General features: G+C 65.3%; 43 protein-coding genes, 1 tRNA gene, 1 other RNA gene and 1 pseudogene (1 of these 46 cut by a window edge). 20 read left to right on the top strand and 26 right to left on the bottom strand.

Features of this window, described 5'->3' with window-relative positions:
* Positions 1 to 1,538 (top strand): DUF7527 domain-containing protein (locus tag C493_RS22950; RefSeq protein ID WP_007257908.1); only part of this gene is annotated, 1,538 nt, incomplete at its 5' end.
* A 291-nt stretch (positions 1,539 to 1,829) separates the two neighbouring features.
* On the opposite strand, the gene C493_RS02930 is transcribed toward C493_RS22950, so the two are convergent.
* Positions 1,830 to 2,135, bottom strand: a complete 306-nt coding sequence (locus tag C493_RS02930) for a hypothetical protein (protein ID WP_007257907.1) — start codon at positions 2,133 to 2,135, stop codon at positions 1,830 to 1,832.
* Between the two features lie 351 nt (positions 2,136 to 2,486).
* On the opposite strand from C493_RS02930, the gene C493_RS02925 reads away from it, so the two are divergent.
* From C493_RS02925 to C493_RS02910, 4 genes and pseudogenes are all read left to right on the top strand, one after another.
* Positions 2,487 to 3,851 carry an adenylosuccinate synthase gene (locus C493_RS02925; RefSeq protein WP_007257906.1) on the top strand — a complete coding sequence of 455 codons (1,365 nt, stop codon included), beginning with the start codon at positions 2,487 to 2,489 and terminating at the stop codon, positions 3,849 to 3,851.
* A gap of 111 nt (positions 3,852 to 3,962) precedes the next feature.
* Positions 3,963 to 4,421: pseudogene (locus tag C493_RS02920) on the top strand (hypothetical protein); the annotation flags it as partial.
* Between the two features lie 290 nt (positions 4,422 to 4,711).
* Positions 4,712 to 4,915, top strand: a complete 204-nt coding sequence (locus tag C493_RS02915; RefSeq protein WP_007257904.1) for a methytransferase partner Trm112 — start codon at positions 4,712 to 4,714, stop codon at positions 4,913 to 4,915.
* A gap of 15 nt (positions 4,916 to 4,930) precedes the next feature.
* Positions 4,931 to 5,512 carry a DUF7524 family protein gene (locus C493_RS02910; RefSeq protein ID WP_007257903.1) on the top strand — a complete coding sequence of 194 codons (582 nt, stop codon included), beginning with the start codon at positions 4,931 to 4,933 and terminating at the stop codon, positions 5,510 to 5,512.
* A 92-nt stretch (positions 5,513 to 5,604) separates the two neighbouring features.
* Here C493_RS02910 and C493_RS02905 read toward each other — a convergent pair whose 3' ends face one another.
* From C493_RS02905 to C493_RS02895, 3 genes are all read right to left on the bottom strand, one after another.
* Entirely contained in the window at positions 5,605 to 6,771 is a 1,167-nt protein-coding gene (locus C493_RS02905) for a DR2241 family protein (protein WP_241430867.1), read from the bottom strand.
* Positions 6,772 to 6,801: 30 nt separating this feature from the next.
* Positions 6,802 to 7,710 (bottom strand): CbiX/SirB N-terminal domain-containing protein, encoded by a 909-nt coding sequence (locus tag C493_RS02900; protein ID WP_007257901.1) that lies wholly within the window; start codon positions 7,708 to 7,710, stop codon positions 6,802 to 6,804.
* A gap of 154 nt (positions 7,711 to 7,864) precedes the next feature.
* On the bottom strand, positions 7,865 to 8,218 hold the full coding sequence (locus C493_RS02895) for a BsuPI-related putative proteinase inhibitor (RefSeq protein ID WP_007257900.1): 354 nt from the start codon (positions 8,216 to 8,218) through the stop codon (positions 7,865 to 7,867).
* Between the two features lie 126 nt (positions 8,219 to 8,344).
* Here C493_RS02895 and C493_RS02890 point away from each other — a divergent pair, with 126 nt between their 5' ends.
* Complete coding sequence (locus C493_RS02890; RefSeq protein ID WP_007257899.1) at positions 8,345 to 9,109, top strand: DUF2797 domain-containing protein; 765 nt, start codon at positions 8,345 to 8,347, stop codon at positions 9,107 to 9,109.
* 140 nt (positions 9,110 to 9,249) lie between these two features.
* Here C493_RS02890 and C493_RS02885 read toward each other — a convergent pair whose 3' ends face one another.
* The 4 genes from C493_RS02885 to C493_RS02870 all read right to left on the bottom strand — a co-directional run bounded on the left by C493_RS02885 (position 9,250) and on the right by C493_RS02870 (position 14,807).
* Positions 9,250 to 10,086 carry a phosphatase PAP2 family protein gene (locus tag C493_RS02885; protein ID WP_007257898.1) on the bottom strand — a complete coding sequence of 279 codons (837 nt, stop codon included), beginning with the start codon at positions 10,084 to 10,086 and terminating at the stop codon, positions 9,250 to 9,252.
* A complete protein-coding gene (locus tag C493_RS02880; RefSeq protein WP_007257897.1) occupies positions 10,086 to 11,900 on the bottom strand; it encodes an ABC transporter substrate-binding protein in 1,815 nt (604 codons plus the stop codon). Before C493_RS02880 ends, C493_RS02885 begins: the two co-directional genes overlap by 1 nt.
* Positions 11,901 to 12,018: 118 nt before the next feature.
* Positions 12,019 to 12,855, bottom strand: a complete 837-nt coding sequence (locus C493_RS02875) for a phosphatase PAP2 family protein (RefSeq protein WP_007257896.1) — start codon at positions 12,853 to 12,855, stop codon at positions 12,019 to 12,021.
* On the bottom strand, positions 12,855 to 14,807 hold the full coding sequence (locus tag C493_RS02870) for an ABC transporter substrate-binding protein (protein ID WP_007257895.1): 1,953 nt from the start codon (positions 14,805 to 14,807) through the stop codon (positions 12,855 to 12,857). Before C493_RS02870 ends, C493_RS02875 begins: the two co-directional genes overlap by 1 nt.
* A 627-nt stretch (positions 14,808 to 15,434) precedes the next feature.
* Between C493_RS02870 and C493_RS02860 the strand changes: the two genes are divergently transcribed.
* The 3 genes from C493_RS02860 to C493_RS02850 all read left to right on the top strand — a co-directional run bounded on the left by C493_RS02860 (position 15,435) and on the right by C493_RS02850 (position 17,044).
* Positions 15,435 to 15,758, top strand: coding sequence for a ribonuclease P protein component 4 (locus tag C493_RS02860; RefSeq protein WP_007257893.1), 324 nt, complete (start codon positions 15,435 to 15,437; stop codon positions 15,756 to 15,758).
* Between the two features lie 117 nt (positions 15,759 to 15,875).
* Positions 15,876 to 16,124, top strand: a complete 249-nt coding sequence (locus C493_RS02855) for a YhbY family RNA-binding protein (RefSeq protein WP_007257892.1) — start codon at positions 15,876 to 15,878, stop codon at positions 16,122 to 16,124.
* Complete coding sequence (locus C493_RS02850) at positions 16,121 to 17,044, top strand: mechanosensitive ion channel family protein (RefSeq protein ID WP_049889093.1); 924 nt, start codon at positions 16,121 to 16,123, stop codon at positions 17,042 to 17,044. The genes C493_RS02855 and C493_RS02850 overlap by 4 nt, the downstream gene beginning before the upstream one ends.
* Positions 17,045 to 17,091: 47 nt before the next feature.
* Here the strand turns inward: C493_RS02850 and C493_RS02845 are convergent, their stop codons facing one another.
* From C493_RS02845 to C493_RS02830, 5 genes are all read right to left on the bottom strand, one after another.
* Positions 17,092 to 17,880, bottom strand: coding sequence for a LolA family protein (locus C493_RS02845; protein WP_007257890.1), 789 nt, complete (start codon positions 17,878 to 17,880; stop codon positions 17,092 to 17,094).
* A gap of 143 nt (positions 17,881 to 18,023) precedes the next feature.
* A complete protein-coding gene (locus C493_RS02840; protein ID WP_007257889.1) occupies positions 18,024 to 18,839 on the bottom strand; it encodes a LolA family protein in 816 nt (271 codons plus the stop codon).
* Positions 18,840 to 19,018: 179 nt separating this feature from the next.
* Positions 19,019 to 19,330, bottom strand: an RNA gene (gene ffs, locus C493_RS22000) — signal recognition particle sRNA.
* A gap of 173 nt (positions 19,331 to 19,503) precedes the next feature.
* Positions 19,504 to 20,205 (bottom strand): DUF2270 domain-containing protein, encoded by a 702-nt coding sequence (locus C493_RS02835; RefSeq protein ID WP_007257888.1) that lies wholly within the window; start codon positions 20,203 to 20,205, stop codon positions 19,504 to 19,506.
* 105 nt (positions 20,206 to 20,310) lie between these two features.
* Positions 20,311 to 22,029, bottom strand: coding sequence for a potassium channel family protein (locus C493_RS02830; RefSeq protein WP_007257887.1), 1,719 nt, complete (start codon positions 22,027 to 22,029; stop codon positions 20,311 to 20,313).
* Positions 22,030 to 22,500: 471 nt separating this feature from the next.
* On the opposite strand from C493_RS02830, the gene C493_RS02825 reads away from it, so the two are divergent.
* Together C493_RS02825 and C493_RS02820 are read left to right on the top strand one after the other, a co-directional pair.
* Positions 22,501 to 22,842, top strand: a complete 342-nt coding sequence (locus C493_RS02825; RefSeq protein ID WP_007257886.1) for a DUF5798 family protein — start codon at positions 22,501 to 22,503, stop codon at positions 22,840 to 22,842.
* A 274-nt stretch (positions 22,843 to 23,116) separates the two neighbouring features.
* Complete coding sequence (locus tag C493_RS02820; RefSeq protein ID WP_007257885.1) at positions 23,117 to 24,298, top strand: class 1 isoprenoid biosynthesis enzyme; 1,182 nt, start codon at positions 23,117 to 23,119, stop codon at positions 24,296 to 24,298.
* Positions 24,299 to 24,334: 36 nt separating this feature from the next.
* Here C493_RS02820 and C493_RS02815 read toward each other — a convergent pair whose 3' ends face one another.
* The 4 genes from C493_RS02815 to C493_RS02800 all read right to left on the bottom strand — a co-directional run bounded on the left by C493_RS02815 (position 24,335) and on the right by C493_RS02800 (position 26,961).
* Positions 24,335 to 24,745: a CoA-binding protein gene (locus tag C493_RS02815; RefSeq protein WP_007257884.1), complete on the bottom strand. Its 411-nt coding sequence runs from the start codon at positions 24,743 to 24,745 to the stop codon at positions 24,335 to 24,337.
* Positions 24,746 to 24,898: 153 nt separating this feature from the next.
* A complete protein-coding gene (locus C493_RS02810) occupies positions 24,899 to 25,528 on the bottom strand; it encodes an RAD55 family ATPase (protein ID WP_007257883.1) in 630 nt (209 codons plus the stop codon).
* A gap of 168 nt (positions 25,529 to 25,696) precedes the next feature.
* Entirely contained in the window at positions 25,697 to 26,554 is an 858-nt protein-coding gene (locus C493_RS02805) for a geranylgeranylglycerol-phosphate geranylgeranyltransferase (RefSeq protein WP_007257882.1), read from the bottom strand.
* A 224-nt stretch (positions 26,555 to 26,778) separates the two neighbouring features.
* Complete coding sequence (locus C493_RS02800) at positions 26,779 to 26,961, bottom strand: DUF7511 domain-containing protein (protein ID WP_007257881.1); 183 nt, start codon at positions 26,959 to 26,961, stop codon at positions 26,779 to 26,781.
* Positions 26,962 to 27,118: 157 nt separating this feature from the next.
* On the opposite strand from C493_RS02800, the gene C493_RS02795 reads away from it, so the two are divergent.
* From C493_RS02795 to C493_RS23325, 3 genes are all read left to right on the top strand, one after another.
* A tRNA-Arg gene (locus C493_RS02795) sits at positions 27,119 to 27,193 on the top strand.
* Between the two features lie 446 nt (positions 27,194 to 27,639).
* Positions 27,640 to 28,584, top strand: coding sequence for an amidohydrolase family protein (locus C493_RS02790; RefSeq protein WP_007257880.1), 945 nt, complete (start codon positions 27,640 to 27,642; stop codon positions 28,582 to 28,584).
* Positions 28,585 to 28,953: 369 nt separating this feature from the next.
* Positions 28,954 to 29,106, top strand: a complete 153-nt coding sequence (locus tag C493_RS23325) for a hypothetical protein (protein ID WP_162832286.1) — start codon at positions 28,954 to 28,956, stop codon at positions 29,104 to 29,106.
* 265 nt (positions 29,107 to 29,371) lie between these two features.
* Here C493_RS23325 and C493_RS02785 read toward each other — a convergent pair whose 3' ends face one another.
* Positions 29,372 to 29,626: a Sec-independent protein translocase subunit TatA/TatB gene (locus tag C493_RS02785; protein ID WP_007257879.1), complete on the bottom strand. Its 255-nt coding sequence runs from the start codon at positions 29,624 to 29,626 to the stop codon at positions 29,372 to 29,374.
* Positions 29,627 to 29,823: 197 nt separating this feature from the next.
* Between C493_RS02785 and C493_RS02780 the strand changes: the two genes are divergently transcribed.
* Positions 29,824 to 30,987: a GNAT family N-acetyltransferase gene (locus C493_RS02780; RefSeq protein WP_007257878.1), complete on the top strand. Its 1,164-nt coding sequence runs from the start codon at positions 29,824 to 29,826 to the stop codon at positions 30,985 to 30,987.
* 36 nt (positions 30,988 to 31,023) lie between these two features.
* On the opposite strand, the gene C493_RS24015 is transcribed toward C493_RS02780, so the two are convergent.
* The 4 genes from C493_RS24015 to C493_RS02765 form a co-directional block, all read right to left on the bottom strand.
* A complete protein-coding gene (locus tag C493_RS24015) occupies positions 31,024 to 31,158 on the bottom strand; it encodes a hypothetical protein (RefSeq protein WP_007257877.1) in 135 nt (44 codons plus the stop codon).
* A 297-nt stretch (positions 31,159 to 31,455) separates the two neighbouring features.
* The gene (locus C493_RS23205; RefSeq protein WP_007257876.1) at positions 31,456 to 31,695 is read right to left on the bottom strand and encodes a hypothetical protein; all 240 of its coding nucleotides are present in this window, start codon (positions 31,693 to 31,695) and stop codon (positions 31,456 to 31,458) included.
* A gap of 68 nt (positions 31,696 to 31,763) precedes the next feature.
* Positions 31,764 to 32,468: a MaoC family dehydratase gene (locus C493_RS02770; protein ID WP_007257875.1), complete on the bottom strand. Its 705-nt coding sequence runs from the start codon at positions 32,466 to 32,468 to the stop codon at positions 31,764 to 31,766.
* A gap of 206 nt (positions 32,469 to 32,674) precedes the next feature.
* Positions 32,675 to 33,502, bottom strand: a complete 828-nt coding sequence (locus C493_RS02765; protein ID WP_007257874.1) for an alpha/beta fold hydrolase — start codon at positions 33,500 to 33,502, stop codon at positions 32,675 to 32,677.
* 85 nt (positions 33,503 to 33,587) lie between these two features.
* Here C493_RS02765 and C493_RS02760 point away from each other — a divergent pair, with 85 nt between their 5' ends.
* Entirely contained in the window at positions 33,588 to 33,794 is a 207-nt protein-coding gene (locus C493_RS02760) for a hypothetical protein (RefSeq protein WP_007257873.1), read from the top strand.
* Between the two features lie 101 nt (positions 33,795 to 33,895).
* Here the strand turns inward: C493_RS02760 and C493_RS02755 are convergent, their stop codons facing one another.
* Together C493_RS02755 and C493_RS02750 are read right to left on the bottom strand one after the other, a co-directional pair.
* Entirely contained in the window at positions 33,896 to 35,473 is a 1,578-nt protein-coding gene (locus C493_RS02755) for a uracil-xanthine permease family protein (protein WP_007257872.1), read from the bottom strand.
* A 214-nt stretch (positions 35,474 to 35,687) separates the two neighbouring features.
* Positions 35,688 to 36,110 (bottom strand): hypothetical protein, encoded by a 423-nt coding sequence (locus C493_RS02750; protein WP_193787890.1) that lies wholly within the window; start codon positions 36,108 to 36,110, stop codon positions 35,688 to 35,690.
* A 305-nt stretch (positions 36,111 to 36,415) separates the two neighbouring features.
* On the opposite strand from C493_RS02750, the gene C493_RS02745 reads away from it, so the two are divergent.
* The 3 genes from C493_RS02745 to C493_RS02735 all read left to right on the top strand — a co-directional run bounded on the left by C493_RS02745 (position 36,416) and on the right by C493_RS02735 (position 38,464).
* Complete coding sequence (locus C493_RS02745) at positions 36,416 to 37,045, top strand: hypothetical protein (RefSeq protein WP_007257870.1); 630 nt, start codon at positions 36,416 to 36,418, stop codon at positions 37,043 to 37,045.
* Between the two features lie 84 nt (positions 37,046 to 37,129).
* Positions 37,130 to 37,921, top strand: a complete 792-nt coding sequence (locus C493_RS02740) for an N-acyl homoserine lactonase family protein (protein ID WP_007257869.1) — start codon at positions 37,130 to 37,132, stop codon at positions 37,919 to 37,921.
* 84 nt (positions 37,922 to 38,005) lie between these two features.
* On the top strand, positions 38,006 to 38,464 hold the full coding sequence (locus tag C493_RS02735) for an acyl-CoA thioesterase (protein WP_007257868.1): 459 nt from the start codon (positions 38,006 to 38,008) through the stop codon (positions 38,462 to 38,464).
* Positions 38,465 to 38,590: 126 nt separating this feature from the next.
* On the opposite strand, the gene C493_RS02730 is transcribed toward C493_RS02735, so the two are convergent.
* The gene (locus C493_RS02730) at positions 38,591 to 39,619 is read right to left on the bottom strand and encodes an MBL fold metallo-hydrolase (protein WP_007257867.1); all 1,029 of its coding nucleotides are present in this window, start codon (positions 39,617 to 39,619) and stop codon (positions 38,591 to 38,593) included.
* A gap of 215 nt (positions 39,620 to 39,834) precedes the next feature.
* Positions 39,835 to 43,026: an efflux RND transporter permease subunit gene (locus tag C493_RS02725; protein WP_007257866.1), complete on the bottom strand. Its 3,192-nt coding sequence runs from the start codon at positions 43,024 to 43,026 to the stop codon at positions 39,835 to 39,837.
* Between the two features lie 281 nt (positions 43,027 to 43,307).
* Between C493_RS02725 and C493_RS02720 the strand changes: the two genes are divergently transcribed.
* On the top strand, positions 43,308 to 43,863 hold the 5' portion of the coding sequence (locus tag C493_RS02720) for a helix-turn-helix domain-containing protein (protein ID WP_007257865.1). It continues 80 nt past the right edge of the window; the window shows 556 of its 636 coding nt (coding positions 1-556); its start codon is at positions 43,308 to 43,310; the stop codon falls past the right edge of the window.

Below are 43,863 nucleotides of genomic sequence, written 5' to 3'. Positions count from 1 at the left end.
AGGCTGAGACCGACACCGACGCCGGGTCCACCGACGACGCCGGACCGGACCTCGCCGAAGTCGAGGCTGCCGCCGAGCAACTCGAGCAGAGCGATATCTCCTGGACCGAAGACGACGTCGACGCTGCAGACGAGGAATCGACGACGGTGCTCGCCGGCGACGCGGACGTCGCGACGACGTCTGCGTCTCCCGAATCCGAGTCGGGTACCGATTCGAAATCGCCGGTCGAATCTGTCGAAGAGTCAGACGACGGCGAGACCGAAGAGCGGTTCCAGGAGGAAGCCCAGTGGCGCGAGACGCGCAGTATACCGTCGCTCGACCCGGACAACAGCGAGACGGCCGCCGAACCGTCGGCCGCACCGTCACAGCCGGCCGCCGCCGGTCAGCGCAACGCCAACGCCGAGCCGAAACGCCAGCGGGCGACGCAACAGCAGTCACAGGACTCGCGAGCGCACGTCCAGCAGTCGGCCCGACAGCGAGGAGCGACCGATCGGCGCGATCAGCGAACGGGCCAGGCCGAGGCGAGTCCCGCCGAGCCGGCCGAGGCCGAAACGGGGTCGGCGCCCGAGGAGGCGACGGCCGAAGCCGACGAGCGCGTCGCCGAACTCACCGACCGTATCGAGACGCTGGAAGCGACGCGCGACGAACTCGCGGCGACGGCCGAGCAACTCGAGGCCGAGCGCGACCGGCTGCGCTCGGAGAACGAGGACCTCTCCTCGACGATCGATCGACTCCGCTCGCGGATCGGCGAACTCGAGACCGAACTCGAGCGCGCCCGCGACGCCACCGCTGCCGAGCCGACGCCGTCGGGAACGGAACTCCCGCGCCAGCGCGCGCTAAACGAGACGAACCTCTTCGTTCGCTACGACTCGAAGAGCCAGCCGACCCTCGAGTCGGCCCACGACGGCGAGGGCGATCAGTCGGCGGTCGCCGACAACCTGCGTCTCGAACACCACACGGGCTTCGACGCGACGGACGTCGTCGTCGACGGCCAGCCCTACGAGACGTTCCTGACCGAGACGATGGAACACCAGTTCGTCAGCTGGCTCACCCAGACGCTGCTCTTCGAGATTCGCGACACCGGGAACGCCGACGGTCTCGGCGATCTCTACGACGCGATCCCGCGGATCGACCGCGCCGAACTCGACGCGACGATCTCGCTCGCCGACGACGACACCGACGACGTTCCCGACGAGGTGCGCTTCGACGTCGTCGCGTTCGACAAAATGGGGAACCCACTAGTCGTCGCCAACCTGAACGATTCGCGCGTTCCGGCCTCGCAGGGCATGCTCGAGGACGTCGAGGAGACCGCCTCGGCGGTCAAGGCGAACTACCCCGAACTCGCCGCGGCGACCGTCGTCACGTCGAGTTACTTCGAACCCGGCGCGCTCGAGGTCACCGAGCGGGCGACCGGCGGTGGCTTCCTCAGCCGCGGCTCGAAACTGAGCTACGTCAACCTCTCGCGAAAGCAGGGGTACCACCTCTGTCTCGTCGAGTCCCGATCGGAAGGGTTCCACGTGAACGTACCAGAACTCTGATCGGCGTCTCGAGTCGGCGATCCAACCGCTGTTTTTTCATCGATTTTCACTCGAGTCCGCGAGCGGCGGCTCGTCGTCTCAACGATCACAAAAGGGACGTTCGACCGTCCGGCTGGCGAACGGTCGGTCGGGCGGTTCGCGTGGCGAGTTACGACGCCAGTTCCCCCGCTCGAGTCACTCGAGCGGGAACTGATACGGGTTGCTGTCCGTCAGTTCCGGCGCACCTGCGACCCGGGCGGCGGTTGGGCCGGGACATCGGGACAGCAATCCGTACGAAAGTGGGGAGAGAGACTAGCCTTCGATTTCGGCGACGTCTTCGATCTTCATGCCGTCGAGCTTGTCGATGATGTCGTCGAGCTTGTCGTCGAGTTCGTCGACGAATTCGGCGGTGCGCTCGGTCTTGATCGCACCCTGGCTGGAGGGCTCGATGAGGTTCTCTTCCTCGAGGACGCGAAGCGAGTAGCGGACTTTGTGGTGGGGGTAGCCCGTCTCGTTGGACATCTTCACGATCCCGATCGGTTCGTTTTCGATGACCATCTTCAGAACCTGAAGATGTCGTTCCAGCATATCAACTTCCTTCTCAAGTCGGTCTATCATGGCATTTGTTAACTTGTCTTTGTACCTTTTAAAAGTTACTCTCGAACGCCGCCAGTCCACTCTCAACTGAGTGTTCGTTCCTGTCAGTAGTTAACGTTTCGGGTTGCGGTGGATACGAACAGGTCGCGTTGATTCCTTCATGACTGTTCAGTATAGTTCGTCATTCGAATTGGAATGTCGACTTTTCGACGCGTGGTCAGCTCTCGTTTCTCACTTGGAGTCCCACGGTAATACTGCTGTCGGCCGAGTCCCGACCGAGCGTTCGGTTGTACACGCTTGTGCATATCGAGACGTGTGAGAGCCGTCCATACCGTAATCTGTTTATCGGCCCGGCAAGAACCCGCCGCTGTTATGACCGTCACAATCGTCGGGTCGCAACTCGGCGACGAAGGCAAGGGTGGGGTCGTCGACCTGTACGGCGACGCCGCCGACGTCGTCGCCCGGTATCAGGGCGGCGACAACGCAGGCCATACCGTCGTTCACGACGGTGAGAAGTACAAGTTATCACTCGTGCCGTCCGGCGCCGTCCGGGGGAAAGTCGGCGTTCTCGGCAACGGCTGTGTCGTCAACCCCGAAACGCTGTTCGACGAGATCGATACCCTTCGAGAACGGGGTCTCGAGCCCGACGTCCGCGTTGCCGAGCGCGCACACGTAATCCTCCCGTACCACCGCGCGCTCGACGGGATCGAAGAAGCGGAGAAAGAAGACCTCGCCGCCGGGACCACGAAACGCGGCATCGGTCCCACCTACGAGGACAAGGCGGGCCGACGCGGCGTCCGCGTGGGCGACCTGCTCGACCCCGACGCGCTGCGCGAACGACTCGAGTACGTCGTCCCCCAGAAGAAGGCCCTCGCCGAGGAGGTCTTCGGCAAGGAGACCGGCGAAGAATTCGATATCGACCACCTCTACGAAACCTACCGCGAGTACGGCGAACGCATCGCCGAGGAGGACATGGCCGTCGACTGCGGGACGTTCCTGCAAGCGCGCATCGACGACGGCGAGAACGTCATGCTCGAGGGCGCACAGGGGACGTCGATCGACATCGACCACGGCATCTACCCCTACGTTACGTCCTCGAACCCGACCGCCGGCGGCGCGACCGTCGGCACCGGACTCGGCCCGACCGTCGTCGGTCAGGGCGAGGTCATCGGCATCGTCAAGGCCTACCTTTCGCGGGTCGGCACCGGTCCGCTCCCGACCGAACTCGGCGGCGTCGAGGGTCAGACGCCCGATTACGACGCTGATGTCGGCGCCGGCGCGGACGAAGAGGAGCTGGCGACGTACATCCGCGACGAGGGCGGCGAGTACGGCACCGTCACAGGTCGCCCCCGCCGCGTCGGCTGGCTCGACATGCCCATGCTGCGCCACGCGGCTCGCGCGAACGGCTTTACGGGTCTCGCGATCAACCACATCGACGTCCTCGCGGGACTGGACGAGGTCAAGGTCGGCCACAGCTACGAGTTCGATGGCGACGAAATCCTCACGATGCCCGCAACGACCGAGCAGTGGGGGCGCTGTGAGGCCACGCTGAAAACGTTCGACGGCTGGCCCGAGGTCGACTGGAGCGAGGTCGCCGAAGAGGGGTACGAGGCGATCCCCGAGAACGCACGCACCTACCTCGAGTACGTCAGCGACGAACTCGACGCGCCGATCTACGCGGTCGGCGTCGGCCCCGGTCGCGGGGAGACCGTCGTGGTCGAGAACCCCTACGAGTAGCGACCGCCGCTCGTTCGGGCCAGGCTGCACAGTCCAGACGACGTTTTTTGGCGCCTCGTTCCCTACTATCGAGAACGAGGTGCATTCTCCGTGAGTAACCGTCCGCAGTGGATCGAGGCGGTGTCCGCCCGTTCGGGAACGGTCGCCAGGCGACTCGAGCGTCTCGACAGGGCCATCGCCGCGCAGATGGGACGATGGGGGATCCCGGTGTTACGGCTCGCACTCGGCATCGTCTTCATCTGGTTCGGCGGGCTGAAGGTGGTCGGCGGCAGTCCCGCCGGGGAGCTCGTGGCCGCGACGGTGTACGTCGTGCCACCCGACCTGTTCGTCCCGATACTCGGCGTCTGGGAGGTGCTCATCGGCGTCTGTCTGCTCTACCGACCGCTGATCAGGCTCGGGATTCTCCTGTTGTTCCTCCAGATGCCGGGGACCTTCCTGCCGCTGGTGTTGCTTCCGGAAGTGGCGTTCGTCTCGTTTCCCTTCGAACTGACCGTCGAGGGACAGTACATCGTCAAGAACCTCGTCATCATCGGCGCGGCCCTCGTCGTTGGCAGCACCGTTCGGGAGGAGACGGGACCGGGGGACGGGGACGGGGACGCAGACGCAGGACAGCCGGACGAGGGGTCCCAGCCCGACGAAAGCGGAGCGTCGGCGATCCCGCCGACCGAGCGGACGCAGTCGAACTGAGACGGTTTGCTGTCCCGATATACCGGGCGCAACCGCTGCCCGGGTCGCGAGTGCGTCGGGAACAACGGACAGCAGACCGTCTGTATCGGTCGAGCGCCGCGTCGCCGTGACACCGACCGTCGCGGCGACGGCGTTCCCGAAACCTTTTGCTGGAGGCAAACAGCCTACGTACTATGAACGAGTCGTTGCTTGAGATCCTCTGTTGCCCGTTGGATAAACACGAGCTGGAACTCGAGGACGCGGAATACGCCGCCGACGACGACGAGGAGATCGTCGACGGCGCCCTCTCCTGTTCCGAGTGCGGCGAGCGCTATCCGATCGAGGACGGCATCCCGAACCTGCTGCCGCCAGACATGCGCGAAGAGACCCCGGCCTGACGGCCAGATTCCCCCGTGCTCAAAGAGGTCACCGTCCACGTCAACCGCGGCGCCGCCGACTCGCTCGAGTCGACCGTCGACAGCATCGATACTCGCGATTCCTTCGATTGCTGTCTGCAGAGCCACGGCACGCCGGCACACGTCCACTGTCGGCTCGCCGGCGACCTGGCCCGGATCGCGTCGCTCGAGACGGCGAACTACTACGTCGAAGCCGACAGCGAGACCTACGTCGCGGTCCGCGTCGACGCCGAGGCGATCGACGAGCCGGTTACCGGCGCCCTCGAGGTGTTGACGGGCTACGGCTCGGAGTCGATTTCGATTCCCGTTACCGTCAGACCGCCGCCGAAGGCGGTCGACGTCGACGAATCGCTGGCCGAGCCCAGCCGCCCCGACGCCGACCGCGAACTGACGCCGCTCGAGCGAGCCGTCGACGCGACCGGGCTCGAGCCGGCGACGCTCGCCGTCGTCGCGGTCGGCCTCGCCGCGGCGGCCGTCGGTGCGGTGACGGCGGCGACGATCGGGGGCACCGTCGCGACGCTCGGCCTCGCGATCGTTACGATCGGCGTCGTCGTCGCTATCGGGCTGTTAGTGCGATAACCCGGTGCGTCGCAACCTGTTTGTTCGTTACGTTCGAGTAGCTGTGTCGACGGTCGACGACAGACGACCGTCGGCGCCGCCGTCCGACAGTATCAGTCGTCGACCTGCCTCGCCTCGAGGTCGCCCTCGTCGTCGAACCGCTTCGAGCGAAGGTACCGCGCCCGGTAGCGGTTCGCGCCGTCGTTGACGTCGGCCTCGCGGATCTCGTCGGTCCGGCCCTCGGCGACGGCGTCGATCAACTCCGCGAGCTGGTTGTACTCGCTCGTGGTCAACTCGAGTTCGTAGGTGTGTTCCTCCTCGGACTCGAGGATGGTCCACTTGCGGGCGGCGGCGATCACGAGCGAACAGGGCTCGCGACAGGGGAACGGTCCGTCGCCGCCGTCGACGTCGAGTTCGTCGCCGTCCTCGTACTGCCACTCGCGGCGGCGAAGACACTGCGAGTCGACACAGCAGGCCTCGGCCATCCAGTCGACGGCCTCGCGGGGCAGTTCGTCGATCACGTCGTAGATGCCGCTCTGGCGCTCGGCCGTGTCGGTCCAGTGGTCGACGTCCAGGTTGCCGCGCAGTTCGCGGTGCCAGTTGGCGACCGTCGCGGGGTAGAAGAACTCGACGGCGTCGACGAGTTCATCGCCCGACAGCCCCGTAAACGCCCAGCCCGAGGGAAGCGTCGGCGCGGTCTTCAACGGCCGGTATCGTCCGTCCTCGTCGTGGGTCGCGAGTTCGCGGGCGTCGCGTGGCTCGTCGTACACCTCGAGGTCGGCGATATCGGTGTCGGCGTCGTCGACGTGCCAGAGGTCGTAGACGCGCTCGCCGGTGGGATCGTCGTCTGCGTCGTCGACCAGGCGAGCGGTGAGACAGAGCTGGCCCCACTCGCGGTCGAGACCCGCGCGCAGCGCGTCGTAGCGCTCGGGAACCGACAGCGGATCGTCGATCGAGGGGTGGTCGATCGTCGCGTCGGTGGCGGCGTCGCCGGTTGCGCCTGCGTCGGTATCGACCGCCACCGGCGCCCGCTCACACCACCGGAGGAACGCGCGGCGGGCGGTCCCCTCGCCGCCGACCGACCGCTGCCAGTAGCGCCAGTTGGTGACGTACGCCGACAGCGCCTCGAGTGCGTCCTCGAGGTCCTCACGCTCGAGGCCGCTCCACTCCTCGTCGGCGGTCTCGAGGGTGTAACCGTCGGCCCCGTGCGTGACGCTGAGTCCGTCGAAGGCGACCGCGTCCCCGTTTCCGTCTGCGCCGGCGTCGACCGCATCGATCAGGTCGTCGACTGCGGGTGCGTCGCCCACGTGTCAGTCCCCCGGTTCCGCGTTCGGTCGGGTGGCGTCGCCGTCGCCGTCGCCCGTCAGGGTGACCGACTGGCGGACCGCCTCGAGGGCGTCGCCAACGTCGGCGCCGGCGTCGACCGCGCGCTCGAGGATCACGTCGGCCATCAGCCCCTCGGTGCCGACGGCGCCGGCGTACCAGATGCGGTGGCCGTCGACCTCGCCGGGCACATCCCAGCCCAGTCGGTAGTCCTCGGTCAGCCCCATGTCCTCGGGGATATCCTCCTGGGTGTGGTAGCCGTCGGCGACGAACAGCGGCACGACGACGACGTCGTCGGTCTCGAAGTAGTCCGTGACGTCGTCGACCTCCGGCTCTTCGTCCATGAACAGGGCCTTCACCTCGTCGAAGCGGTCCTGCTCGCGGATGCGGTCGGTGTGGTACTCGATGGCCTTCGCGGAGTTTTCGTTTCGCTCGGTACCGTGGCCCACCACGGCCAGGCCGAAGCCCTCCCCGACGTCCGGATCCTCGGTCACGCTCTCGGCGCGCTGGACGATGACGTCCGTCATCGCGTCGTGGGTGCCGACCGGCCCGCAGTAGTGGACCGTCTTGTCGACGTCGTCGACCGCGAGCGTCGCCTGCGAGGCGCTCGTCCCGTCGGAGTCCCACCGCTCGGGATCCCAGTCGTCGAGTCGCAGTTCGCGCGGGATGACCTGTTCGGTGAAGTAGCCCTCGCTGATAAACAGCGGGACGACGAACACCTCGTCGGCTTCGAGAGTGCGGATTACCTCGCGAAAGTGCGGTTCTTCCTTCCAGAACGCCTCGCGGACCTCGTCGAAGGCGCCCGTCTCGCGGACGGTATCCGCGTGGGCGTAGGTGGGATCCGACGCGTTCGGATTCAGGTGTGAGCCGTGCGCCGCGATAACCAGCGCTTGCATATCCGTTCGTTAGGATAGCACCGATTTATACTCTTTGACAAAGGGGAATAGTACTCCTTCGATTCACGAACTCGAGTTTCTAACACGGAAAAACCCGTTGGCTAACTATGAAAATCTGGGGCGTCGGTGGCTGTTCGTGACGCCCCACAGGACATCAACTCGAGACGCCGAAATCGGTCCGTGCCTCGCAGGTCGCCTCTCGAGCGCGTAACTCGGCGGCGGCGACGTACCCGCCGGGGAGGGGATCCGTCCACTCGGCCTCGTAGGTCGCCGTCTCTCCGGGCGCGAGTCGCTCCGCACTGAGCATCTGGGTAAACAGCTTGCCGTCGGTGTAGCGCCAGACCTCTCGGCCGTCGTCGGTGACGACGAACTCCGCCTTGCAGGCGTCCGAAAACTGTACCTCGACGGGTTCGGATCCCTCGTTAGTGACGCGAAAGGAGAACTCGACTATCGTCGAGCCACGGCCGTCGGTCGATACGTCCGCCTCGAGCGTTCCCTCGAGTGCCATACCCCTTACTTCGACGGCGGCGTGGATAGGCCTTGGCTCGAACCATCGGTCGTCGGCCGACGATTCCAGCAACCGACCGGGACAACGAACGGTATATTTGCCGGCGGTCCCAACTCCGAACGAACTGTGCAACTCGTCGGATACGAGCCGAGCGGTCGGGGGTCGGCGCTGGTACTCGCCACCGGCGGCGCGGTCGAACGCCGGCCCCTCGAGCCCGGAACGCGACTCGAGTACGCGCTCGGTTCGCGCCGTTGTGCCGGCACGATCGACGAACGCGGCGACCACGTCGCCTGCGACCGGCCGTCGGCGCCGTACTGCGAGTATCACACCAGCACGTGGGTGTGCGCTCGCTGTACCGGCACCTGTCTCAAAGACGAGATGGACTGTTACCAGACCCATGCCGTCTATATCGCCGCGTTCGCCCCCGACACGTTCAAGGTCGGAGTCACGAAACTCGAGCGCCTCGAGACCCGGCTTCGGGAGCAGGGCGCCGACCGGGCGGCCCACGTCCACACCGTCTCGAACGGCCGGATCGCCCGCGAACTCGAGGCCGAGATCGCCGAGCGACTGGTCGACCGCGTCCGAACGCCGGCGAAGATCGCGTCGCTCGCCGCGACGGTCGACGAGGACGACTGGGAGGCCGTCCTCGACGAGTTCGACGTCATCGATCGCTTCGCGCTCGAGTACGAACTCGGGCTCGAGGCCGGCCGACAGCCGGTCCCCGAGACCATCGCCTCGGGCACCGTCGTCGGCGTCAAGGGCCGGCTACTGGTTCTCGAGAACGGCGGAACGACCTACGCCGTCGATATGCGGGAGCTAGTCGGGTACGATCTCGCGGCCGACGCCGAAACCGCCCGCGAACGTCAATCGTCGCTCGACTCGTTCGGGTAACCGATTCGTCCGCCCATTTCTCCGCTGCTCACGATACCGACTCGAAGACCCGCCGGAGTCGGTCGACCGACGCCTCGAGTCAGGTCTCCGGTCGTCGCTCGAGACGCCAGCGGGTCGTCACCGCAGTCAGGGGCGGTCGATCACCGATTTCGAAGCGACGCCACGCGGTCGCTGACCCACTCGCCGACCGACCAGCGACCGACCAGTATCCCCGCGAGTTCGACGCTGATCCACGCGAGCGCGATACCGGCGACGACGTCGATCGCCCAGTGGATGCCCAGGTACATCGTCGAGATCGCGACCGAGAGACCGAGGAAGCCGGCGACGACGTTCCACTTCGGGTAGACGTCCCGCGTGCGGAACGCGAGCACGGAGACGGTCACGGCAAGCGAGGTGTGCAGCGACGGGAAGACGTTCGTATTCCGGTTTACCTGTCGCGTGAGGTGCTGGTACTGGGGATACGTATCGTACAGCAGCGCCTCGACGAGTTCGGGCATCATGTTTCGCGGCCCGTAGGCGATGACGAGAGTGTACAACACGAGTCCGAGCGTGTAGTTCAGCGTGTAGGCCGCGAGCAACTGCCGCAGCGGTCGCGTGTTCGAGAGCGCGAAGTAGGCGACGACGGGAAAGACGAGCAAGAACACGTAGCCGTAGATGTAGATAAACGAGAAGTAGGCGGTCAACCACGGCGTCGCCTGGTCCTGGAGCCAGAGGATGAACTGCCCCTCGATGTCGTAGATCGCCCACGTGAGGTTCCAGCCGATCATCCACGAGAGGTCGGGGACGACCTGTCTGGCGACGCTGTTAAATAGGAGCACGATCGCGAGCACGGCCGTGATCGGCGCAGCCGCTCGAATCCGGCCTCGCCACTCGGTTCGCGTCGCTCGAAGCCGGTAGCGGCCGACGAACAGCGCGATCGAAACGCCCACCATGAGCGCCACGACGACGACGAGCTGGGTCAGCACTTGCAGTAACATCAGTAGTGTCTCACCCGGAGATTGCCGTCGCCGTCGTACCGGAAGCCGGCGTCCTCGAACGCCTCCCGGGCCGCGTCGACGTCGACCTCGCCGTCGGCGCCGAGAAACGCCGTCGCGGGATCGCCGTCGTCCCACGCCAACTCGTCGGGCGTCCACTCCTCGGTCACCGGCGTCGCGATCGGCTCGGCGTAGCCGTGAAACACCTCCTCGGCAAGCCAGGCCTCGTCGATCAGTTCGGCGACGACCTGCCGGAATCGCGGGTTGCCAAAGGGCGCCTTCCGGGTGTTGAAGCCGAGGTGGTAAAACGACCACGTGGGCGACTCGAGCAGCGTGAGATCGTCCGTCTCCTCGACGTCGATATCGTCGACGACGTAGCTCTCGAGTGGCGTACTCGTCACGTCGGCGTCGTCGTCTTCGACGAGCTGGATCGCCGACGTGCTCCGCGGATCGATCTGGACGCGCAGTTCGTCGACGGTCGGTTCGGGGAGATCGACGTCCTCGCGCAGCGTGACGTGATCCCCGAAGCGCTCGAGCGTGAGGTGCTCGCGGTCGGTTCGATCGGCGAACTGGAAGGGGCCGCTGCCGACGGCCGGAACGTTGTCGGTCGTCAGCGCCTCGGTCGTCCCCTGGGCGATGCGAACGCCCCGGACGGTCGCCTCGCCGGATCGCCCCTCCCAGACGTGTTCCGGAAGGATCGGCACCGTCAGCGCTCGCTCGGCGGCGTCTTCTCCGGTCGCCATCTCGAACTCGAGCGCGGTGTCGTCGACCCGCGTTACGGCCTCGACCGCCGCGACGCGACCGCGGTAGCGCGGCGACGGCGCCGCACCCGAGCCGTCCCCGCGTGCGGTGTCCGCCAGAAACTCGTAGGTGAAGACGACGTCGTCGGCCGTCAGCTCCTCGCCGTCGTGGAACGTCAGCTCCGGGCGGAGTTCGACGGCCAGCGTTCCGCCGTCGAACGTCCACTCCTCGGCGAGCCAGGGCTCGAGGTCACCCTCCGCGCCGGCGTCGAAGACGTCGGCCGCCAGCGGATCGTACAGCAGATCGGTAATCGTTCCCCGGTCGCGATACTCCGCGTTCAGCGGATTGAGATTCTGGGAGGGTCGCGCATCCGTGTACACGGTCCGCAGTTGCTCGGCGCTTCCCTCGCGTTGGGTATCGAGTCCGAGATAGCCCGTCCGCGTCGAGAGGTGGCCGTCGGTCCAGCCGTCGAATCGGTCGGCCCTGGCGAGGCGGTGTTCGATCGGCCGACAGATCGGCACGAACGGTTGCTCGAGGGCCAGCGCCTCGAGGACCGACTCGACGGCGTCCGCTCGCTCGTCGCCCTCGGCGGCGCGTTGCTCCTCGAGGCGCTCGTCGACGAGCAGGTTCGTAAAGCCGAAGGGGTTCTGCCAGCCGGATTCGTCGGCGTACGTCGAGTGCAGCGTCTCGTAGAGAAAGTCGGGATCGGGGTCGCCGGGATGGCGACCGACGTAGACGTCGAAGTCGTGGTTGAGCAACACCGAGCGCAGAAACTCCTCGTTAGAGCGCATCTCGATGGCGGTGTCGATGCCGGCGGCCTCGAGCGCCGCGGCGATTTCGCGGGCGAGGCGGATGCTCTCGCGGTCCCCGTCGGCGGGCAGCGTCGTGATCGTCAACGAGAGCGGATCGACGCCGTCGCGATTGATGGCGCTTCGAATCTGGCGGATACAGCCGCTCGTCGGTATCGTCAGTCCGGCCGCCGTCGCGCTCAACGCCGCGCGTCGGCTGATCCCGCCGTTTACAGGCTCGCCGTCGCTCGAATCGCTCGCCGTCGAGACACCCGCTCGGTCACTCATTCGGTCTGGTGGAACTCACAGGCGTCAGTATAACAGTATTGTGCTGTCGGTCGGTTCTGACTCGAGTGTGGCGACCGACGGCCGGTACCGGCGCGTCGAGTTTCCGACGCGGCGCGGGTTACCGATCCAGTCGACGGCGCAGATCGGTCAGTCGGCCGCGAACGTCGTCGTAGCTCCAGCGGCCGACGATCTTGTTCGCCAGGGCAACGCAGACGACCGCGAGCGCGAGCCCCGCAACGACGTCGACCGCCCAGTGGATCATCAGGTACATCGTCGAGATGATGACGCTGACCGCGATGACGGTGGCCACGACGAACCACTTCGGATAGCTGTCCCGCGTGTAGTAGGCGAAGATTCCGACCGTCGCGGACAGCGAGGTGTGCAGCGACGGGAAGACGTTGACGCTCCGATTGACCTCCCGCGTGAGACGCTGGTACTGCGGGCTGTGTTCGTACAGCATGACCCCCAGCTCCGACGCGAAGATGGTGTGATTTCGCGGCCCGTAGGCGATCACGAGGATGTACAACACGACTCCGATAGCGTAGTTAAGCGAGTACGCCGCCATGAGTCGGCGGAACGTCTTCGTATCCGACATAGCGAAGTACGCGACTCCCGGGAAGATCAGCAGGAACGCGTAGCCGTAGACGTAAATCGCGCTAAAGTACGCCGTCAGCTCCGGCGTCGAGATCTCCTGAAAGATCAGGATGAAATCGCCCTCGATATCCCGGATGAGCTCTGTCGCGTGAAACCCCATATTCGGGGCTGTCTGTCGCATCACTCGGTTCAGTATCAACACGAGGCCCAGTACGGCGAGGTACGGAGCGCAGATCCGGAGCCGCGGCCGCAGCTCCACGATCGTTCGTTCGAGTCGTTCCCTGCCGATGAACAGCGCTAGCGAGACCGGAAGCAAGATTCCGACGACGATTGCAACCCGCGTCAGTACCTCTACAAGCATTAGCCTCGCCTCAGCACGGCTCCGTCCTCGTCGATCGTGTACCCTTCCGACTCTAACATCGCGTGGGCCGCCTCGACGTTGACGTCTCCGTCGGTTCCGATAAACGGCGTCTCGGGATCTTCGCCGTCCCACGCGAGTCGATCCGGGGTCCACGCGTCGGTTACGGGCGTCGCGAGCGGTTCGGCGTGATCGTAGAAGATGTTCTCGACGATCCACTCCTTGTCGATCAGGCGGCAAACGGCTTTCCGGAAGCCCAGTTCAGTCCGTCGCATGTTGAATCCCACGTGATAAAACGTCCACGAGTCGTCTTCGAGGCGGACGACGTCGTCGTGGTCTTCGGGAATTCTGCCGATGGCGTGGGCGTCGATCGACGACGACATCAGGTCTGCGCTGTCGTTTTCGACGCGACTGATCGCCCCCTGATTGTTGGGTTCGACGCTGAACCGCAGTTCGTCGACGAGCGGACCGCGAAGGTGATCCTCCTCGAGGTCTTCCCGGAGCGTAAAGTGGTCCTCGAACCGTTCGAGGTGGAGGTAGCTCCGCTCGGACTGGCTCTCGAACCGGTAGGGGCCGCTGCCGATCGGCTCGACCGAGTCCGTCGTCACGAGGCTCCACTCGCCCTGTTCGACCGAGAAATCGTCGAAGTCGCTGATTCGGTCCTCGAGTTCCGGGAGCCAGATATGCCGGGGGAGAATCGGCACGGTCAGTGCGCGCTCGGCGACGTCTCTACCGCCGTCGACGGTGAGCCACAGCGTATCGTCGGCGTCGTCGGCGACGACGACCTCGTCGACGGCGCTGGTTTGACCGCGGTACCGGGGCGCGGGCGCTGGCGTCGACGACTGGCCGAGCGTGGTGTCCTCGAGAAACCGATACGTGAAGGCGACGTCCCGTGCGGTGACCGGTTCGCCGTCATCATCGTCGTCGGTACTGTGGAACGTACAGCCGTCTCGAAGCGTGATCTCGAGGGTTGTCTTGTCGTCCGAGTCGTCGGGGGTCTTGTCACCGCTGGATTCGTCGTCTGTTTTGCCGTCACCGTCGGGTTCGTCGTCCGTTTTGCTGTCACCGTTGGATTCGTCGTCCGGGTGGCCGATCTCGTCTCGGTCGACTTCCGTCCACGACTCGGCGAGCCACGAGGCGACCTCGATCCCCTCGTCGGTGTAGACGACGGTTCCGAGCGAGTCGTACAGGAGGTCGACGACCGTTCCGCGTTCGCGGACCGTCGCCGAGAGGGGATTGACGTTTCGGGAGGGGCGTGCGTCCGTGACGAGGGCGGTCAACCGTTCGATGTCGTCGTCGGTCGGCTCGAGGCCGAGATACCCGGTTCGGGTCGCCAGATGACGGTGGTCCTCGTCCCAGCCGTCGAAGCGGTCGCTTCTGGCGACGCGGATCTCGCTTGGCCGACAGATCGGGTCGAAGGGTTTCTCCGCCGCCAGCGTATCGAGGAAGTTGTAGCTCCTGTCTACGAATAGTTCTCGTCGCTCGTCCCCGTCCAGACGGCGCTGCTCTTCGAGTCTCCGATCGAACAACGTACTCGCGAAGCCGAAGGGATTCTGCCAGCCGGATTCGTTGGCTCTGGCGTACGTCGAGTGGAGGGCCTCGTAGAGGAAGTCCGGATCGTAGTCCGCGGGGTGGCGGCCGACGTAGATGTCGAAATCTCCGTCGATCAGCGACTGCTCGAGAAACTCGGACCGCGAACGGATGACGGTGGAGGCGTCGATTCCGACCGTTCGGAGGTTCTCCTCGAGGTGGTCGGCGATCTGGGCGGTCGCCCGGCCGTCTTCTGTGGGGACCGTGAGAATGGAGAGCGACAGTTGCTCGTCTCCATCCCGGCTGACGACGCTTCTGACGTTATCCATACAGCCACTCATCGAGAGCGACAGCCCGGCTGCGCCGGCAGCCAGGACGGAGCGTCGACTGACGCCGTCGTCCGGATCGGTTGGATTACGTTTCATTCAGTCTATTACACCTCTTTGCTGTTGATATATAACAATATTGCGTACTTCATTTGCCTACCGGGGAGTCCCAAATACTTTTCCACTCGTCGAGGCGCTCACGAAGGCGTGCGTGAACACGGTAACTTCGTTGAGAAACGTCCGACGACAGCCGGTTACGAGCGCACGTTCGGCCCGCTCGAGGCCGCGTTCGGTGGCCGTCGCTCGCGGTCGCTCGCCGAGTCGTCGCCTGCGCGACGGGTCGGTTGCCAGCCGCTCGATTCCCGTCGGGAATTCGGCCGTCGTCTCGCATTTCAGACAGTCGATGCCGTCGGTGTGACGCGGCCCAAGCACGGTGGCCCGGGACACGCTGTCTGCAATCGATGGAGAGCCGGCGAAGGGAGCGCCCGAGCGGACCCAATCGCGCGTTCGAGTCGGCGACTTCCGCGAGGACCAGTCGCTGTCGGTCAGTGGTCGTGCCGATATCGCTGCGCTCGAGGGCGACTGCACACTCGAAGTAGTGGAAAACGCTGACACTCACGCTTCGGCGAATGGTTTCGACGGGGCGAGCAAAACGCTGCCGTTCTCGGCGCGCCGCCGGCGACCGAGAGACGCAACACCAATACGTCGACCGCGACAAGTGCGCGTATGGATATCGCCGCCGAGCGAATCGAGCGCCTCCACGAGCTGGCTCGAGCGGCGGCAACGGAGGACGACCACGACCGGGCGCGTTACTACGTCCGCCTCGCGCGCCGCGTCGCCGAACGAAATCGACTCGCGCTCCCTCGAAAGTTTCGACGCTTTACGTGCGATCGCTGCGATGCGTACCTGCGGCCGGGACGGAATGCACGCGTTCGGTTGCAAGACGGCCACGTCGTCATCACCTGTGACTGCGGCGCCCACGCGCGGTATCCGTACGGGAACGACGACGGGAACGACGAGGCGTCGGAGCGTGAGGACGACACGCCGTAGGGATCGCGCTTCCGCCGATAGGTACAACCGAATGACAGTTCCCACAGCGGCCGAAATCGACGATTCTCGAGTTTCGATTCGGGAAGATTCAAACGGCTCCATTCGCTATGCACAGCTATGGATACACAGCAACTGAAGCAGGAGGCCCACGATCTCGACGTCACCGTCTGGGTAGGCAAAAGCGGCCTCGAGTCGGTCGTCGACGAACTCGACGACCAACTGAAAAACCGCGACCTCGTGAAAGTCAAGTTCCTCCGTGCTGCCCGTGCCGGCAGTTCGACCGACGAGAAGGCGGCGGATCTCGCTGACCGCGTCGATGCCGAACTGATCGACACCCGCGGGCACACGGCCGTACTGCATCGATGAGCGGTGCGGTTGGCGCCGTGTTACAGGCCGGGGGGCTCGGCGCGGTCGGAAGCGCACTCGAGGACGCGACTCCGCTCAACGCCGCACAGGCCGGGAGCGTCGAGAGCGTCATCCAGTTCGTGGTGGCGTTCGTCGTCCTGATGGGCGTCGGTCGATACGTCGTCTTACCGCTCGTTAGCCGGGCACTCGATAAACGGGAACTGGACGAGCACGCGCAGAATCCGCTGTTGATGCTGACTCGATTCGGCGTGCTCTTTTTCGCCATCGCGATCGCCTTCGGCTTCGCCGGCTTCGGGAACTTCCTCGTGTCGATGGCCGGTATCGCGGCCGCCGGCACGCTGGCGCTCGGGCTGGCGAGCCAGAACGTCATCGCGAACTTCGTCGCGGGCATGTTCATCTACGTCGACAAGCCGTTCCGAATCGGCGACTGGATCGAGTGGGACGACGGCACCTACGCCGGTACCGTCGAAGACATCAGCCTCCGCGTGACCCGCGTCCGAACGTTCGACAACGAACTGCTGACGGTTCCGAACTCGAATCTCACCGAAAGCACGCTCAAAAACCCCGTCGACGGCAATCGGCTGCGCATGAAATTCGTCTTCGGTATCGGCTACGACGACGACATCGAGCAGGCGTCCGAAATCATCGTCGACGAAGCCAAACGCCACCCCGAAATCATGGACGACCCCGCTCCGTCCGTTCGGTTGACCGAACTCGGCGATTCGGACGTCGGTCTTCAGTCGCGCATCTGGATCGACAATCCCTCGCGCGCCGATTTCGTCCGCATTCGCGGCGAGTACGTCACCGAAGTCAAGAAGCGCTTCGACGAGGAGGGAATCGACATCCCCTACCCCGTTCGCACGCTCGAGGGCGGCCTCGCACTCGAAGGCCAGCGCGCAGTCGGTCAAACGGCCGAGTGACGCTCCGAACCCCTCGATTCTGACGCAGAAACTCGTCGCCGACTCGCCTACCGCGTTTCGATCGTCACGTTTTCCGGCGGTTCGAACGCGAACGTCTCGTCCTCGAGGCCCGAATTGAACTCGACCGTCTCGAACCGCTCGACCAGTTCGTACCGCTCGCCGTCGCCGAGTTCGAAGACCTGTCGCTCTTTCAGCGGGTAGCCGTACTCGTCGTCGATCCAGACCGTCCGTTCGACGACGGTGAGCTCGTCCGGCGCGTCGACCGTCTCGAGCGCGTAGACGTACTCGGTGTTGCCGACGAGCACCGAGACGCCGTCTTCGATCGCCTCCTCCCGTAGTTCCATCTCGAGGGCGTGGGCCTCCCGGTCGGCGATCTCCTCGGTGGCCCGGTACTCGAGGTCGTACCACTCGCGTTGCCACTCGGCCATCTCGGCGCGGTCCGACCGTATCTCGGCGCTTTCGAACGGTTCGGCTGCCTCGTGGCGCTCCGCGAGCGACTGTTCGGGGTAGTACCACCACGCCCCCGACGGATCCGAGGCGAAGACGTGTCCCTCCCGTTCGGGATCCGGGGTCTCGAGGACCTCTTCGCGGTCGTGGGCGTAGGGTCGGTCGTAGACGCGAACGGTCTCCGAAATCGACTCCTCGCCGCCGGTGACCTCGATCGTCATCTCGCCGGTGACGTCCTCGAGGTCGTCGCCGTAAACGAAGGTGTGCTCGAAGAGCGCTTCCGTGTCGGGCTCGTCGCCCGCGTTCGACGGCGGCGATACGGCGACGCAACCGGCGAGACCGATCAGTACGAGTACCCCCAGAAGTATCGCGAGTCGGCGAGACGCCATAGGGGGTATCCTGTCCAGAACGATCCTAAGTTTTTTCATGCGTCTCGGGATCGAGACCCACCGATCCGGGCCGGTAGAATCGGCAGTTCGGTCGGAACGGCCGTGGAATCTGAATCGGAACCGCCTGATCGACCGGCCGACGCTCACCCGTCCTCGTACACATCGACGTCGTCCGGCGGCTCGAAGTCGAACGTCTCGTCGCCGAACCCGCTGTTGAACGTCACCGATTCGAAGCGTTCGGTCATGACGATCTCCGTGCCGTCCGGTCCTTCCCAGACGACTTCCTCCTTGAGCGGGTACTCGTACTCGGCGTCGATCCACAGCGTCTGCTCGACGATTCGGTACTCGTCTTCGGCCTCCAGGTCGACCGTTTCGAGCGCGTAGATGTACTCGGTGTTGCCGACGAGCACCGAAATCCCGCGCTCGACGGTCTCGTTTTTCGCTTCGACGTCGAGGACGTGGGTTTCTCGATCCGCGACCTCCTCGGTGCCGCGATACTCGATATTGTGTTTCTCGAGTTCCGTCTCGGCCGTCTCGGCTCGCTCCGCTCGAATCTCGTCGTCGTCGAACGGCGCGTCCGCGGGCACGTAGTAGTCCGCGGCTTGCAACTCCGGATAGTACCACCATCGCGTCGTCTCGTTTGCGACGTAGACGGTTCCGTCTCGGTCGGCGTTCGACGCCTCGAGCGTTTCGCTTCGACGGTCGGTGTAGGGGCGTTCCTGAATCCGTTCCCGGTCGCCGAGCGTCTGATTTCCGTCGGTTGCCTCGCTGATGACCGTCCCCTCGACGTCCTCGAGGGTGTCGCCGTGGACGAACGCCGCTTCGAAGAGCGATTCCGCATCGACATCGGGGTCGGCGGGTTCGTCCGGATCGTCGCCGGGCGCGGTGTAACTGACGCACCCACCGAGGAGAAGCAACACGACCAGACAGCAACCGACGAGGACCCGACGCGAGAGCATACGTGTAGTCAGCGAGTCGACATCCCTAATATTTTCTATTCGATCGCCCGATTGGAACGTCCCGATCGACCGATCGTCGGACCACCGACTCGCCGTATCGGCGAACAGACGAACGGTGCTCTACTGTCGCTCCTGTAGAAACAGCGGCGCTGCTCGAGTATAATTCCGAATGCAGTATGAGTGTGGAAGCCGCGATTGCCCGGCGTTCCGACCGGGGGAATCTCGGTTGCCTTCTCCACCCCGCGACCCGTCGAGCGACAGGTGTCCGGCGGTCCACTGCTCGCTTCCGCGCCTGATGGGCTGTCGCCGGCTAACCACGATGGGACGTCCCTGCGGACGACCATCGTGGACCGCTGTCCCCGACGGACGAGGCTTCCACGTTGGCTCCCGAGGCCCCGGTCGGTCTGACCGGACGCCCGCGGTGTTCGGTCCCCGCTAAAGGCCATAGTGCGGGTTTCGAGCAGGACCTAACTGCCCGACCTATCCAGTTACTCGTAGGGAGTGGGAACTTAAGGGCCTTTCGTCTCCCGAAATCGCCAGCCTGCGACGCACTCGAGGGCGGTCGTTTCCGTCGCGGCTGTATAGTAGCCACTGAAAGTCACTGCACACCTGATCGCAGTACAGCGTTGCGATCAGTGTGTAAATCGTTTCAGTGGCTACTATATTATTCCGCGTCGATATCCGCGTGTTCGGCCGACCCGGATTCACCGCGTTCTTTCGAGGAGTGTGGAACGGCGAGGACGAGCAGTGCGACGAAGTACGCGGCGACGGCGCCCACGACGATCCGGCCGTCGATTCCAGGGAGAGCAGCGGCCTCGAGGAAGGAGTCGTCGGGGTTGAACGCCCAGACGTGAAACACCCAGCCGAGCAAGACGGCGCTCATCAGCGGAAGGTACACGCGTCGTAGCCGATGACTGAACGCGGCTCGGTAGCCGAGTTTCGGCGCCGGGTCGCGGTAGTCTGCGCTCAACTCCGCGCGCCAGGCGTCCTGTTCGATTCCCTTGGAGGGATCCAGCGCGTTGGCAAAGAGGTTCTCCTGCAAGACCCGCACTCGAGAGCGCCAGATGTCGTAATCGCGGAACCGTCGGGCCTCGATGAACAGGAAGACAGTTCCCATCATGAGCCCGGCGAGGATCACCGCGTGGGAGACCTCGCCGGAGAAGGCGTAGGCGACGATCGCTGACGTGACCGTTACCGCCCAGTTGGTCGTCGTGTCGAGGCGGCTCCGCCACTCGACAGTGCGCTCCATCTCGCCGCGGTAGAGGTGCGCCGCGACGGAGCCGAGGCCGGTGCTGTCGTCGACCATTTCGCGACCGATCTCCTTCTGTTCGGCCTCCTCCGGATCGAACTCCGATTCCTCAGCCATGCGTGTTGCCACGTGTCACGGTGGCATCGTCCTTTCCACTGGCCTCGTACGGAGAGGTTCTCCCGACGCGAAACGTCTCGAACGGGCTTGCTCCATCGGTGTGTTTCACCCATCGTCTGGCTCGTCGTCGCGGTCGACGCCGGTATCAGCGCTCGCCTCATTGTCGTTTCCCTTCCCGCGATCGGATCGGTCACCGTAGGTGTCGCGGAACCGGCCAATCTGGGCGTCGGTACCGGCGACCACCAGCTGATCGTCCGCGGTGAACCGCTCTCCGTCGACTGCGGTGTGTACGTCGTCGTCTCGCTCCACCGCGACGACGATACAGCCCGTTTCGTCCCGGATCGTCTCGAGCGACAGCGTCTCCCCCTCGAGTCCGGTCGCGTCCGTCTCGAGGAGGCGCAACTGCTCTTCGAAGGTCATGACCTCCTGTTCGAAGACGCGACGGGTGACCATGCGGCCGGCGACGTTCGGAAGCGCGAGCACGTAGTCGGCTCCCGCCGTCCGAAGCGCGTCGACGCTCGACGTGGCGCCGGCGCCGGCGATGAGCTCCAGTTCCGGGTTCAACGCGTTGGCAGTAAGCGTCGCGAGGATCGCGTCGGTGTCCCCATCGAGCGCGACGAGACACGTCTCGGCGGCGTCGACGCCGGCCTCGAGCAGCGTCGTCTCTTCGGTCGCATCGCCGACGACGTCGACGTTCTCGCCGTCTTCCCGGTCGACGACGGTCGACTCCAGCCCGGCGCGCTCGAGCGTTCCGGCGGCCGTCTGCCCGACCAGTCCCGCGCCGAGCACGACGACGGGATCGCCCGTGGTCTGGTAGCGCGTTCCCGCGGTTCCGGTCGCATCGGTAACGGCCTCGAGGTCGTCGTCGGTGCCGGCGACGAGCAGCGACGTGTTCTCGTCGATCGTCGCCGGATGCGACAGCGTGGTGACGAAGTCGCCCCGGACCCAGGCACCGAGGATGGTTCCGCCGCTCCCCGCGTCCTCGAGGCCCCGCGTGGCGGCGAGTGGCTCCCCGAAGAGGTCGGTGTCCGGGTCGACGTGGAACTCGGCGACATCGAGTTCCTCTCCCAGTTCGAGGCCGGTAAAATCCGGACTGACGACGTTTCGTACGCGGTCGCCGAGGGCCTTTCCGAGGCGGTGTCTGGGCGAGAGCACCTCGTCGACGCCCGCGTAGCGAAAGTACCTGGCGGCCGCGGGGTCGAAAACCAGCGGGACGACGGTCGCCGTCGGATCCCGACTTTCGATCGCGAGCACGGTCCGAAACAGGTCGCGCTCGGTCGCGTCGACGACGACTGCGGTCGCGTCCTCGAGACGGGCCGCCTCGAGCGTCTCGTCGGTTCCCGGATCGCCGTGAAGGACGGTGAACCCGTTCTCGTGAAGCGTCTGTGCGCGCTCGTCGTCGGATTCGACGATCACCGACGCCGTCCCGCCGGCCTCGAGTTCGTCGACTAGGGTGTCACAGAGGTCGGTGTAGCCGACGACGATGACGTGGTCCTCGACGTGATCGATCTCCGTCGGCGGCGTCGGCTGGACCAGCGTCTCGAGCCAGGGGACGACGAACTGCGGAATCGCGACCGCGATGTAGGCGATGCCGGTCACCTGGATCAACACCACCAGCGCGGTCATCTCGAGGGTCTCCCAGGGTGCGTCCTGTCCGTAACCCGTGGTCGTCATCGACTGGACGACGAACTCGAGAGACTGGTACCAGGTCCGTGACTCGCCCTCGAAGGCGGCCATTCCCCACCGGTAGACCAGCGAGTAGAGGCCGATCAGCAACAGGAGGGACGCGACGTAAATCGCGAGCCGTCTGGTGAGTGCGACCACCGTCGGTCACCGTCCAGTCAGGGTAGCGGCCGCAGACGGATCGCTCCCGGTCGGTCGCGGTTCCCCTCGGTTCGAATCGATCATACGTCGAGGGTCACCGTCGCGACGTATCGTTCTTACAGGCGGCTTTCGCCGCCGTGGACGAGTCGACCCGCTAGTCGGCTTCGGCGTCGATTCTTTCGACCGTCCCGTCGAGACGTCACGTCGTTGAATCGGTCCCCGAGCGGGGTTCTTCTCCGTCGCGGATCTGCAGTTCGATCGAAAGGACGCCGTTCGTGTAGTCGGCGCTGATCTCGTCGTCGTCGCTCCACGGTCGCCGAACAATCGCGATACCGTCTCGAGGCGTTGCGTCCAGGTGTTTGCAGTCGTCGGAGCATCGCCGCTGGTGTGCTAGTTACCACCACCAAACACGACGTTCGATTCGTGTGACGGAGGAAAAGGCCCATTAGCGCCCCGACACATCGTCGACGTATGGGACTTGGCAGCACCGCAAAGAAGATTCAGGGTCTCTCCGACCGCGCAGAAGCGATGTACAAACAGGTACAGGAACTCCAGCAGCGAATTATCGGCCTCGAGGAGGAGGTCGACGACACCCACGATACGGTCGAGCGCCTCGACCACCAGATCGCCGAGCAGCGCGAACTCTTGCTCGCCATCGCCGACGAACACGACATCGACGGCGAGCAGATCCTCGCCGAGGCCGCCATCGACGAGGCCGAACTCGAGGCCGAGAGCGAGGACGGCGACGCCGCGGACGACACGGACGGGGGCAACGGCACCGAGGCCGAAGCCAGCGACGCGACCGCCGAATAATCGCCCCCATCTCGGTTCGGCCAGGGTGACACACGTCCTCTCGTAGTCACTGACCGTTACTGCACGGCTGATCGTACGAGGACTGTGCGAGCAGTGTGTCACTCGTTTCAGTCGGTCCGCTGTTCGGGGTGAACAGGCGCAAAACCTCGCCCTTCAGGGTTGGGAGGATGTCAAGCCGGCCTCCATTTCCACGTGCGAGACCGCACACGGGGGATCGAGCGACCGACCCAATCAGCACACTAATTACGTGTAGTTGATAAGTGACGCGTAACCGATGGGCTCATCCCTGAACGGCCTCCTCGACGCGCGGGATCTCGATCTCTCTCCCGCCGTTCGAGCGACCGCTCGGTCCTACGCCGACCAGGGCGGTCTCCTCGGCGCGTTCGTCTACGCGCTCGTCGACCTCGAGACCGACGACCCGGAACTCGCCGCCGCGCTAGCGTCGATTCCGACGGACCTCTTCGCGGCGAGCAGTCTCCACGACGACGCGATCGACGAATCCGGGACGTGGGACGCTCGGCACCGAAAGCGACGGTTGAACGAACGCGTCACGCTCGGCGATCTCGCCTTCGTCGACGTCGTCGAGACCGCCGCCGCTCTTCCGAGCGACGTCGATCTGGGTTCCGCCCTCGAGACGGTTCGGCAAATCGGCGCGGGCCAGCTCCGCGAGGAGTCCGTCGACCCGGCGACGGCGACCCTCGAGGACGCGCTCGGCCGACTCGAAGACCGCGGTGCCGTCTGGGGCGACCTCGCGACCGCGCTGGTCGACGCCACCGGGGGGTACTCGTCGGCGCAACTTGAGGCGCTTCACCGGCTAGCATCCGAGGGGATGGTCGTACTGGCCGTCCTCGACGACGTCGAGGATCTCCCGACCGACGTCGACAACGGCGTCGCGACCGTCCCCCGCGCGCTCTACGACGGCGACCTCGCCGCGGCCGACTCGACGGACGACGCCGTCGAGGCCTTTCTGGCGTCTGGTGCCCCCACACGACTCGAGGCGCTGCTCGCCGAGCGATCCGCCGCGCTCGAAGCCGCCACGCTCGCGTTTTCCGAGACGCTCTACCACTCGGACGCGGCACTGCTCGCGGCCGTCCGTCGGGCGCTGTCGTGGTACTGCGGGCGGATCTGTTCGGTGCCGGTCGAACGAACCGTGCCGGAGAACCGCCAGCGAGCGCTACGCGCGCAGTTGGCAGGTCCCGCCGAGAAGCGCCGGGAAACGATCGCGTCGGCCGTCGCCGAGTCGCCGATCGAGCCGTCGGCCGCGTCGATCGATCTCGACGCCGCAGTCGAGTCCGTCGTCGACCTCCCTCCCGAGTCGCTCGCGGACGTGCTGATCACGGGTACTCACGCGGCGACGATCTTCGACGACGCCGTGGCCACGTCGCTCCCGGACGCGCTCGAGTCCCTCGAGCGGTGCGTTTCGACCGACCGCCCGGGGTCGAACGTTCGAACCTGAGTGGGGTTGCAGGCCTGCTCAGGCCGTTCGGTCTGCTCAGGCCGCGAGCCGACGGTGCTCGACTTTCATACACCGATCTTGGACGACGGTTCGGCCGTCGTCTTCGGCCCGGGCTGCCGCCGCGTCGTCGCGGATCCCCTGTTGCGTCCAGATCACCTCGACGTCGTCGCGCTCGAGGGCTGCGTCGACGATTTCGCTCACCTCTTCGCTGGGTCTGAAGACGCAGACGACGTCGATAGATTCCTCGACGTCCCCGAGACCGTCGTAAACGTGTCGGCCGAAAATCTCCTCCGCGTACGGGTTGACCGGGATCACGTCGTACCCCCGCTCGAGCAGGTACCGCGGCACGTCGTGGGCGGCCTTTCCGGCCGTGCTCGAGCAACCGACGACGGCGATCGTCTCGTACTCGAGGACGGCCTCGAGCTCGTCCGTGGTGTCTCCTTGCATGGTGCCCGAGAGTACGGGTTCAGGGCTGAAACGTTTCGGGGTCCGCCGGGCATGCGTTCGTCGGAGTCCGCGAACGGCTCCGACGGACCCGACGCTCGCGGTGGTAGCGACTCCTCCGTTTTGGAGACGATGAACCGACGCCGCCCGGGCGTTTCAGGTCGAGAGTCCGGCCGTCCGGATCTCGGGCTCTTCGCCGTCGGCAGTCTCCTCGAGTTCGATGACCGCGTCGAACAGCTGTTTGAGCGTGTTCATGGTCTGGTCGTCGTGGGCCGTCGAGTCGATGACGTACAGGCCCAGGGCGTCGGCGCTTTGAATCCGACCCGTGAACACGTGGAGAAACCGGAACACAGTCTGGAGGTCGGAGTACATCAATAGCGTCGACACCGAGTGCAAGAGCACGCGATTCTCCGTCAGTCCCCGATCCTCGTAGAAGTGCTGGAGGAATTCGGAGAGTTTGATCCCGATCCCGGTCATGTCGACCGGCGACGAAGCGTACTTGATTCGCGGATCATCGTCGACGGTTCCGATGCCTCGCTGTTTGGTGACACAGTCGACGACGCCGACGTCCGGTTCGGTTCCGGACGCGACCTCGGTGAAACTCTCGAGGACCTTGTCGGCGCTGTCTTTGGTCGTGACAATGATCGATCCGTCGCCACGACCGGCACCACTCGCGAGAATATCGAAGGCGATCGCTCGCTTCCCCGTCAGCGGTGGGCCGGCGATAAGTACGTTCGTCCCGGCGTCGATGTCCGAATCCGGGAGGACGTCGGCGAGGTCATACATACCAGATACTCACATCCTACAGCCGCAGTGAGGACCGCTGGCTACTCCGGCGTGTGGTATGAAGATGCAGTATCCGGGTTATAGTACTTTTGATTGTACAGCCACGACTGGCCGGTTTGTGGGTGGTTGTGGCCGCTGGGACGATGTCGGTGGGCGATCGTCGAGCCCTCACAGTCCCGACGGAACGATGGTCGCTGCCCGCCCGACGATAAACGCCAGCGCGGCGAGAAACATCCCGTACTTGAGGTGTTCCTGCCCCGCCGTCGGATCCGCGAAACTCTCGTAGGTCGCGTACCCCATGATCGCCACCGCGGGCCCGACGACGACCAGGTAAGCGAGACCGAAATCCTCGAGCAACAGGTACGGAAGCGGACTCGCAATCGCCCCGACCGCCAGCAACGCCGTCGCGACGTACAGTGCCGGCCGCTCGCCGATCGCGATCGGCAGCGTGTTCAGCCCCTCCTCGCGGTCGCCCTCCACGTCCTCGACGTCCTTGATGATCTCCCGCGTGAGCGTCGCGATCGCCGAGAGCAAGAAGAGCACGGCCGCCGGCGCGACGTTCTCGACGGCGGCGGCGCCGAACAGAAACGTACTCCCCACGAGGTAGGCGACCAGCGCGTTTCCGAGCCCGGGCAGTCCCTTGAAGAGCTCCGTGTACGCGACCAGCGCGATAAGGTTGATCCCGGCGATCGCGAGCGCCAGCAGCGGCAGCACCAGCGCCAGCGCGACCGCGACCGCAAATAGGACGATACTGAACAGCAACGCTCCGCGCGGGCTGACCGCACCGCGCGGAATCGGCCTGTCGGGCTGGTTGATCCGGTCGATCTCCCGATCGAAGTAGTCGTTGATCGCGTTCCCGGCACCGACCGCAAGCCCCGTCGCGGCCACCGCAGCCCCGACCGCGACCGGCTGGTCGGTGATCCCGCCTGCGACAAACGCGCCGATGAAGGTGAGCACGCTCGCCGCGATCACGTTCACCGGCCGCGTCAACTCGAGCAACCCGCGACTCGTCTCGCCCGCTGTCATGGGCGTGAGTGGTCAGCGCTGGTGGATAAACGGTACGATCCGATACCTGTCACTCGAGTGTGACTGTTCCGGTCGAGATACCGCAAAATTGTGGCCTCGAGTTCCGCGATCCGGCTCGGTCATCGGATGTCCGCTCGTCGATGTGCGGCCTCGAGACTGTTCCCCGCCCCCGTAGTCATCGCCCGATCAGGTGCTGGCCGTGGCTGTCACTCCCGTCGCCGAGTCTAGCGCCACTCCTCGAGGTCACAGAGCGCACCGACCTCGATCGAGAGCCACTTGCTCACGCGGTCGTCGCCCTCGGCGTCGGCCGGGACGGCCGTCCAGATGTCCTCGTCGTCCGTGAGCAACTCCAGCGGTGCGTCTGCGGTCCGACCGTCGTCCGGGATCGGGGCTTCGTTCACCGTCATGCAGGTGCTCTTTCGTCATCGACGACAAAGACCCCGGGCGGCAATTTTCATCACCTGAGAACAGCAGAAAGATGGTCATCACGCCGGTGTGTCGAAGTCTGTCGCAACCGGTGCAAATCGAGTGACTTATACGGGACCGACGGAAATTCAGTAGTGAGGGCGCTTAGCTCAGTCTGGACAGAGTACTTGGCTTCGGACCAAGCTGTCGCGGGTTCAAATCCTGCAGCGCCCATGATTTTGCGACGAACGGACGTGAGGAGCGAATCATGTCCGCAAAGGATTTGAAATAGAGAACGCCGAGTGAAGCGAGGCGTTCGCGTGGTTCAAATCCTGCAGCACGTTCCTCGAGGCCGGTTGAACGTTCGAGAAGTGATAACAGGCGTCCAACTCCCGCTCGAGCGAACCACTCCATCGAGATACCAACCGCCAACCGGGTACTCGACGCGACGGCAACGCGAGCAAAACGCGAGTCGGCGACGAGTACCGTCCACCGAGCGACCGACCTGTTGGGTGTCATGGAATAGTACTATCCGCCGTACTGTGGAACGATAGCATATGTCTCGCTCGTCGTCATCTTCCGACGACTCGTCCGCTCGCGGTTCTGGCTCGAGCGAATCGGACGCCAATGACGCACCGCACGGAGGGACGACTTCGACGCGGCGACGGTATCTCGCGTTCGTGGGCGGGTACGGTGGCCTCTCTGCAACCACCTCCGGGTTCGCGTCTCCCGACACCGGTTCCGACGGGTCGACAGCGGCGTCGGACGACGGCGGGCCGGACGACGTCGACGACCTTCCGCTGTTCGACGCTCACACGCACATCACGCCGGCCGGAGCGCGAGGTCGCGAGCCGCTCTCGGCGGCGCAACTCGTCGACTGGATGGACGCCGTCGGCGTCGATCGGGCGGTCGTCCTCCCGTTCGATTCGCCCGAGAGCTTCCCGGTCCAGGTGCCGACGCCCTGGGTGCTCGAGGAGGTCGAGGCGTACCCCGACCGACTCGTGCCGTTCTGTTCGATCGATCCGTGGGACGTCGACGACTGGGAAACCGCGACCGAACTGCTCGAGCGTTACATCGAGCGCGGTGCCCGCGGGTTCGGCGAGCTCAAAGTCGAAATGGACATCGACGACGACCGCCTCGAGCCGCTGTACGAACGCTGTGGCGACTACGGGCTTCCGATCATCTTCCACACCGACCAGCACACGATGACGGACGACGTCGGTCTCCCGCGTCTCGAGGACGTCCTCGCCTCGTATCCGGACGTCGACTTCGTCGCCCACGCCCACGGCTGGTGGGCGCACATTGACGGGGACGTCGAGCCGGCCGATCTCGGCGACATTCCGGAGGGGGAGATCACCTCACGCGGCCGAATCTGGGACCTGCTCACAGAGTACGATAACGTCTACGGCGACATTTCGACGCTGGCGGGCTGGAACGCGCTCACGCGCGACCGCGAGGCCGGACAGGCGTTTCTCGAGGCACACCACGACCAGATCGTGTTCGGGAGCGACTACCTCTTTCCCGACCAGGCGATTCCACACCTCGATCTGTTCGACGAATTCGACCTCGAGCTCGATGCGTGGGCGGATATTCGGTATCGAAATATCGAGGGGCTGCTTCGTTGAACCGACGGTCGTGGGCAGGGGGACGTTCGGTGCGGAACGATTCAGGGCACACGTCCTGTCGTCGATTTTCGGAGTGCCCGTGCTCGGTTCGTTCGCTCTCGCCGATGGGGTCGTCAATACCCCGAGTAATTCGAATTTCGGGAGCTGCGTCAAAAGATCGACTGCGGCCGCGGTCCATGTGGCCACAGTAGCCTGAGGGACCGGTTTCCGAGCGCTGTTCTCTATTCTATTTGATTTGCAGTAGATATAAGCCATTACAGCACAGTAAACTGAACAGAGCACGCTCTCGAACAGTCGCCGGGTATGTGCTGAAAACGTCCCGAACGACCGCCGAACCGCCCGCATCGAGCCAATCCAGCCGACATCCACATGACGAAACCACCGACCACAGACGACGCGTCCGCGCGGCCGACCTGCCCGAAGTGCGACGGCCCTCGAGCGACCACGATGGTCCTCGGCCCGACGGTCGGCGTCGTCTCGCCCTGTGGGTGTCGCATCTATCCGCGCCCGTCCTTCGAGTAACGAGACACGCCGGCCTCGAGTCGACTCCCTCGCCACTCGAGTCGCGGCGGAGAGCCGGGGCCGACGGCGTCTACGACACACTACCAGCATTCGAACCACACCCCACAGAGCCGTCGGCGCCGGCCCGCAATCGGGGCTCGAGCGACGCACGGCGACGGCGACCGGGCGAGTGGGCACACCGAATCCACGCGCTCGAGGAAACTGATGACACTACGGAGCGAACTGTCACAAAAGGGAGGTAGCCGATGGGAGTCGAAGCGAGTCGTTACGATTCGGGTTGGGCCTCGGTGGCCGGCTGGGTCTCGGCGCTCGAGTCGACCTCGGTGGTCGGGTCGCGAAGCTCCTCGAGTTCGTTCTCGACTTTCGCCTGTCCTTTCTTGAATTCGCCGGTGGACTCGCCGATCGAGCGGGCGAGCTTCGGGATTTTCTGTGCGCCGAAGAGCAAGATCGCGATCCCGACGATGATCAGCAGCTCAGGGCCGCCGGGGATCGGAGCGAACAGCGGGGCGAGTGATGTCACGGTCAGAACGCCACCGGGAACGTATGTAGGCTTTTCCCTCGCACTCGCAGCGCGTGAGAGCGCGCCGGTCATCCAATCGGCTCCGCCTGTTCCGCTGTTTTCGCCCCTAAATGTGTATTGTTTGACATCAATTCGACGAGCGAAAATCGCTGAAATAAGGTCTCGATTACTATGCCCACTCGGTCGATGATCGGAATATGTTCAGTTGGACGCGGCGCCCTTCGTATCAGAAACGGTACGAGAGCGGCGGCGACGAGTACACCGTTCGACAGTATCGCGACTCGGATCGCGACGACCTGATCGCCCTCTATCAGGACGTGCTCGATCCCGACCTCTCGAGTGCGTGGCTCGCCTGGAAGTACGAAACGAATCCGTACGTCGAGGACGTCCCGATCTACGTCGCCGAGTACGAGGGAACGGTCGTCGGCGCGAGCGGCTTCTGGATCCTGTCGTTGTACACGGGCGAGACGGACAGGCGCGTCGTCCAGCCGTGTGACGCCGCCGTGCGCCCGGCCCATCAGAAACGGGGACTGTTCACGCAGATCCTCGAGTTGGCGCTCGAGCGCCTCGACGACGAGGGTATCGACCTCGTCTTCGATTTTCCGAACGAACTCACGCAGACGACGTGGGAGAATTACGGCTGGCGACAGGTGCAACACCAGGAACTGTACTACCGCGTCCAGCGGCCCGCTGCGCTGATCGACGCCGAGCGAGCGGGGCCGGCCGAACCACTGCTCGACCGCGGGACGGAACGCCTCGCGCGCGGCTATCTGGCGGCTGTCGCCCGCCGCCGTTCCTCGACGTTCGATCGATCCGCGATCGACGTCGAGCGGACCGGCGCGATTCCGGCGGCGACGCTCGCGACCCTCTATCGCCGCGCGGTTCCCGACGCGTTCCACCTGCTGCGCGACGAGACGTTCTACGAGTGGCGCTTTGGCAACCCCTACTGGGAGTACGAGACGTTCGTCGGCCGGTACGACGGCTCGCCGATCGTCGCGGTGGTGACGGGAACCCGGCGGATGAACGGTGCGACTGTAACGCGACTCACCGACGTCGTCCCGCTCGTCTCGAATCGGGCTCGAGCGGCGGCGTTCGGGCCCGTCCTCGAATCGATTCTCGAGGTCAACGACGACGCGGCGCTGGTCGTCGCGCCGTCGGACTCGGTTCCGCAGTCGGTGCTCTCCGCGTACGGCTTCCGAAGCAACGACGCGCCTCCGCTGTCGCTGGTCGAGACGCCGACCGTTCACGGCGTCTGCGTGCTGGACGAGGAGACCGGGCCCGAACACTGGCTCGTCGACGGGAACTGTCTCTCCGACCCCGACGACTGGTGTCTGACGTTCGCAGAACACGATACGGGGTAGTCGGGGGCCGTCGGCCGCTAGCTCCGGTCGACGGACTCACGACTCCCGTTCGGAGTACTGGAGTTCGACGCCGGGGTCCGCGAACGCGGTCCACCAGAACCACCACAGCGCCGTGTAGAGGAGCGATGCGGTCGTCGCGAACGCGAGCATCGGTTCGGGTGGCGGCGTCATAGTGCGGGTACCGAGGCGACGTTCGAATCGGCGATCCATCGCCAGTCGCTCGCGCGACGAGCGTTTCGACCCGTCGCACAAGAATGCTGGGTGGTACCACGCCACTATAGTAAAACGTTGTCACCTGGCGGATTCGGCCACTCTCGGTCGCACTGACCGGAGCGCTCTCGCGACTCGACGGTAGCGCGGGACCCAGCGGTAGCGAGTGTGTCACGCTCGAGGGATCCAGTGATCGACCTCGGTTACGCCGTCGAGCGAGAAATGCAGCGGCTGGGTCCCGCGGTCGGTCGTGAGTGTTCAGTCCGACGGCGGGCGAACCATCGACGAGGCGGATCGCTCCGACGGGTCGTCGTCCGTGCCGGGCGTTTCGCCGTCTCCCGACGGAGCGACGCGTTTGAAGTCGCCGTTACCGCAGGTACACTCCTCCGAGACGCCGATCGGTCTGATCGTCCCGTCCGGCCGCTGTTCGGAGACGAACACCGATTCGCAGGCGCGACACACCGCGACGATCCTCGACTCCGATTCTGACCAGCTCATTACGTGTGAACTAGACTGGCGCGGCCATCACCGTTGCTCCAACGTGTTTTGGTCCCGCGAGATCGGCCTCAGTCCGGACTCGAGTCCGCGTCGTCGTCGCCGGGCGACGGCGCCTCGTCGATGACGACGACCGCTTCGCCGTCGATGACGGTCGTCTCGTCGGCGTTCTCGACGGTCGTGTGGAGCCGGTATCGCGTGTCGCCCAGTGCTTCGACGATTTCGCAGGTGGCCGTCACCGTCTCGCCGATTTCGACGGGCGCCTGGAACTCGAGGTCTTGTGAGAGGTAGACCGTGAGCCCGGGGAATCGGGCCAGGGCGGCGCTGATCGTCCCCGCGACGAGCGTGCCGTGGGCGATCCGGCCGTCGAACTGGGTGGCTTCGGCGAACGTCTCGGCGAGGTGGAGTCGGTTGGTGTCGCCGGAAACCTGTGCGAACGCGGAGACGTCGGTCGCCTCGATTGGCTTGGAAAATCGGACGTAATCACCGACGCCGAGGTCGTCGTACGCGTCCGTCGACCGCTCCATCAGCCACGTCTCGTCGCCGAAGGCGACTTCGGTGACCGGCGGGTCGACCGTCGACGTCGTTTTCGTTCGCGGTTCGTCACCCGTCCCCTCGCCCGCGGCCTCGGCCGACGGCGAAAACCCCATCGCAGCGAGCAGCGCGTTGTTCGCTTCGACGTAGCTGTTTGCGACGTGTCTCGAAACGCTCGACCACTGTTCGTTCGGTAATACCGCTCCGTCGGTGACGTCGGAATCCGGACAGTTACTGCTCATAGCATTGTGTCTCGTATGGGTCGACGTTCGAGTTCGGTCGACCCACGATACGCATTCGCACGCAACGACCTTCGTGTCGTTGCCAAATCACATTGGGTTGGCGGCGTCGGTTCGATCCGAGCCGCCAGCAGCTCAATACCGTCCGTCTCCGCGACGTGACTCGAGTCGAAGGCGGTGGTGGCGTCTGTCACTCGCTGGCCCGACGACTACGTGGCCGTCCGCTCGAGGAACGTCTCGGCCGCGTGATTGAACGAATTCGGCCGATCGAGGTTGACGAGGTGGCCCGACTCGTCGAACTCGAGGAGGTCACCGCGTTCGATTTCGTCGGCAAGTCGACGGCCCTGTCGCTTGACCAGCGGCGCCTCCTGTTCGCCGTGGACGATCAGCGTCGGCGTCTCGACGTGCGAGAGGTCGGTCGGCTCGTAGCGGTAGAGCGCGCCGAAGACTTTCCGGAACTCCCGGCGTTCGACCTGTCGGACGGCGTCCATCGCCTGCGACCGAACGTCGGGATCGACGGTGAGCCACTCCTCCCCTGTCGTCGCTCGGATCGAGGACAACATCGTTCGGAACGTCGTCGCGGGCCCCGAAAGCGACAGTGTGGTCGCAAGCGCCGGCATCGGCGAGACGAACGGTTTCGTTCCTGGCGGGAGCTCCACCGGCGGCATCGAGCGAACGGCGCCGCCGAGGATCGCTCCCGCAGCACGGTCCGGGTGGCGGTCCACGAACTCCTGGACGACCATCGAACCCAGCGAGAGCCCGCAGAGAACGGGCGCCTCGTCGCGGTCGAGGTGGGCCAGCAGGGCCTCGAGGTCGTCCGCGAACAGGTCGATCGTGTATCGGTCGACCGCCGTCGCGCCCGTTTTGCCGTGGCCGCGGACGTCGAACGTGATCACCTCGTACTCGTCGGCGAAGCGTTCGACCTGCGGGGCCCAGGCCTCGCCGTTCATCCAGCCGCCGTGGATGAACACGAGCGGCCGACCGTCGCCGCGGCTCTCGTACCAGAGCGTGCCGTCGTCGAGAGGGAGTTCTGCCATCGACGTCCAGTAAGACGGGCGAGGGGATAGCCTACGGGGTTGCACTGGACGAAAGAATTATCCGATTCTGATATGTGTTTCACGTATGACTACTTCGCAGACGGACTGGGTCGCAACGCTCGGCGTCCCGTTCGGACTCCTCGTACTCGGCTACGGCTACCTTTTCAGCGACGTCCTCCTCGCCATCATCGCGCTGACGCTGCTCGCGATTTGCCGGATTCTGTACCGCATCGAAGCGGCCCTCGACGGCGACGACGGCGGTGACGACAGTGACGGCGTCCTCGAGGGGTAACCGAAACGACGCTCGGATACGGTGCGGTACGAGACGACACGATACGACCGCGAAAAACCGAACCCGATCAGAACAGCACCAGAACCGAACTCGAGTCAGTTTCAGTTCTCCCGGTCGGTCCCCGTCCAGCGCTCCCAGAACGCGTCGAACTCGGACTCGTCTTCGGTGATCCGGTCCCACTGGGCGAGGCCGCGCTCCTTGCGGGTCCCCGGAATCGTGTTGTCGAGGATCAGCGCGGCGAGTCCGCCGATCGCCATCCCCGTCGAGCCGATGATGAAGACGATGTCGACGACCGCCTCCGCGGGCGTCTCGATCCACTCCGGATAGGCCGCGAGCGCGGCCTCGAGGCCGATCGCATCCCGAAACGCGAGCGTGCTTTCGAAGTTGCCCATGTAGGCCGGCACGGCCAATCCGACGAACAGCGCGAAGCCGATGACGAAGGTGTTCCGCGAGGCGGTGAGATCGACGTGTTTGAGCGTTCCGACGCCGACGGCGACGATCTGGGCGAACATGGCGATGAAGAGCCCGCCGACGATCGGGTCCGGAATGGTCGCGATCAGCTGGCCGAAGTAGCCGATGAAGCCGAAGACGAGCATGATCACGGCGCCGATCTGGACGACGTATCGGGAGGCGACGCCGGTCAGGCCGATCGCGCCGATGTTCTCGGAGTAGGAGGTCGAGCCGCTCGAGCCCATCACGCCGGAGAAGACGTTCATCAGTCCCTCCATCCCGATCCCGTGGTTGATTCGGCGTTCGCTCGGGGCGGCGGCGCCGGTCATGTTCGCGACGGCGTAGTAGTCGCCGATGCTCTCGACGATCGAGGCGAGGACGCCGGCGAACATCCCGACGATGAACGCCGTCGTGAACTCGGGCAGCCCCCACTGGAAGGGGTGGATCGGGAGCAAGAGTGACGTGTCGGTGACGTCGCCGAGCGAGACGTACCCGGGATGACCGCTCCCGAATACGCCGCCGATCGAGAGCGTCGCCGCCGCGAGCCAGGCGATTCCGATGCCGAGGATGACCGGATACAGTCTGAACGCCCGGTGTTTGAGGTCGAGGTACTGCGAGAACAGCAGGATGAGGCCGAGCGTCAGACCGAGCAACACCCAGCTCTGGTCCGTCGTCGTCACCTGATCGGCGTCGAACAGCGAGAGCCCGATCAGGGCGATCGTCGGGGCGATGACGACCGGCGAAAGGAACCGTCGAAGCTTCCCGACGAGGCCGAAGTATCCCATCGCGACCTGGACCGTCGCGGCGACGATAATCGCTCCCTGTAACTGTAGGAGGGCCGCCTCCCAGTTGTCTCCGGTGCCGACGCCGCCGGCCGTGACCACGGCGATGATGGCGAGCGCCGGCGCGAGCATCGAGAACGGCGCCCCCTGGACGATCGGATACCGATTCCCGAACGTCGTCTGGGCGAGCGTCGCGATCCCCGAAACGACGAAGAAGGTGCCGATGAACTGCGCCTGCACGTCGCTTGGCATCCCCATCGCCTCGGCCAGAATCAGCGGCACCGCGATGTTCGCCCCCACCATCGTCAGGTAGTGTTGAATCCCCAGCACCGCCGATTCGCCCACCGGCGGTTTGTCGCCGATTCCGTACTCGATATCGTCGCTGGCCTCGCGGTCCGCGCCGCCGCCAGCGTCCCGGTCTCCCGGGCTGTCCCCCGCTGTGCTCATAGACTCGTCGGATAACTGGGCAGCGAAACTAAATGGATGTTGATCCGTCCCGTCGCCTGTCACCGCGCGTAGGGGTCCCCAGCGGGCGGTGTTCACACTCCGGTCGCGAGAGATGCCGAGACTCGAGAGCGCCGTCGTCGAGCGCCAGATCGTTCGAAAGAGCGGACGCTACGCGTCGGGCGTCGACGAATCGAGAAAGCGGTGTCGGCGGTCGTTACTGGTCTTCGAGCGCGTCGGCGATGCGCTTGAGCGCGCGCGTCTGGTCGCGCATCTCGTCGCGCATCTGTCGCACTTCCTGAACGAGTTCCTCGTTGCCGACCGACTCCTCGCCGCGGCCGCCTGGACCGCCGGGGCCGCCGCCCATGCCGCCCGGACCGCCGCCCATCATGCCGCCCATCATCTGTGCGAACGGGTTCCCGCCACCGCCGCCCATACCGCCTGGGCCGCCACCGCCGCCGAACGGACTCTCCGGCGGCTCGCCCTCGCCTTCGCCTTCCTCGGCGCGCTTCTCGCGGATTTCCTCGACTCGCTCTCGGAAGGACTTCTCCTCGCCCTCGCTCTCGTCACCGTTACCGTCGGATGCGTTCTCGTCGGACATACCCTCGGATTCAGTACGACCGCGGAAAAGGATTGCCATATTTTGAACCGCCGACCCGTCTGCCGACGGCTCCCGGCGGTCGACAGTTTCGCGACGAGGGACGCCGAGACCGACTCGGGATCTGATCGTAATCGGGCGACTCGAGCGTGTTCCCGGCCGGATTCGGGAGCCGGCGTCCATCGACCACGAGCACTCAGGCCGAATTCTTGTGTCAGGAGTCGCCCAACGGGCGGGCATGGACTCGAGTACGGGAATCGGTTCGACAGACGGCACGCTCAGCAGCGCGAATCAACGCGGCGCGAGCGAGGCCTAACTCCGTGTCGCAGGACACCCGCACGTCCCGAGTGCGACTCACCAGACGACAGGCCATCGCGGGCGCCGGCGGTGCGCTCGCCGTCGGCACCGCAACCGGCGTCGCGGCCGGCAACGAGGAACCCGTAGACGCCGTCGTCGAGGCCGATCGCAACGGCGAACACGACTACCCCCGCTGTCTGTACAAGCCGAACGACGACGGCGAGTGGCGCCCCCTCTTGCCGATCAACGTCCACGCCCGCGCCTCGGGCGAGTCGTCCGCCCTCGAGGCCGTCGACGACGCGTTTTCGGGCCTCGGCGCCCTCGAGTGGACGCCGGTCTTTCCGGACGCGACGGCGAAGGCGTGGGACCCCGACGAGGACGCGCTCGTCGCGCCCGATTACTCCTACCGGCGACCCCGTCTCGGCGACGAGTGGAACCACGTCCACATCTGGGGCGTCGACGACGACCGCGTCGCGATTCACGCCCACCTCGACGTTATCGACCTCGCCGCTTCCCACTTCCACCGGGGCGATCACTACGGCGACGCGGCGGACGAGGTCGTCGACCACCTCCTCGATGAGGGCTGGACGGCGGAGACGCCCTACGAGATCGACTACGGCGTCGACGACGACCGACTCGAGCGGTGGGTCGAGACCGGCGACGCGAAACTGCGCTACTGACGTCGGCGGGCGTCGCCGCCGGTGTCGGCCGCCGCGGTGGCGAGGACCACCCACGTATATTCGTCGGGGGCGCGAGACGATAGTATGGTCGACGCAACCGTCACGCCGATCGATCGGGGCACGATCACCACCGACGTCAACAACGTCATCGAGGGGGCGACCCTGGGAACCGCAGACGAGCCCAACCCCGAGACGATGATGGGCGACGGCCCGGTCTACAACCTCGTCATCGACCACCCGGCGGCGACGATCCTCTGGGACACCGGCTCCCACCCCGAGGCCGACTCGGGCCACTGGCCCGCGGAGCTCTACGCCGCCTTCGAACACACCGGTCTGCGCCCGCTCGAGGACGACCTCGCCGACGCCGGCTACGCCGTCTCCGATATCGATGCGGTGATCCAGACCCACCTCCACCTCGACCACGCCGGCGGCCTCTACGCCTTCGAGGGTACCGACACGCCGATTTACGTCCACGAGCGCGAACTCAAGTACGCCTACTACAGCGCCAAGACGAGCGAGGGCGACGAGGCCTACGTCGCGGGCGACTTCGACCGCGACCTGAACTGGCGGGTCGTCCACGACGACCGCGAACAACACTTCGACGACCTCGAGTTCGTCCGTCTCCCCGGCCACACGCCCGGCCTGCTCGGCGTCCGCCTCGAACTCGAGGGCACCGGCACCGTGATTTTCGCCGGCGACCTGGCCTACTCCCGGACCAACTACCGCGACGAGCAGCCGATGGGCGGCGGACTGCTCTGGAGCAAGCGCCACTGGTTCGAGAGCCTGCGGACGGTGAAAGATCTCGAGCGACGCCACGACGCGACCGTGATCTGCGGGCACGACGCGGCCGATCTGGAGGCGCTCGAGTCGCTCTGACCGCGTTTGCTTCTCCGGGAGACGGTCGAGCGATAGATTGCCGTGGCCGGTACGGTTTTACCCCTCGCAACGGCGGTACACGGTATGTCCACATCTGACACAGATATCGACCCCGAGTTTCGACCGATCTTCGAAAATCGCGTTCGCTTCGCCGAAACGGACCTGCAGGGCGTCGTCTTCTACGGCGAGTACTTCACGTTTCAGGACGAGGCCGTCTCGGAGTTCTTCCGGCAGATCGATTACGGCTACGAACAGATGGAGCGCGACGGCTGGCAGGTCCACGTCGCCAATACGGAACTGAACTACCGCGACGCGGCCGAGTTCGGCGACGAACTCGTCAACGAGATCCGCGTCGCCGAAATCGGCACGGCGAGTATCACGTTCGAGTACCGCATCACACGCAGCGCCGACGAGCAGGTGCTCGCCGACGGCACCGTCACCCACGTCGCCGTCGACCTCGAGACCGGAGAGACCCGCCCTATCCCCGACGCGTTCCGGGAGGCCGTCGCGGCGTTTCAGGGCGGCCTCGAGGCGAGCGACTGATACTGCCGGACAGCACGCGTTGCCGATCGGTCGCGCGACTGCGGTCGTCGCCGTCGGAGCCGACCGCGAATTCGCGACCGACGGTGCACTGACTGCTGTCCGACAGTATGAACGGTAGTCGACGTCTCAGCGTCGGTTTTCGCTGACACCGATCGCGTCGGCTTCGGCGCCCGCGTCGACCAGCCGATAGATCCCATCGTCGACGTCGAGGACGCCCTCGTGCTCGAGGTGGTCGAGATGCGCGTAGGCCTCGCCCGGCCCGTGGACGATGTGGATCCCCTCGAGGTCGCCGAAGAGGTGGTCGCTGACCGTCCAGGCGTCGGCCGGGCCGTGCTCGCGGAGAATCTCGAGGATCTTCTCGCTGCGCTCGCGGTGGTGGGCGATGATCTCGCGCGCTCGCGCGGTCGGCTCCGCGATCGGCTCGCGGTGCCCCGGCCAGACCCGATCGTACTCGCGCTCGGCCAGTCGCTCGAGAGTCTCGTAGTAACGCTCGAGCGGCCGGTCGATGCGGACGTCTGCACCGCCCACGTTCGGCGTATACACCGGTAGCAGGGCGTCGCCGACGAACGCCTCGCCGCCGCTCCCGGCGACAGCACCCCCCTCCCGGTGTGTTCCCGACGCATCGCAGATTTCGAAACAACAGTGTCCCGCGGCGTGGCCGGGCGCGTGAATCGTCTCGAGGGTTCGACCGCCGACCTCGAGAACCGTTCCGCCCTCGATCGGCGTGGCGTCGGCCGGCTCGCCCTCGAGATGTTCGGCCAGTTCCATGAACTCGGCGAGTTCGGCCCGCGACTCCTCGGGAACACCCCACCGCTCGAGGAGGTCGCGACGCCGCCGTTCGATGGCGTCGTAGGCGTCGGCGTCGCCCTCGACGAGCGGGGCGTCGGCTTCGTGGACGTAGACCGTCGCGTCGCTTGCCGCCTGAATCTCGCCGGCCAGTCCCGCGTGGTCGACGTGGAAGTGCGTCAGGACGATATCGTCGACGTCGGCAAAGTCGTAGCCGCGTTCGGCCAGTCCGTCTCGCAGATCCTCGCGTACGTCGGGCGTCGCGAGACCGGTGTCGACGAGCGCGAGGCCGTCGCCGCCGTCCTCGGCGAGGACGTAGGCGTTGTTTCGGCCCTCGAACTCGTCGTTCCCGAGTCGTATTCGATCCATGTCGACACTGCACACGCCGTCCGATGGTAATTATATCGGTAGCGGAACACCGGTTCCTGAAACCGATCGGAGCCGATGCGGCGACCGACGGTTCGCCGTTCGTCGGTCGTCAGTCGATCGACCCGTGACCGTCGCGACCGGGACCGGAAGAACGGCTCGCCTCGAGTCGGTCGCAGCCCCTGGAAACGAAATTCGCAGCGATGGGCTCGAGACGGCTATCGGTCCCTCGAATCGCCCTCCGAACCCGCCGGGACTTCGACTTCGGTGGCCTCGCTTCGTTCGGTCGGTTCGTCGTCGGTGACTTTCTCCCGTGCCTCCGGTTCGTCGTCGGTTTCGCTCCGCGCCTCCGGTTCGTCGTCGGTTTCGCTCCGCGCCTCCGGTTCGTCGGCGGCGTCCGTTGCGTCCAGGGGCACGTCGGGACCGACGTACCGCGTCCACAACACCAGTAGCGACGGGAGGACGACGACGCTCGCGAGGAACGCGTACGCGATCGTCAATCCGGTAATGATTCCGAACTGTCGGAGGACGGGCATGAACGCGAGCGCGAGCGTCCCGAACCCGCCGACCGTCGTCACGGCGCTTCCGAGCAGCGCGCCGCCGGTCCCGGTGACGGTCGTCCGCATCGCATCCGCGACGGTTCCCTGCCGCTCGAGTTCGAGCATGTACCGGGAGCTGATGTGAATGCTGTAGGCGACGCCGAGCCCGATCGTCAGGCTGGTGATCATCCCCGTCAACACGTTGAACGGCATTCCGAGGAGCGACATCGTCCCCAGGATCCAGCTCACCGTAAACGCGACCGGCAGCAGGGTTACGGCCCCGAGCGTCGCGCTGGTTCCGGTCAGCCAGTAAGCCACCGTCAGGAAGGCGAAGACGGTAACGAGGGTGATCAACAGACTCTCGAGGACCGTATCGAGCAGGTCCTGTTCGACGGTGTGGTTGATGATCGGGTTCCCCGTCGCGATCGCGTGGACCTCCCCGTCGTCGACGTCGACGGTGCGCTGATCGCCGGCCCCGTCGACGTCGATCGATCCCGCGATCGTTTGCATCTCGTCGGCGGCGTCGTCGAACCCGGCGGTGCCGTGAATCGCGACAACCAGGCGGGCCGACTCGTACTCCCCGTCGTCGGTGCGGTAGATGACAGAACTCGCCGCCGATTCGTCGGCCTCGAACAGTTCGTCGTACAACTGCGCTATATTCTGAGCCGGAACGCCGTCGTCGTTCAGCGACGCCTGGTAGGTCTCGTTGAACGACTCGTTCTGGGCGGCCACCGATTCCATCACCGAAAGCGGCCCCTGTACGTCGGGCTCTCCCGTCGGATCTAGGTAGACGACGTCACTTTCGCCGGCCTCGCGTTCCGCGTCCGAGAGTCGCTGTACCGCGTCCGGATCCGTGATATTGCCCTCGACGAAGAGCTGTGCCTGCGAGTCCGGCCGGTGGAAGTTCTCGTTGACGTACTCGAGGTCATCTGCGGCCTGATACTCGCCCGGGGTCATCACTCCCGGGAGGTGCTCCGTCCAGGACGGCGGACTCTCGGCGAGGAAATCCTCCTCGTCGAAGCTCGTATCGACCTGCGTCGCCCCGTAGACGCCGCCCGCGGTGAGCAGCAACGCGACGATCAACACGACGGCCGGCGCCGTTCGCGCCGCGGTCGCGCCGCCCGAGAGAACGGTGGCAAACCCGCCGTCGCCGGTCCCGACCGCTCGTTTGCGGCGGCTCCAGCCGCGGGACTCGAGAACGGAGTCGATTTCGACCTTGAGCGCGGGGATAAGACCGCCGAAGACGATCAGCGCCGAGAGGATCCCGACGGCGCTGACGACGCCGAACTCCTGAATCGGGCGGATGGGGCTGACGAGGTTGGCGAGAAAGCCGATTGCGGTCGTCGCCGTCACCCAGACGAGGGCGACGCCGACGCCGGCCAGCGCGATCGACATCGAACCGCGAACCGTGCTGGTGACGCCTTCGGTCTCGCGTTGCTCGCGATGGCGCATGAAGACGTGGATCGCGTAGTCGATCGAGAGCCCGATCAACAGGACGGGCACCGCGATCATCATCTGGTTGAACGCGATCCCGGCCCAGCCCATGAAGCCGAACGTCCAGATCAACACGCCGATGATCCCGACGACGCCGAGCGCGACGTCGAGGGGATCCCGGTAAGCGATCGTCAGCGCGACGATGACGAACAGGAGTGCGAACGGTCCGACGATCGCGAGACTGTCGTCCATCGACCGATCGATCTCGTCGGTGATAATTCCGGCGCCGAAAACCACGTACTCCTGATCGGCGCCGGTCGCGAGTTCGCGGAGTTCGAGTTGCGCCTCGTCGATCCGTGCGTCCTCGTCGGCGGCGGACAACGTCCCGCCGTCCGTCTGCTGCGTAACGAGGGTCACGCGGGCGTCCGCCTCGGTCGATCCCGGTTCGTAGTCGGTCGGCATGAACGCGAGGGCGGTCCCGCCGTCGCCGTCCGCGTCGGCCGATAGCGTCTCGCGGAGCACCGCCTCGAACTCCTCGTCGGAGAGGTCCTCGAGGGCGTCGATCTGTTCGTCGAGCGACGGCCGCTCGTCGTCTGCTTCGAGTTGCCGTTGGTCCTCCTCGAACGCCTCGAAGTCGGCTTCGAGTCGCTCGTACTCCGACTCGAGGACGCCGAGCGTCGCGCCGGTCGAGACCGATTCGAGGGACTCTGTCAGCTCCTGGTACGCGGGATCGTCACCGGGAGCGTCGGTTTGCTGTTCGATCGCCCAGCGGTCGGATTCGATCGCTCGAGCCTGCCCGACGCGTTCCTCGTACTCGTTGGCCTGTTCGTCGTCGAGGTCGGCGGCGGCGACCGTTTCCGCGATCGCGGCGTCGATCTCGGATTCGATCTCGGCCGCTCCCGCTTCGTCGCCGGCCGCGCGCAGTTGCGCCTGCTCTCGCTGCAACGCGAGCGCGTCCTCGAGGCCCGCATCGAGCGTCGCCGTTCTGTTCTCGAGTTGCGCCTCGCGCTGCTCGAGTTCGGCGCCGCGTGCTTCCAGTTGCGACACCTGTTCTTCGGTGATCGCAGTGATCGCAACGACGTTCTCGACGCCGGTGATCGGGTCGTCTTCGACGAGCGTTCCTCCGATCGACTCAGTCGCATGTATCTCCTGTTGGAGCTCGAGGGAGTCGAGTAACGATTCTCGCGTCAGGACGTCGTCGTCCCTCGCGATCACCTGTACCGACGTCGTGTTCTCGTCGCCCTCGGCGACGAACCGGTCGTTGATATCGTCGAGCGCCTCCCGCTCCGTCGAATCGCTCTCGAACTGCTCGAGCGAGGTGTCTTCCTCGAGCATCGGCATGCCGGCGCCGACGAGCGCGGTCAACATCAGCAAGACGAGAATAACGGCTCGAGAGCGACTGGTTAGCGCGTTCGCGATCCGATCCGGGAGTGCCATCGGTTACACCTCCGAGACGGCCGGATTCGGGTCGCCTCTCGCGGCGAAGGCGTCTCCCGGCCGTTTTGGGACGCCATCGTCGACCGTCGATTCGGAGGGATGCGGGCAACGGCAAGTATCGAACGGGTCTTCCCGGCGAGTGTCGACCCGGGAGTGGAGAGCGGAGATGTCAGGTCGCGGCTGCAGTTCCATCAGCATTACTACAGTGGAATACTGACGGAATTCCGATGAGATTATATCTCGCACAGCAGGCAGTTTAAGTACGGAGGCAAATTCGACCGATGGGAATCATCACGGAATTTCGGGTGGCGTCGCTCGATCTTCCCCTGACGGACGCAGTTGCAGCGGTCACGGAGCCGACGGTGTACATCGAACGGGTCCTCCCCGTCGACCGCGATCGACCGGTGACGATCTGTCGGACCGTCGACGACGTCGACTACGAGTTTCGAGACGCGCTGGCGGACGATCCGACGGTCTCGGATGTTATGGTCCTCGACGAGTACGGGGAAAGCGCCCTCTACCGAACGACGATCCGCGACCCGCCGCTCCCGATCTATCAGAAGTACATGGATCTGGGCGGAACGCCGCTCAACGGGATCGTGACCGACGAGGGCTGGTGGCTCCGATCTCGGTTTCCCGACCGCGAAACGCTCGCGGAGTTTCGGACGTTCTGTCTGGACCGGGGAGCGACGTTTCACCTCGAGAAACTGACTCGGGAGTCTGCGGCCGACGAACCGCCGTTCGGCCTCACGCGCGAACAACACGAGGCGCTGGTCACGGCCCGCGATATGGGCTACTTCGAGGTTCCACGAGAAGCCTCGACGGACGAGATCGGGT

Origin of the sequence: Natronolimnohabitans innermongolicus JCM 12255 (genome assembly GCF_000337215.1) — an archaeon.
GTDB classification, from domain to species: Archaea; Halobacteriota; Halobacteria; order Halobacteriales; family Natrialbaceae; genus Natronolimnohabitans; species Natronolimnohabitans innermongolicus.
This window is presented reverse-complemented; position numbering and strand designations above follow the sequence as displayed.

Excerpts from the sequence above, each read along its gene's own strand:
- C493_RS02845 (WP_007257890.1), bottom strand. The coding sequence starts at position 17,880 with ATGGCGTCTCGCCGACTCGCGATACTTCTGGGGGTACTCGTACTGATC.
- C493_RS02755 (WP_007257872.1), bottom strand. The coding sequence starts at position 35,473 with ATGAGCACAGCGGGGGACAGCCCGGGAGACCGGGACGCTGGCGGCGGC.
- C493_RS02800 (WP_007257881.1), bottom strand. The coding sequence starts at position 26,961 with ATGACGGTGAACGAAGCCCCGATCCCGGACGACGGTCGGACCGCAGAC.
- C493_RS02740 (WP_007257869.1), top strand. The coding sequence starts at position 37,130 with ATGGTCGACGCAACCGTCACGCCGATCGATCGGGGCACGATCACCACC.
- C493_RS02730 (WP_007257867.1), bottom strand. The coding sequence starts at position 39,619 with ATGGATCGAATACGACTCGGGAACGACGAGTTCGAGGGCCGAAACAAC.
- C493_RS02750 (WP_193787890.1), bottom strand. The coding sequence starts at position 36,110 with ATGGCAATCCTTTTCCGCGGTCGTACTGAATCCGAGGGTATGTCCGAC.
- C493_RS02760 (WP_007257873.1), top strand. The coding sequence starts at position 33,588 with ATGACTACTTCGCAGACGGACTGGGTCGCAACGCTCGGCGTCCCGTTC.
- C493_RS23205 (WP_007257876.1), bottom strand. The coding sequence starts at position 31,695 with ATGAGCTGGTCAGAATCGGAGTCGAGGATCGTCGCGGTGTGTCGCGCC.
- C493_RS02825 (WP_007257886.1), top strand. The coding sequence starts at position 22,501 with ATGGGACTTGGCAGCACCGCAAAGAAGATTCAGGGTCTCTCCGACCGC.
- C493_RS23325 (WP_162832286.1), top strand. The coding sequence starts at position 28,954 with ATGACGAAACCACCGACCACAGACGACGCGTCCGCGCGGCCGACCTGC.
- C493_RS02805 (WP_007257882.1), bottom strand. The coding sequence starts at position 26,554 with ATGACAGCGGGCGAGACGAGTCGCGGGTTGCTCGAGTTGACGCGGCCG.
- C493_RS02780 (WP_007257878.1), top strand. The coding sequence starts at position 29,824 with ATGTTCAGTTGGACGCGGCGCCCTTCGTATCAGAAACGGTACGAGAGC.
- C493_RS02765 (WP_007257874.1), bottom strand. The coding sequence starts at position 33,502 with ATGGCAGAACTCCCTCTCGACGACGGCACGCTCTGGTACGAGAGCCGC.
- C493_RS02925 (WP_007257906.1), top strand. The coding sequence starts at position 2,487 with ATGACCGTCACAATCGTCGGGTCGCAACTCGGCGACGAAGGCAAGGGT.
- C493_RS02930 (WP_007257907.1), bottom strand. The coding sequence starts at position 2,135 with ATGATAGACCGACTTGAGAAGGAAGTTGATATGCTGGAACGACATCTT.
- C493_RS02895 (WP_007257900.1), bottom strand. The coding sequence starts at position 8,218 with ATGGCACTCGAGGGAACGCTCGAGGCGGACGTATCGACCGACGGCCGT.
- C493_RS02900 (WP_007257901.1), bottom strand. The coding sequence starts at position 7,710 with ATGCAAGCGCTGGTTATCGCGGCGCACGGCTCACACCTGAATCCGAAC.
- C493_RS02870 (WP_007257895.1), bottom strand. The coding sequence starts at position 14,807 with ATGAAACGTAATCCAACCGATCCGGACGACGGCGTCAGTCGACGCTCC.
- C493_RS02810 (WP_007257883.1), bottom strand. The coding sequence starts at position 25,528 with ATGTATGACCTCGCCGACGTCCTCCCGGATTCGGACATCGACGCCGGG.
- C493_RS24015 (WP_007257877.1), bottom strand. The coding sequence starts at position 31,158 with ATGACGCCGCCACCCGAACCGATGCTCGCGTTCGCGACGACCGCATCG.
- C493_RS02850 (WP_049889093.1), top strand. The coding sequence starts at position 16,121 with ATGAGCGGTGCGGTTGGCGCCGTGTTACAGGCCGGGGGGCTCGGCGCG.
- C493_RS02815 (WP_007257884.1), bottom strand. The coding sequence starts at position 24,745 with ATGCAAGGAGACACCACGGACGAGCTCGAGGCCGTCCTCGAGTACGAG.
- C493_RS02735 (WP_007257868.1), top strand. The coding sequence starts at position 38,006 with ATGTCCACATCTGACACAGATATCGACCCCGAGTTTCGACCGATCTTC.
- C493_RS02860 (WP_007257893.1), top strand. The coding sequence starts at position 15,435 with ATGGATATCGCCGCCGAGCGAATCGAGCGCCTCCACGAGCTGGCTCGA.
- C493_RS02875 (WP_007257896.1), bottom strand. The coding sequence starts at position 12,855 with ATGCTTGTAGAGGTACTGACGCGGGTTGCAATCGTCGTCGGAATCTTG.
- C493_RS02840 (WP_007257889.1), bottom strand. The coding sequence starts at position 18,839 with ATGCTCTCGCGTCGGGTCCTCGTCGGTTGCTGTCTGGTCGTGTTGCTT.
- C493_RS02835 (WP_007257888.1), bottom strand. The coding sequence starts at position 20,205 with ATGGCTGAGGAATCGGAGTTCGATCCGGAGGAGGCCGAACAGAAGGAG.
- C493_RS02820 (WP_007257885.1), top strand. The coding sequence starts at position 23,117 with ATGGGCTCATCCCTGAACGGCCTCCTCGACGCGCGGGATCTCGATCTC.
- C493_RS02885 (WP_007257898.1), bottom strand. The coding sequence starts at position 10,086 with ATGTTACTGCAAGTGCTGACCCAGCTCGTCGTCGTCGTGGCGCTCATG.
- C493_RS02770 (WP_007257875.1), bottom strand. The coding sequence starts at position 32,468 with ATGAGCAGTAACTGTCCGGATTCCGACGTCACCGACGGAGCGGTATTA.
- C493_RS02725 (WP_007257866.1), bottom strand. The coding sequence starts at position 43,026 with ATGGCACTCCCGGATCGGATCGCGAACGCGCTAACCAGTCGCTCTCGA.
- C493_RS02880 (WP_007257897.1), bottom strand. The coding sequence starts at position 11,900 with ATGAGTGACCGAGCGGGTGTCTCGACGGCGAGCGATTCGAGCGACGGC.
- C493_RS02855 (WP_007257892.1), top strand. The coding sequence starts at position 15,876 with ATGGATACACAGCAACTGAAGCAGGAGGCCCACGATCTCGACGTCACC.
- C493_RS02915 (WP_007257904.1), top strand. The coding sequence starts at position 4,712 with ATGAACGAGTCGTTGCTTGAGATCCTCTGTTGCCCGTTGGATAAACAC.